The sequence below is a fragment of the Treponema socranskii subsp. buccale genome (assembly GCF_024181585.1).
Taxonomy (GTDB): Bacteria; Spirochaetota; Spirochaetia; order Treponematales; family Treponemataceae; genus Treponema_D; species Treponema_D buccale.
This window is the reverse complement of record NZ_CP054258.1, coordinates 1614255-1671925: the sequence shown is the minus strand read 5'-3', so window position 1 is coordinate 1671925 and position 57671 is coordinate 1614255. Positions and strand designations below refer to the sequence as shown.

At 49.5% G+C, this 57671-nt stretch carries 53 protein-coding genes and 1 tRNA gene (2 of these 54 cut by a window edge); 41 read left to right on the top strand and 13 right to left on the bottom strand.

All coding sequences use genetic code 11. The annotated features are described in order from the left end of the window. The 4 genes from aspT to HRI97_RS07560 all read left to right on the top strand — a co-directional run. Positions 1–417, top strand: the final stretch of a protein-coding gene (gene aspT, locus HRI97_RS07580) for an aspartate-alanine antiporter (RefSeq protein ID WP_253724900.1). 1317 nt of this gene lie to the left of the window's left edge; only the last 417 of its 1734 coding nucleotides appear in the window; its start codon lies off the left edge, out of view; its stop codon occupies positions 415–417. A 475-nt stretch (positions 418–892) separates the two neighbouring features. Continuing rightward, positions 893–1171 carry a helix-turn-helix domain-containing protein gene (locus HRI97_RS07570; RefSeq protein ID WP_211209557.1) on the top strand — a complete coding sequence of 93 codons (279 nt, stop codon included), beginning with the start codon at positions 893–895 and terminating at the stop codon, positions 1169–1171. Between the two features lie 34 nt (positions 1172–1205). Further along, positions 1206–2126 (top strand): DDE-type integrase/transposase/recombinase, encoded by a 921-nt coding sequence (locus HRI97_RS07565; protein WP_253724898.1) that lies wholly within the window; start codon positions 1206–1208, stop codon positions 2124–2126. 278 nt (positions 2127–2404) lie between these two features. Then, positions 2405–3154, top strand: a complete 750-nt coding sequence (locus HRI97_RS07560) for a CPBP family intramembrane glutamic endopeptidase (RefSeq protein ID WP_253724896.1) — start codon at positions 2405–2407, stop codon at positions 3152–3154. 47 nt (positions 3155–3201) lie between these two features. Here the strand turns inward: HRI97_RS07560 and HRI97_RS07555 are convergent, their stop codons facing one another. Further along, entirely contained in the window at positions 3202–3639 is a 438-nt protein-coding gene (locus tag HRI97_RS07555) for a GNAT family N-acetyltransferase (RefSeq protein WP_180485790.1), read from the bottom strand. A 94-nt stretch (positions 3640–3733) separates the two neighbouring features. Between HRI97_RS07555 and HRI97_RS07550 the strand changes: the two genes are divergently transcribed. Further along, complete coding sequence (locus HRI97_RS07550) at positions 3734–4405, top strand: methyltransferase family protein (protein WP_253724894.1); 672 nt, start codon at positions 3734–3736, stop codon at positions 4403–4405. A gap of 293 nt (positions 4406–4698) precedes the next feature. Here HRI97_RS07550 and HRI97_RS07545 read toward each other — a convergent pair whose 3' ends face one another. Beyond that, a complete protein-coding gene (locus HRI97_RS07545) occupies positions 4699–5043 on the bottom strand; it encodes a TIGR02328 family protein (RefSeq protein WP_301338882.1) in 345 nt (114 codons plus the stop codon). Positions 5044–5112: 69 nt separating this feature from the next. Continuing rightward, on the bottom strand, positions 5113–5529 hold the full coding sequence (locus HRI97_RS07540) for a 2-thiouracil desulfurase family protein (protein WP_253724893.1): 417 nt from the start codon (positions 5527–5529) through the stop codon (positions 5113–5115). 181 nt (positions 5530–5710) lie between these two features. Here HRI97_RS07540 and HRI97_RS07535 point away from each other — a divergent pair, with 181 nt between their 5' ends. The 4 genes from HRI97_RS07535 (at position 5711) to HRI97_RS07520 (ending at position 8606) form a co-directional block, all read left to right on the top strand. Further along, the gene (locus tag HRI97_RS07535) at positions 5711–6094 is read left to right on the top strand and encodes a VOC family protein (protein WP_253724891.1); all 384 of its coding nucleotides are present in this window, start codon (positions 5711–5713) and stop codon (positions 6092–6094) included. A gap of 302 nt (positions 6095–6396) precedes the next feature. After that, positions 6397–7260: an SIR2 family NAD-dependent protein deacylase gene (locus HRI97_RS07530; protein ID WP_253724890.1), complete on the top strand. Its 864-nt coding sequence runs from the start codon at positions 6397–6399 to the stop codon at positions 7258–7260. Between the two features lie 24 nt (positions 7261–7284). Continuing rightward, positions 7285–7884, top strand: coding sequence for a hypothetical protein (locus HRI97_RS07525; protein WP_180485802.1), 600 nt, complete (start codon positions 7285–7287; stop codon positions 7882–7884). Between the two features lie 188 nt (positions 7885–8072). Beyond that, the gene (locus tag HRI97_RS07520) at positions 8073–8606 is read left to right on the top strand and encodes a DUF421 domain-containing protein (RefSeq protein ID WP_366793882.1); all 534 of its coding nucleotides are present in this window, start codon (positions 8073–8075) and stop codon (positions 8604–8606) included. Between the two features lie 94 nt (positions 8607–8700). Here the strand turns inward: HRI97_RS07520 and HRI97_RS07515 are convergent, their stop codons facing one another. Beyond that, positions 8701–9636 (bottom strand): alpha/beta hydrolase, encoded by a 936-nt coding sequence (locus HRI97_RS07515; protein ID WP_253724886.1) that lies wholly within the window; start codon positions 9634–9636, stop codon positions 8701–8703. Between the two features lie 258 nt (positions 9637–9894). Here HRI97_RS07515 and HRI97_RS07510 point away from each other — a divergent pair, with 258 nt between their 5' ends. Then, complete coding sequence (locus tag HRI97_RS07510; protein ID WP_180486493.1) at positions 9895–10617, top strand: flagellar filament outer layer protein FlaA; 723 nt, start codon at positions 9895–9897, stop codon at positions 10615–10617. Further along, entirely contained in the window at positions 10618–11337 is a 720-nt protein-coding gene (locus HRI97_RS07505) for a flagellar filament outer layer protein FlaA (RefSeq protein WP_180486492.1), read from the top strand. Between the two features lie 527 nt (positions 11338–11864). Here the strand turns inward: HRI97_RS07505 and HRI97_RS07500 are convergent. Further along, the gene (locus HRI97_RS07500; protein WP_253724885.1) at positions 11865–12584 is read right to left on the bottom strand and encodes a DUF8091 domain-containing protein; all 720 of its coding nucleotides are present in this window, start codon (positions 12582–12584) and stop codon (positions 11865–11867) included. Between the two features lie 153 nt (positions 12585–12737). Between HRI97_RS07500 and mraZ the strand changes: the two genes are divergently transcribed. The 23 genes from mraZ to HRI97_RS07385 all read left to right on the top strand — a co-directional run bounded on the left by mraZ (position 12738) and on the right by HRI97_RS07385 (position 36830). After that, a complete protein-coding gene (gene mraZ, locus HRI97_RS07495) occupies positions 12738–13181 on the top strand; it encodes a division/cell wall cluster transcriptional repressor MraZ (RefSeq protein ID WP_021331398.1) in 444 nt (147 codons plus the stop codon). A gap of 18 nt (positions 13182–13199) precedes the next feature. Then, positions 13200–14174 (top strand): 16S rRNA (cytosine(1402)-N(4))-methyltransferase RsmH, encoded by a 975-nt coding sequence (gene rsmH / locus HRI97_RS07490; RefSeq protein WP_253724883.1) that lies wholly within the window; start codon positions 13200–13202, stop codon positions 14172–14174. Between the two features lie 91 nt (positions 14175–14265). Then, positions 14266–14589 (top strand): FtsB family cell division protein, encoded by a 324-nt coding sequence (locus HRI97_RS07485; RefSeq protein ID WP_180486488.1) that lies wholly within the window; start codon positions 14266–14268, stop codon positions 14587–14589. Next, complete coding sequence (locus HRI97_RS07480; protein WP_253724882.1) at positions 14576–16018, top strand: UDP-N-acetylmuramoyl-tripeptide--D-alanyl-D-alanine ligase; 1443 nt, start codon at positions 14576–14578, stop codon at positions 16016–16018. Before HRI97_RS07485 ends, HRI97_RS07480 begins: the two co-directional genes overlap by 14 nt. Further along, on the top strand, positions 16011–17192 hold the full coding sequence (locus tag HRI97_RS07475) for an FtsW/RodA/SpoVE family cell cycle protein (RefSeq protein WP_253724880.1): 1182 nt from the start codon (positions 16011–16013) through the stop codon (positions 17190–17192). Before HRI97_RS07480 ends, HRI97_RS07475 begins: the two co-directional genes overlap by 8 nt. Beyond that, positions 17185–17988, top strand: coding sequence for a cell division protein FtsQ/DivIB (locus HRI97_RS07470; RefSeq protein ID WP_253724879.1), 804 nt, complete (start codon positions 17185–17187; stop codon positions 17986–17988). Before HRI97_RS07475 ends, HRI97_RS07470 begins: the two co-directional genes overlap by 8 nt. Before the next feature lie 17 nt (positions 17989–18005). Further along, positions 18006–19247 (top strand): cell division protein FtsA, encoded by a 1242-nt coding sequence (gene ftsA / locus HRI97_RS07465; protein WP_180486484.1) that lies wholly within the window; start codon positions 18006–18008, stop codon positions 19245–19247. Between the two features lie 25 nt (positions 19248–19272). Continuing rightward, a complete protein-coding gene (gene ftsZ, locus HRI97_RS07460; protein ID WP_253724877.1) occupies positions 19273–20646 on the top strand; it encodes a cell division protein FtsZ in 1374 nt (457 codons plus the stop codon). Between the two features lie 12 nt (positions 20647–20658). Beyond that, entirely contained in the window at positions 20659–21582 is a 924-nt protein-coding gene (locus HRI97_RS07455) for a tyrosine-type recombinase/integrase (RefSeq protein WP_253724876.1), read from the top strand. A 146-nt stretch (positions 21583–21728) separates the two neighbouring features. Further along, a complete protein-coding gene (locus HRI97_RS07450) occupies positions 21729–22454 on the top strand; it encodes a tetratricopeptide repeat protein (RefSeq protein ID WP_253724874.1) in 726 nt (241 codons plus the stop codon). Then, a complete protein-coding gene (gene dprA / locus HRI97_RS07445) occupies positions 22444–23472 on the top strand; it encodes a DNA-processing protein DprA (RefSeq protein WP_253724873.1) in 1029 nt (342 codons plus the stop codon). The genes HRI97_RS07450 and dprA overlap by 11 nt, the downstream gene beginning before the upstream one ends. A 153-nt stretch (positions 23473–23625) precedes the next feature. Further along, on the top strand, positions 23626–25785 hold the full coding sequence (gene topA, locus HRI97_RS07440; RefSeq protein WP_253724871.1) for a type I DNA topoisomerase: 2160 nt from the start codon (positions 23626–23628) through the stop codon (positions 25783–25785). A gap of 14 nt (positions 25786–25799) precedes the next feature. Continuing rightward, entirely contained in the window at positions 25800–26705 is a 906-nt protein-coding gene (locus tag HRI97_RS07435; protein WP_253724870.1) for a tyrosine-type recombinase/integrase, read from the top strand. Between the two features lie 134 nt (positions 26706–26839). After that, positions 26840–27382 (top strand): ATP-dependent protease subunit HslV, encoded by a 543-nt coding sequence (hslV, locus tag HRI97_RS07430; RefSeq protein ID WP_016520263.1) that lies wholly within the window; start codon positions 26840–26842, stop codon positions 27380–27382. 217 nt (positions 27383–27599) lie between these two features. Next, positions 27600–29186, top strand: coding sequence for an ATP-dependent protease ATPase subunit HslU (gene hslU, locus HRI97_RS07425; RefSeq protein WP_253724868.1), 1587 nt, complete (start codon positions 27600–27602; stop codon positions 29184–29186). A 120-nt stretch (positions 29187–29306) separates the two neighbouring features. After that, a complete protein-coding gene (gene flgB, locus HRI97_RS07420) occupies positions 29307–29726 on the top strand; it encodes a flagellar basal body rod protein FlgB (protein WP_016520259.1) in 420 nt (139 codons plus the stop codon). A 63-nt stretch (positions 29727–29789) separates the two neighbouring features. After that, complete coding sequence (flgC, locus tag HRI97_RS07415) at positions 29790–30251, top strand: flagellar basal body rod protein FlgC (RefSeq protein WP_021331366.1); 462 nt, start codon at positions 29790–29792, stop codon at positions 30249–30251. A gap of 58 nt (positions 30252–30309) precedes the next feature. Beyond that, a complete protein-coding gene (fliE, locus tag HRI97_RS07410) occupies positions 30310–30669 on the top strand; it encodes a flagellar hook-basal body complex protein FliE (RefSeq protein ID WP_253724867.1) in 360 nt (119 codons plus the stop codon). 151 nt (positions 30670–30820) lie between these two features. Continuing rightward, the gene (gene fliF / locus HRI97_RS07405; protein ID WP_253724865.1) at positions 30821–32533 is read left to right on the top strand and encodes a flagellar basal-body MS-ring/collar protein FliF; all 1713 of its coding nucleotides are present in this window, start codon (positions 30821–30823) and stop codon (positions 32531–32533) included. A 4-nt stretch (positions 32534–32537) separates the two neighbouring features. Beyond that, on the top strand, positions 32538–33653 hold the full coding sequence (gene fliG, locus HRI97_RS07400) for a flagellar motor switch protein FliG (protein ID WP_253724863.1): 1116 nt from the start codon (positions 32538–32540) through the stop codon (positions 33651–33653). A 20-nt stretch (positions 33654–33673) separates the two neighbouring features. Further along, a complete protein-coding gene (gene fliH / locus HRI97_RS07395) occupies positions 33674–34606 on the top strand; it encodes a flagellar assembly protein FliH (protein ID WP_253724862.1) in 933 nt (310 codons plus the stop codon). Positions 34607–34989: 383 nt separating this feature from the next. Beyond that, positions 34990–36399: a FliI/YscN family ATPase gene (locus tag HRI97_RS07390; RefSeq protein WP_253724860.1), complete on the top strand. Its 1410-nt coding sequence runs from the start codon at positions 34990–34992 to the stop codon at positions 36397–36399. Further along, positions 36396–36830 (top strand): flagellar export protein FliJ, encoded by a 435-nt coding sequence (locus HRI97_RS07385; RefSeq protein ID WP_180486471.1) that lies wholly within the window; start codon positions 36396–36398, stop codon positions 36828–36830. The genes HRI97_RS07390 and HRI97_RS07385 overlap by 4 nt, the downstream gene beginning before the upstream one ends. Here HRI97_RS07385 and HRI97_RS07380 read toward each other — a convergent pair whose 3' ends face one another. Together HRI97_RS07380 and HRI97_RS07375 are read right to left on the bottom strand one after the other, a co-directional pair. Further along, entirely contained in the window at positions 36831–38492 is a 1662-nt protein-coding gene (locus HRI97_RS07380; protein ID WP_253724858.1) for a nucleoside kinase, read from the bottom strand. Position 38493: 1 nt separating this feature from the next. Beyond that, positions 38494–38565: transfer RNA gene (locus HRI97_RS07375), tRNA-Val, on the bottom strand. A gap of 204 nt (positions 38566–38769) precedes the next feature. Here HRI97_RS07375 and gap point away from each other — a divergent pair. Then, complete coding sequence (gene gap / locus HRI97_RS07370; protein ID WP_253724857.1) at positions 38770–39819, top strand: type I glyceraldehyde-3-phosphate dehydrogenase; 1050 nt, start codon at positions 38770–38772, stop codon at positions 39817–39819. 117 nt (positions 39820–39936) lie between these two features. Here gap and HRI97_RS07365 read toward each other — a convergent pair whose 3' ends face one another. Then, complete coding sequence (locus tag HRI97_RS07365; protein WP_253724855.1) at positions 39937–40422, bottom strand: hypothetical protein; 486 nt, start codon at positions 40420–40422, stop codon at positions 39937–39939. Positions 40423–40478: 56 nt separating this feature from the next. Between HRI97_RS07365 and HRI97_RS07360 the strand changes: the two genes are divergently transcribed. Together HRI97_RS07360 and HRI97_RS07355 are read left to right on the top strand one after the other, a co-directional pair. Further along, entirely contained in the window at positions 40479–43121 is a 2643-nt protein-coding gene (locus tag HRI97_RS07360) for a hypothetical protein (protein WP_253724853.1), read from the top strand. Next, positions 43118–44197 (top strand): tetratricopeptide repeat protein, encoded by a 1080-nt coding sequence (locus HRI97_RS07355; protein ID WP_253724852.1) that lies wholly within the window; start codon positions 43118–43120, stop codon positions 44195–44197. The genes HRI97_RS07360 and HRI97_RS07355 overlap by 4 nt, the downstream gene beginning before the upstream one ends. Before the next feature lie 134 nt (positions 44198–44331). On the opposite strand, the gene HRI97_RS07350 is transcribed toward HRI97_RS07355, so the two are convergent. Further along, positions 44332–45198, bottom strand: a complete 867-nt coding sequence (locus HRI97_RS07350; protein ID WP_253724850.1) for a hypothetical protein — start codon at positions 45196–45198, stop codon at positions 44332–44334. A 210-nt stretch (positions 45199–45408) separates the two neighbouring features. Between HRI97_RS07350 and HRI97_RS07345 the strand changes: the two genes are divergently transcribed. Both HRI97_RS07345 and tpiA read left to right on the top strand, forming a co-directional pair. After that, positions 45409–46680, top strand: a complete 1272-nt coding sequence (locus tag HRI97_RS07345; protein WP_180486464.1) for a phosphoglycerate kinase — start codon at positions 45409–45411, stop codon at positions 46678–46680. A gap of 377 nt (positions 46681–47057) precedes the next feature. Next, on the top strand, positions 47058–47807 hold the full coding sequence (gene tpiA, locus HRI97_RS07340; RefSeq protein WP_253724849.1) for a triose-phosphate isomerase: 750 nt from the start codon (positions 47058–47060) through the stop codon (positions 47805–47807). Positions 47808–47899: 92 nt separating this feature from the next. Here the strand turns inward: tpiA and HRI97_RS07335 are convergent, their stop codons facing one another. The 4 genes from HRI97_RS07335 to HRI97_RS07320 form a co-directional block, all read right to left on the bottom strand. After that, a complete protein-coding gene (locus HRI97_RS07335) occupies positions 47900–48829 on the bottom strand; it encodes an MBL fold metallo-hydrolase (RefSeq protein WP_180486462.1) in 930 nt (309 codons plus the stop codon). A 107-nt stretch (positions 48830–48936) separates the two neighbouring features. Further along, on the bottom strand, positions 48937–51384 hold the full coding sequence (locus HRI97_RS07330) for a hypothetical protein (protein WP_253724847.1): 2448 nt from the start codon (positions 51382–51384) through the stop codon (positions 48937–48939). A 129-nt stretch (positions 51385–51513) separates the two neighbouring features. Then, positions 51514–54216 (bottom strand): transcription elongation factor GreA, encoded by a 2703-nt coding sequence (greA, locus tag HRI97_RS07325; RefSeq protein ID WP_253724845.1) that lies wholly within the window; start codon positions 54214–54216, stop codon positions 51514–51516. A 108-nt stretch (positions 54217–54324) separates the two neighbouring features. Next, positions 54325–55257, bottom strand: a complete 933-nt coding sequence (locus HRI97_RS07320) for a hypothetical protein (RefSeq protein ID WP_180486459.1) — start codon at positions 55255–55257, stop codon at positions 54325–54327. Positions 55258–55440: 183 nt separating this feature from the next. On the opposite strand from HRI97_RS07320, the gene HRI97_RS07315 reads away from it, so the two are divergent. Both HRI97_RS07315 and HRI97_RS07310 read left to right on the top strand, forming a co-directional pair. Continuing rightward, positions 55441–56988, top strand: a complete 1548-nt coding sequence (locus HRI97_RS07315; protein WP_253724843.1) for a spiro-SPASM protein — start codon at positions 55441–55443, stop codon at positions 56986–56988. Beyond that, on the top strand, positions 56963–57671 hold the 5' portion of the coding sequence (locus tag HRI97_RS07310; RefSeq protein ID WP_253724842.1) for a hypothetical protein. The gene runs 245 nt beyond the window's last position; 709 of the gene's 954 nt are visible here — the first part of the coding sequence; the start codon lies at positions 56963–56965; the stop codon falls past the right edge of the window. The genes HRI97_RS07315 and HRI97_RS07310 overlap by 26 nt, the downstream gene beginning before the upstream one ends.

The following is a 57671-nucleotide window of genomic DNA, read 5'->3' as shown; positions in this document are numbered from 1 at the left end:
TTATTCGGATATTATCAGGACAAACATTCTAACTATGGACTGATGCCGAAAGCAACACGGTGGTTTTGCAAGAGTGTGGGACTGAATCTATTTATCGCCATTGTGGGGCTTACATCCGGTGCATCCTTCTTATCCGCCCTGCAATCGATGGGCGTAAAGGTGCTTTTAATCGGTGTTTTGGTGACTATTTTGCCTCATATTGCTTCCGTTTACTTCGGAAAATTTGTATTAAAGCTGGATGCTGTAGATATCATTGGAGCTCTGTGCGGTGCCGGAACCTGTACCGCAGCGCTTAACGGAGTTGTGGAGGAATATGATTCAAGTATTTTTGCTATAGCATATACACCAGGATATGCAATGGGAAATATTTTACTTACAGTCTTAGGTCCTCTTGTAGTAGCAATATGCATACATTAGTTATTTGAGTAGATAAGATAGATAGATTCATACATTTATTTTAAGGAAAAGTGGTTGTATAATATTTAGCGTTGGTGAGAGAAAAAATTCTCTCCCAACGCTAAATTTTTACAAAAAAATAGGAACACACATCAAATCTCGTGTATAATTTAAATCGCACAAAATAAAAAACAAGGAGAAATGATATGTGTTCTAATGCTAGTATAACAGAAATCTTAGGAATTAACGATAAGAATTTAGTAATTTTAGGTAACGAAAAAGAAAATATTAAGGAGATAGAATATACAGTCTTAAGGGGAAAGCTTTCATATAGGCCAGCTTGCTGCCCTAAGTGTGGTATAGTCAATGAAAATTATGACATTATTAGAAATGGGAGTCAGACTGTAAAAATACTTTTTAATAGGGTTAATACAACCCCTTTGATATTGATGGTTAAAAGCAGAGATTTTTCTGTAAGCATTGCGAGTCAACATTTATGGCTAAAACACCTATCGTAGATAAGGGGTGCTTCATATCGAATGATGTTAAGAGGTCTATAGTTTTAAACCTATGTGAGACTAAGTCAATGGACCTAATTGCAAGAGAACACTGTGTATCTCCTACTAGTATTGCCAGAATACTCCGTTTAACTGAAGATAGGAGAAGAAAAAATATTCTATCAATAGATGAATTCAAGTCAGTAAATACAGTTGATGCGTCTATGAGTGTAAATTTAACCGATTTAGAAGAAAGAAAGGTTTCTGATATAATGTAAATCTACCAAACCACATTAAGGAGAAACCTTTCATATGAGTAGTATATCAGAAATATACCGTGTTCGTCAACGGGCAATTGAGTATGCAATAAAACATAATAATAATTCAAAGGCAGCAGTGAAGTATAAGACATCACGTCAGCAGATAAAACGTTGGAGAGACAGATACGATGGCACAGTCCAGTCTCTCCTGCCAAAAAGCAGAAGACCTAAAAGCCACCCAAACCAGCACACGCAAGAAGAAGTAGAGATGGTTATGAAAAAGTACAGGAAATTTGGCTATGAAGGGCTGGCAGAAGTTTATGTCAAAGCGAGAAAGGAAGGCTATAGCCGTACATACGATTCAATGTGCAAGATAATAAGGAAAATGAAGGGCAATGCCAAAGAAAAGCCTAAAAAGCTGCATAAAAGAAAAAAAAAGGTTGAACAGGCGAAGTACCCTGGGGAAAGAGTACAGATAGACATAAAATATGTTCCGGAAGAATGCATACAGTTTGGTACACGTGACCAGAAGTATTATCAAATAACGGCATTAGATGAATATACAAGAAAAAGAGTGTTAAGGATAGCAGATGAAAAAAGCACCTATCAGACCGCAAAGTTTCTAGAGAACTTGGAAAGGGAGCAGGGATTTGACATAAAGAAAGTTCAGACAGACAATGGGAAAGAGTTCACAAATTCTGAAAGTGATAAGAAAACACTGTTTGAGCTGAAACTGGAGGAGAAGGGGATAGAGTACGTGACAACCCGTCCATATTCGCCATGGGAGAATGGAAAAGTGGAAAGAAGCCACAGGCTTGACAGCAAGTACTATGCAGACAAGAAATTTAAAAGCAAGGAAGAACTGTTAAGGGCAATAAGGAAATACAATACAAGATACAACAACATATCAAGAAAAGTACTAGGCTTTAAGAGTCCAAATGAAGTGTTAAAAGAGTACAAGCAAAATCAGTAGGTTAAAGATACATTAGGAAAGAAACATTTTTTTTAATATATTTTTGTAACAAATGTTTGACATCTATACATACATACAGACCCGTAAGATTTTATGTTACAACAGTTTTGGCAACGTGGGGCTTTTGGTTTTGCGCGCTCATTTTGAAAGAAGGTTTAAAAGTACCGCTCAAATAGCGCGGTACTTTTAACTTCGAGTTTTCTTGCAGAAAACTCGCCCTTATACGTGTGCGCGTTCGCGCACTAATGCGTCATTTTCGGAAGTTGACACTTCCTGCAATGCCGCATTCTAAAGAAGGTTTAATTTGCACGCTCACAATGCTGCTCGGACTCCTTTCGCCGGCAATAATCGCACTCATCACCGTGTTCGGTTCAAAAAGCAAAGAACTGAAAGCGGACTTTAAACGCAAGATTTTCAGATTTTATAAATTAAGGCCGAAATACATCTTTGCCGCCGTAATTATTTTTGCACTGATAGTCGGCTGCTCCATTTTGCTTTCAACCTTTTGGGGACAGTCTTTAAATCAGTTTTCCGTCACGGAGGGTTTTTCTTTTACCGGAGCGGGCGTCACTTCCGCATTTTTAACGATTTTGCTTGCTTCGGTTTTGGAAGAAGTCGGCTGGCGCGGTTACGGTGAAGACTCAATCGCTCAATACTGCAGCTGGTTCAAAGAATCGATTATATTCGGCTTCGTCTGGGCATTATGGCACTTGCCGCTATTTTTTATTCCGGGCACTTATCATTACGGAATACGCGAAATGAATGTTTTATATATGTTCAACTTTTTTATTTCCGTTATTCCGTTCGGTTTTATAACAACATGGGTGTATGTGAAAAATAACCGAAGCATACTTGCAAGTATTATTTTTCACCTTTTTGTAAACTTCATGCAGGAAAAAATTGCGATGACACAAACGACAAAATGCGTCGAAACAATCTGCGTTACCATTGCCGCCGCGATTATCGTTTTTACAAACAAAGATCTCTTCTTTGAAAAACGCCACATAGGGAGAATATTGGAAAGCTGAATTTCGGGAAAAGGCTGATTTCGACAGCAAACAAACCGGGTTTTATCTTACTCAAGCCACTGTATAAATGCCGTTTTGTCCTCGCTGTTGTACCCGGCATTTTTATAGAAATTCAATGTGCTTTCTTTTTTTGTACCCGTTAAAAGCATCATCTTATAGCAATTATTTTTAATCGCTATTTCCTTTGCATAATTGAGACATTCCGTTGCGTATCCTTTTCCGCGATATTCTTCATTTGTAACGACATTTTCAATAAACGCATACGGGCGCACATCCCTCGTCAAATTCGGAATGATCACACAAACGCAGGACGACAGTATTTTGCCGTTTATTTCATTGACGATGATATGATGATTTTTATCTTCAATAATTGTTTTCCATGTGTTTTCCAGACGGCTTGAATTTTCCGGAATATCTTTTTCGTGTAAAAACAGATATAGGTTCAATAATTCATATAAATCTTCTTTAACCGCTTCTCTTACCATAATCACAACCCCGCAGCCGATTTTCAGCTGCCCGCATTATAACACAAGTATTGAAGGTTATCCATATTTTGTTTAAAATGCGGAGGGGTTTTGTATGGAAAAAGATTTATGCTTTAAGGCTTTGGTAAAGTTTTTTTTCGGTGTGATTGTCGTAGGGATTTTACTGTTTTTGCCTGCAGGAACATTTTATTATTGGAAAGCATGGTTATTGATGGGAATATTATTTATTCCGATGTTTTTTGCGGGACTTATATTGCTGTTGAAAAATCCCGAATTGCTCAAAAAACGCTTGAATATAAAAGAAGAGCAAGCGGAACAAAGGCTTGTGATAAAACTGACAGGATTGATGTTTCTTTTGGGATTTATTTTGGCCGGATTGAATTTCCGCTTCGGATGGATAATAGCACCCGATTGGTTGTCATGGATCAGTGCTGTCGTATTTCTTTTTTCATATATGCTTTATGCGGAAGTATTAAAGGAGAATGCCTACTTATCACGAACGGTTGAAGTCCAAAAGGGGCAAAAGGTCGTTGATACCGGATTGTATGGGATTGTTCGCCATCCAATGTATACCATAACGATTTTTTTATTTCTGTCGATGCCTTTGGTGCTGGGTTCTCCTATCTCTTTTGTCGTTTTTCTTGCATATCCTGTCATTATTGCAAAAAGAATTAAAAATGAAGAAGCCGTCCTTGAAAAAGAATTAAACGGGTATGTCGAATATAAAAATAAAGTAAAATACAAAATCATTCCGTATATTTGGTGAGTACTGATTTTACCGTAGGGGGGTAGAAACTATCGAATAAATTGTCCTGTATGTAAATAGACTGAATGGTTTTGTATAAAAAATGCCGCTGAAGAACAAATGATTTTTTTTGATACTTGGTTTAAAAGATTTGTTTGATGGATTTTCTTTTGCGGATTTTTGCCGTAAAAAAAGATATTGAAAGGGTTAACGATGGGAGCTGGGCCCAAGAATGTGCGTCCTTGCACATTCTTGGGCTTCGAGTTTAGGTGTTAGCCTAAACTCGCTTCTGATTATAGCGGAGCTCCACAATATTAATCCAAATGAATTCCCTTGGTTTCCAAATTCTTGAGACACTCACGATAATAGCAGTCATCATGTTCAGTATATATGGGGTTGAGTACTTCGATGACGGCTAAATTGTTATATGCCGGACATCTCCTGCCGCGATAGTCTTTGTCCAACCACTCCGGACTGCCCCTGTAGCCTCGCCGATTCATCTCTGTCATAATGAGTCGGTGATAACGATAAAGCAGATAGGGTGAATAACGAAAAACATAATTGACGGTTGCATGCTGCCTGCCCCGGCCGTTTCCGCGCAAGGCACAGCATTCCCTATGTTGTCCCAACAGCTGTCGGCGCGGCAGTTCGCTAATCAATCTTGACAGAAAACTGCCGATAGTATGTACATTTTCGAGTTTAAGCTGAGCGGTAATGGCAAAATCAATCTATAAATCTTCAACATCTATCACCTTGATATTGTTTTCTTTGAGAAGCTTTGCAAAAACACCTTGCCCCGAAATCAGTTTTCCTGAAAAAGAACCGTCATATATCATATTTACACCGCAAGAAGGGCTTCTCGACTGAAGAATTACAAGTTCAATTTCCCGGTCGAGAATCTTTTTCAAGGCGATTTGTGCTCCTTTTCTGAATTCCGCATCTACGGAGTTTCCGTTTTTCCGCATGACAAGTCCTCTGACTATTTCAGCGGGTTCTCTTGGAACAGGCAATCCGCCAAGAACTTCAGGACAGAGCGGAACAACTTCATGTCCTTTTACAAATTCAATTACTTTTTGAGAAAAATTATTTCCGCCATTATATTTGCAATTCTCTCCCAACAGGCATGCACTGACAGCGATTTTCATTATACGTTTCCCATTCATTGGAGCCGCTGAATAAAGGCAGCTTTATCATCGTTGTGTAACCTGCCTCTTCATACTCGACATCCTCTCATGTTATACTTTTTTTACTTTAGGAACAATTCCGAAAGCCCGACCTTTTTTCAGTGTTATGAAACACCATAAAATAAAAGTTCCGGAGGCGGTTATGAAAATCGAACATGTTGCGTTGTATGTACATGATTTGGAAGGTGCCCGAACCTTTTTCATGAAATATTTGGGAGCAAAATCAAACGGCGGATATCACAATCCCCGGACGGATTTTCGCTCGTATTTTCTTTCGTTCGACGGCGGTGCGCGGCTTGAACTTATGCATAAGCCGGGAATGACGGATGTGCCGAAAGCGCTTGCCCGCACCGGCTATGCGCACATTGCGTTCAGCGTGGGAAGCAAGGAAAAAGTGGACGCGTTGACTGCCGAACTGAAAGCGGACGGCTATGAAGTTATCGGCGAGCCGAGGACAACCGGCGACGGCTATTATGAAAGCTGTATTTTGGCGATTGAGCAAAATCAGATAGAAATTACCGTTTGAGAGGCAAAACTTAAACTTTAAATTATTACCGATAAAATCTTTATTTGCGAAGCAGTACTCTTTTATGATATTTTCTTACCGAACGATTAGGGGGTTTTTATGGATATTCGGTTTGACAGCCTGACCTAAAAATACAAAAAAATAACTATCGATATTTTCAATTATTATGCGGAAATTCGGCAGGAACATCGGAATAGTATATATGTATAAAGACATAGGTGCGGCAAAATGAAAAAAAGAAAAGGTGAAAAAACAGTATGTCGGCTCGTTAAATTTTTATAGAAAAGATTCAGGAAAGGATTATGGAATTTGTAAATGAATTTTTGCCGCTCCTTGAGCGGCTGAACGAAGCGCTTTCGAAAGCGGATACCGTGCTGATCGGCGCGGGCGCGGGACTTTCAACTTCCGCAGGTTTTACCTATTCGGGCGATCGCTTTGAAAAATATTTTTCCGATTTCCGCACAAAGTACGGCTTTACCGATATGTATACGGGCGGTTTTTATCCGTTTAAAACGCTCGAAGAATTTTGGGCGTACTGGAGCCGCTACATTATGATAAACCGCTATACCGACGCGCCGAAACCGATCTACGAAAATCTGCGTAAGCTGACGGCCGGCAAGGATTACTTTGTGCTGACGACGAACGTCGATCACTGCTTTCAAAAAGCGGGCTTTGATAAAACGCGGCTCTTTTACACGCAGGGCGACTACGGCTTATGGCAGTGTTCCGTTCCCTGCCACGACAAAACCTACGACAACGAGGACGCCGTCCGCAAAATGGTCGAAACGCAAAAAGACATGCGCATTCCGTCCGATTTGATTCCGTACTGTCCGAGATGCGGGAAACCGATGTCGATGAACCTTCGAAGCGATTCAACATTCGTGGAAGACGAAGGTTGGCACCGAGCTTCCGAACGCTGCGGCAACTTTATCGCGGCGCATAAAAACGAAAACATCCTCTTTTTGGAATTGGGCGTCGGCTCGAATACGCCCGGTATTATCAAATATCCGTTTTGGCGTATGTGCGCCGACAACCCGCGTTCGCTTTACGCGTGCATCAATTACGGCGAAGCGTTTTGTCCCGACGAAATCCGCGACCGCGCGATTTGCATAAACGGAGATATTGCAAACGTGCTGAGCGTGCTGGAAAAAATGCGGCGATTGTGATACAGTGCGGTTCGGAGAAAAAAAATGGATAACGAAACGAAACAGGAATTCGGCGAGATCGCGCAAAACATCGCACCCTACGGAATTATGATGGCGGTTTTCACTTTGTTTTATTCCGTCTGGTTTTGCTTTGCATGGGGCAGGGCCGGTATGGTTTTATTCGCGCTGACCGTCGTATACGGCGCGTACATCGTTTTTGCGAGCATAAAAAACATCAAACACGCAAAGCGTTTTAAAGCGGTACCGTCCGAAGCGGGAAAAAAGATTGCTAAAAATATGGGTATAGTAAGCGCGATTAGTTATTCGGCGCTGACGGTTATTGCCGTAACGCTTGCAGCCGTTCATCTTGAAAAACTGATTTTACCGGCCGTAACCCTTATTATCGGCTTGCACTTTATTCCGCTCGCAAAAATCATGAACAGAAAAATCGATTATTTTATCGCGCCTGTTCCGATTGTGTTTTCGCTTGTTGCCTCGTATCTTGCTTTTACGACGACAATGACATGGCCTGAAGTGTACGCCGTGGCGGGAATCGGCGGGGCATGTGCGACGATGATTTACGGCGCGTATATGCTGTATGCGTATAAAAAGGTCGCGCAGGAATACGGCGTGGAATATCCTTAAGAAATTCCCGGGCGCGAATTTTCGGTTTTCTTTTATAATTGATATTTCCTGCAAAAGTTTTTATGGGAGAAATATGAACGGATTTGTTTTAGTGGCAATAAAATTGTTAATCGGTTTTTTTGCTTTTACTATGAATAATAAATATTTCGGGAAAAGGAAATTTAGCTCCTGCATCAGCCAGTGATCAAGTGCAAAATTACGTGCTCGGAGGTATTATCGGAGGCGTGATTTATAACAATAATATTCGGTTATTGGATTATATAGGCGTTTTATGTATTTGGTGTACGCTTGTATTGATCTTAAAATGGATCAAAACGCATAATGTGAAAGCAAAACAGGTCATAGACGGAAAAGCATTGATAATTATTGATAACGGCAAAATCAATATTGAAAATTGTGAAAAAGCGGGTTTATCCGCTCATGATATAGCTTTTAAGCTTCGAACAAAAAACGTTTATTCAACAAAAGATGTAAAAAGAGCGGTCGTGGAGCAAAACGGTCAATTGATCATTATACTTCCGGGAGAAGCAAATCCGAAGTTTCCGCTGATAACGGACGGGCAGCTGCAAGCGGATATTTTAGAAGTGATAGGCAAGGATGAAGAATGGCTGATCGAAGAAATTAAAAAGCAGGGATTAAATAAATACAGCGATGTGTTTTTGGGAGAATATGTGGACGGCAAGCTGAGGCTGACAGCATATGAGTCCAAACAAGACGAATAAAAGATTGCAAAAACATGCGCATTGAGGTACCGATTAGTTATTCGGTGCCGATGGTTTTTGCCGCAATATTCGCAGTCGTTCATCGCCCTGATTTTCAATTTTCTTTTATATATGCGTAAATAATTTTGCGCGTTTCCTTCGCTTCCGGAAGCCAGCCCGCGGCAGCCCACGTGTGCATCATGCCTTTTCCGATATGAATTTCAAGCGCAACGCCGTCCGCTTCACATTTTTGCTTAAAGGCATCGAGTTCGGCATAATAGATTTCGTCCGTTCCGTAAAAGGCCGCGATGCGCGGAAAACCTTTCCAGCTGTATGAAACGGAATTCCCCAAAAAACCGAGCGCTCCGCACAGCGACATCATCTTTGATGCGGCTTCGACGTATTCTGCGGTAAACATCGCATCTTTTTTTGCGATGCGCTTCATATTGTCAAGCTGTGCGGTTGTCGGCGGCATTTGGATCGTAGCCGAAAACGGAATGAGTTTGCCCGGAAGCGGAAGGCCGAGTTTTTGTTCGGTAATGTATGTACAAATGTCAAGGCACAAAGAGCCGCCGGACGACAGGCCGAAAAAGGCGATGTCTTTCGCCTCATATGCGCCGAGCGCTTCTTTATAAACGTCGATAATCGATTCGATAAGTTCTTTCCCCGTCGTTTCGGGAAAAAGCTTATACCACACAATCCACACGTCGGCTCCCGTTTGATCGGCCATATCCTGTGCAAAATCGAAATCGCCCGCATCGCCTGACATCACGAAGCCGCCGCCGAAAAAGTACAGCACGAGCTTTTTCTGCGCACCCGTACCGCCGCAATTTTTATCGCGGCTGTGTACGGCATAATACGGAATTCCGCCTGCCGTCCTTTCATCGAAGTCGTATTTTTTGTGAAGATCCGAAAGCGCGAGTTTCTTTTTTTGCTGCGCCTTATACTGTTCTTTAAGGAAATGTTCAGGATCGGAGGCGGCCTTTTTCATCATCGGGCGCACAAAACTTTTAAATAAAAATTTCGTAAGCGTATATCGAATGCTTGCCATATCGAAAGCTCCTTGGCGGACTTTGCCGTTAATTATCTTTAGCTAACTTATTGTACCGCACTGCGGTTTTTCATTCAATAATTTTACGACACTGCATCAATGATTTGACAAAATGCGTATCTCAAAATATAATATCTTTCGGTATAATCAAATTTGCAAAACCGTCCGATAATAGAGTATGGTAGTCTGTATGGTCAGACAATTTCCGACTTTTTCGAAAGCTGATGCTTTCTGCAAAAGTTTTTATAGGAGTCTTGCATGAAAAAGGGCTTGGTAGTCTGTATGGGGTTTGGACTGCTTTTGGCGTATGCGGCGCCGGCTTTCAGCCAAGAAACGCTGCAGACGCAAAAGAGCACCGAATCGTTTGTGATCGACAAATTCAACAGCGAAGGCGAAAACGGATGGACGTGGGACGTCAGCGCGAGCCGTTATATTGCCGACGGTTATCCTAAAATGGGGTACTTCGACGGAATTCCCAATTCGCTGAAATACTTGCTCAAAGACGGTAAGGATAATCAAAAAGTGCTCGGCGTGCAGATCGCGTTTAAGCGAAAGGGCGACAACTGGTTTGAAGTGTATCCGGTAAAAGACGGAAAAGCGTATGAAATTCCTTTTGTCGGAACGGTCACACAGATCGATTTTTGGGTGTGGGGCGCGCACTATATGTATTTCCTCGATCTGCTTGTCAGAGATGCCGACGGCCGCGTTCTCGTGCTTCCTGCGGGCAACCTCGCATTCGACGGATGGAAAAACATGGTTGTTTCCGTTCCGGGCTGGATACGGCAGCATTCGAGGGCGAGCAGCGGCAGGGACTCGATGTCGTTTCTCGGTTTCAGGATCCGTACGAGTCCCGAAGAATTCGTCGATTCGTATACGATCTTTTTCGATCAGATGAAATACGTTACGAGGGCGCTTGCGAATATCTTCGACGGTTACGAACTCAAAGATGCGGACTTCGGCAATGCTTCGGAGGGCAAATAAATGAAAAAAATCATATTGGCGGTTTGTGCCGTACTTGCAGGCGGTTTGATCTTTGCGCAGAATTCGAGCCTTTTGGAACCGACGCCCGAAACGATCGGAGCGGATTCCGCCGCGATGGCGCTCCGCGAAATAAACGTCGATAAATTCGAACGCGAAGGTTCGTGGAACGTCACGATCTCTTCGGATTACGGTTTTATCACGTCGCGCCTTTTCGACGGAAATCCCGCGATGAAAGACACGCTCGAAGAGGATAAAGGTAAAGAAGACGAAGATGCGTTCGTGTACGGCGTAAAAGTCGAATTTTTCCGCCGCGGTGTCAATTCCTTTTACATCACGTCGGTACGCCCGCTGCCCGTCGAAGGTATTGCAAAGACGATCAGCGTGTGGGTGTGCGGACGGAATCAGGATCATAATCTGTGGGTACTCGTACAGGATATGTTCGGACGCAATTACGAGCTGTATATGGGAACGCTCGGTTTTGCCGGCTGGAAAAAGATGACGGCCGTCGTTCCGCCTTCTCCCGACGGAGAGCACGGCATCGTACAGCAGAGCGCGTTTTACAACAGCCGTCCGGGTCTGCGCATCGTCGGCTTCAGAATCGACTGCAATCCGATGCTTGCTCGCGGTTCGTACTATGTGTATTTCGATGCGCTCCGTGTCGTCACCGATTTGTACGATTTGCAGTACCGCGACGAAGACGATATGTCCGATAACTGGTAAGGGAACCTCTAAAAACTGCAGTTTTTAGAGGTAACTTTGCCCGTAAGCGCTTTCACGTGCAATAATTCCGATTTTTATACGGCGGCTGTCCAAAAACTTCAGTTTTTGGACAGCTTCCTTGATTTTATGTGCGACGTTTAAAGTTAAGTCATTATAATATAAAGACTTAACTTTAAACTCGACAGGCTGTCGAGAAAGTAACCGACTTTTGAGACAGCCCCTTTTTTTATTAGGTTGCATATCGAGTTTGGAAAGTATCAGCTAATCAAGTTGTGCTTCCGGCGAGAATGACCGACGTACAACTTTTGTAGACGTAGCGGCTCTCACAGCGGAAGCGGCACGTAAAAAGAACAACCGTTCCGTAGACACCGCGAGTTTGCGTCGCAAACTCGTCAGTGAGGCGAAGCCGAACGTCCTTCCGTAAGCTGAACGCACAAAGTCGCACGCGTGTCTCCCGCTGCTACGCCGCATCGTGCACACGTCAAGCGGTTTCGAAACGCGGTCGGAATCTCGCCGTAAGCATAATTTTATCTGATCCTATAATATCTCGGGCGGGAAAAGTCGTTTTCGGCTTCGATGAGGTTCATGTGCGAAAGCACCCACAGCATGAGATTGGCTTGCGCTTTTGCGGAAGCGGGAAGAGCCTTGTTTTCGGCGAGAGAAGAGGCGATATCGCGGGCGCAAAAACGCGGCAGGCAGGATTCGGGGATTAGCGAAAGGTAGTCGCCCGCTTTTGTAAACCTGTGCGTTTCGAATATCGTTTCGAGCCGCTTATCGGTTTTGTTCCAGTTTTTTAAAAAGCGGCGCCTGCCGTTCGGCGACTGTACCGGCGTTTCGCTTTGCGTGCGGATTTCGCTCATCGCGATTTCAAGTACATCGAGCGAAAAGCGCTTTTTTAAAAGCACGGGATAGAGGCCGGTGAGTTCGCGGAATATGCTGTAGATCGAAGCGCGGACGGGGCTTTTCCGCTTCGAGAGAAGTACGCCTTTTTCGTCATAGACTGCAACGTATTTGATGCGGACGACAGGATAGACGATTTTGACGCTGCGCCCGCTTTTTATCGCACCGAGCGTTTTTACGAGCAGCGACGAAAGGTTTTTCGTCTGTATTTCGGTGATGTTTCCGAGAGCGTCGACGACGTCGTAAATTTTTCCGTCGATATTGACTTCCGTCATACAGCCTTTTTCGAGCGCATAAAGCGATTTCAAAGAGCGGTGGAGCGAGCTTTCGTTGAGCGTATTTATCATTGTTTTCGAATTCCACGATACAAGTATATAGCTAATCGACGAATTTTGCAAATTTCTTTGTAAAAAATACCGTTTTATCCGTTGACATTCGGTGTTTTTGTTATAAAATAGTTGCTAAGTGGGAATTACTGGGGAAAAGTGGTAGGCAGTGGCATGAGTATGCTGACAGGAGAATTTCGGAATACGCTTGACGAAAAGGGAAGAATTCTCTTTCCCGCCAAACTGCGTTCCGAACTTGCCGGAAATGTGCTCATCGTGACGCAGGCTCTTGACCGCTGCCTATGGCTTTTTACTCCCGAAGAATGGAAAACCGTTTCTTCGAAACTCATGGAAGCCGCGTCTCCGTTCAGCGAAAAAAACCGCCTCGTGCTCAGGAGGTTTGTCGCGCCGGCGCAGGAACTTGAGTTCGATAAATCGGGGCGGCTTTCGATCCCCCAAAGTCTGCGCGAATATGCCGCGCTTTCCAAAGACTGCGTTTTGCTCGGCGTCAGCAAATACATCGAGCTGTGGGACGCGGAAAGCTATCGGCACTATATCGAGGAAAGCGAAGCGTCGTTCCGCGGGGCTGCGGAAGAGCTCGGCTCGATCTTTTTTTAGCGCAGGGGAGGAAAGCGCATGGAAGCGATTCATACGCCTGTTTTATTGCAGGAATGTCTTGAACTGCTTGCCCCGTACGGAGATGAAAAAACGGTCATGTGCGATTCGACACTCGGCGAGGGCGGCCATTCATTCGCATTTCTTTCGCAATTCCCGAATAGTAAGGTAATCGGCATCGACGCCGATGCGGGCATTTTAGCGCGCGCAAAAGAGCGGCTCGAATGCTTTGCCGAACGGACGATGTTTTACAACGGTTGGTTCGACGATTTTTACGCGTCGTATCCTGCTGATTTTCCGAAGCCCGATATCATACTGTTCGATTTGGGCATATCGATGTACCACTACGAACTGTCGGGCAGGGGATTTTCGTTTCGACACGACGAAGCGCTCGATATGCGTCTTACGCCGTCGGGAGGAAAAAGCGCCGCCGATATCGTAAACGGTACGGAAGAAGGGGCGCTTGCCGATTTGATATACCGCTGGGGCGAAGAAAAACTGAGCCGCAGCATAGCGCGTGCGATAGTGAAGGCGAGGGCGAGCGGGGAAATCCGTTCGTCGAAAGCGCTTGCCGATATTATTTACGATGCGGTGCCTTTGCAGTACCGGCACGGATCGATACACCCCGCGACGCGTACGTTTCAAGCGCTCCGCATTGCGGTAAACGGCGAACTTGCGCGGCTTCCGCGGGCGCTGCACGATGCGTTCAACGATTTGAAGGCGGGCGGAAAGATGGGCGTGATCACGTTCCATTCGCTCGAAGATCGCATCGTAAAAAATTATTTCCGGAATCTCGGAAAGTCCTGCGTCTGTCCGCCCGAGGTTCCGGCTTGCCGCTGCGGAGGGACGCCGTGCGCCGAAGTGCTTACGAAAAAACCCGTAAGTCCCTCGGCGGAAGAGGTTTCAGGCAATTCGCCGTCGCGGAGCGCGAAGCTTCGCGTCGTACGAAAACTGCGCGATGCCGAAGATGCGCGGTGCTTAGGCACTGTCGTGTAATCGGGAGCCGGTAAATATGTGTGCACTTGCGCACGATGCGAAAACTTTTTCGGAAATTGCAATTTTCTGCAAAAGTTTTATGGGAGTAGGTATGAAACGAAAATATAGCCGTATACGCGAAACGCTTGTCGTCTGCCTCATCGCGCTTTCAATTCCGCTTTTATTGCTTGCAGCCGGCATGCAGTCGAGAAAATACGAAGATCTGTCGGACGAAGTTACGGCGCTTGAAAAAAAACAGGAAACGCTCGTCGAAGAAAATAAAAAACTCGTCACGGATATAAGCCTTTTGGCGAGTACTGAACGTATCGAAAAGATTGCCGAAAACGAACTCGGTATGCATAAAGCGCAGACGGACGATATTGTCCGTGTGGAGATGAAGGGGAAGGGCAGTGCAAAGTCTGATGGAGCGAAGTGAGCTCGTCGCTGCCGTCCGCGGTAAAAGTGTCGGGTACAGTGCAGCCGAAAGCCGATTTTGTTTTTCCTCAGTTACGACCGACAGCCGCCTCGTTGTCCCGGGCAGCCTTTTCGTTCCGCTCGTCGGCACCGTGCAAAACGGGCACGCCTACATTCCCGAGTCTCTTGCAAAGGGAGCATCCGCCGTCTTCATCGACGAAAGCGAATATTCAAGCGATGAACGCTCGTATGCGCTTTTGGCGGAAAAATATCCTCTCGTCTTTTTTGTAATCGTCTCCGATACGCTGTACGCGCTGCAGGATGCGGCCGCCGCCTACGTCGCAAAATTTCCGCGCTTGAAAAAAATCGGCATAACGGGTTCGAGCGGAAAGACGACGACAAAAGAACTCGTCGTTGCGGTTTTAAAACAAAAATATAGAGTCGTCTCAAGCGACGGCAATTTCAATTCCGAAACGGGGCTGCCGCTTTCCGTTTTCAAAATCAGGGATACGGATGAAATCGGCGTATTCGAAATGGGCATGAATCGGCCGAACGAAATCGGGGAAATCGCCGGCGTTTTAAAACCGCAGTACGCCCTCATTACGAATATCGGAAGCGCGCACATAGGCATACTGGGGAGCAAAAAAAATATTGCCGCCGAAAAGCGAAAAATATTCGATTATATTCCCGCAAACGGTGCGGCCTTTGTTCCCGCGTCGGACGTCTTCGCACCGTTTTTAATCGAAAACTGCAAAGGACAAATCGTCTATTTCGGAAAGGATGTGAGCGCCGAAAAAAGCGGCGTCTCTCTCGTTTCCGACGAGGGGCTTGCAGGGACGGTTTTTTCCGTCGGATGCGAGCGCGTACATTTCAAGCTTCCGGGTATGTACAATTATGAAAACGCACTTGCAGCCGTCGCCGTCGGAAAATATTTCGGCGTAAGCGATGCGGAAATCAAAACGGCGCTTTCGTCTTTCGGCGGCGTTTCGGGAAGGAGCGAAAGCGGGACTGTCGCATTGAAAAACGGAAAGCGCGTTACGCTCGTCAAAGACTGTTACAACGCGAATGCCGAATCGACTGCGAGCGTTCTTTCGTTTTGCGCGTCCGCAAAAGACGTCAATCGGAGAATATACGTGCTCGGCGATATGCTCGAACTCGGAGACGCATCCCGCGGCGTACATGAAAAAGCGGGCAGAGATGCGTGCAAAGCGAATGCGTATAAAATCGTATGTATCGGCACGGAAATGAAATACGCTTACGATGCCGCCCTCGCTTCGGGCTTTACGGGCGCGCTGTATATACCGGGCGCTTCTGTGGAAGCGATGAGAGACGCGGCGGACTTTATCCTTGCAAACGCTTCCGACGGGGATTTGCTTTTGTTGAAAGGTTCCCGCGGTATGGCGCTCGAGCGGATCGTTCCGCTCATTGCGGCGGAGGGGCGCGATGCGTGATTATCTTTTCCTCGCCGACAGACCCGTTTCGTCGTACCGAAAAAGCGATTCCGCCTTTATCGCGTGCGTCATCCTTTTGTGCGGACTCGGTATCTTTGCGCTTTTCGTATGCTCGCAAAATTACGCCGAGCGTATGTTCGGCAATCCGTTTTATTTTGTAAAGCGGCAGCTCGTGAGCATCGCCGCTTCTCTTGCGGGATTTTTTTTGTTTGCGAGTATGCGCATAAAAATTATTAAAAAGATTTTGCCCGTTTTCGTACTTACCGTGATCGTGCTCTGTCTTTTGACTTTCGTTCCTGGCATCGCCGTTGAAAGGAACGGCGCTCATCGATGGATACGCATGCCCTTTGCGTTTACGCTGCAGCCGTCCGAATTCGCAAAATTTGCACTCATCCTCTTTCTCGCGAATTTTTTCGACAAGCAGGCGCGCATCGAAAATCCCGACGAAAAATCGGTGCTGCCGGCCGTCATCGGTTTGACTTTCATTTCTCTCCTCGTGTTTTTTCAGCGCGATTTTTCCACGAGCGTTTTTATTTTTTGCATCGGGCTCGTGATGTTTTTTGCGTCGGGTGCAAAGCTTACGTGGCTTCCGCCTGCGCTCCTTCTTATCGTTCCGGCTCTCGTCTTTATGATTTTGCAGGAGCCGTATCGGATCGAACGCATTATCGGATTTTTGCGGCCGGAAGAACACGTGCGCACGTACAATTACCAAAGCATTGCGGCAAAGCGAGCGATCAGTTCCGGCGGTTTTTGGGGCAGCGGCATCGGGAGCGGTCTCGTGTGGATAAACAGCATTCCCGAAGTGCAGGCGGACTACATATTCGCCGGCTGGGCGGAAGCGATGGGATTTTTCGGCGTGCTTTTGTACTTTGCCATGCTCGCAGCTTTCGCATGGCGCGGATTGAGGTCGTCGTTCGTCTGTAAAAACCGTTTCGCCGCCTACGCGTCGTTCGGCTGCGTTGCCGCAGTAACGCTGCAGTCGCTGATGAACTGCGCCGTCGTCTGCGGGGCGCTTCCGGCTACCGGCATACCGCTGCCGTTTTTTTCGCTCGGCGGTTCGTCGATAATCGTAACGTTTTGTATGTGCGGCTTTATCGTCAATGCGTCGCGTTGTACGGCGGAAGAAGACGAAAACGAATTTGAAGATGTCGTCTATGAGGGACAGGATGAGTGATGTGAGCATGGCGGGCTTTGCCGCCGGAAAAACCGAAACGAAAAGCGATGTAAAGACGAAAATCGTCGTCACACTCTTTTTTGTTTTTTGCGTAATTTTTTTGATCGAAATCGCAGTCTATAAATTCGCCCTTCCGAGTATGCACGCTCCGAAGATCGTCATCGGCGGAGAACGCTCGCTTTCCGACGAACAAGTGCGTTCTCTCTTGCAGCCGATGCAGGGGGCGAACTGGTTTTCATTCAACGCCGAAGAAGCCGTTTCGATTTTATCGTCGGTGCCGGCGATCGATTCGGTTACCGTATCGAAGCGCTTTCCCGACAAAATATTCGTGCGCATCGCCGAACGCGAAAGCGTCGCGATGACTTTCGTTTCATCTGCGGGAAGGAGCATTCCCGTGTGCATCGACAAAAACGGCGTGCTCTTCGACGATGCGGCGGTCGACAGAAAAAGCGGCGCCGTTCCGATCATCTCAGGTTTGCCGATAGAGCACCTTTCGGAAGGCATGCGGATCCCTGCAAAGTACCGTACGCTCATCGAACAGATTTCGGAAATTCAAAACCGCGACAGACGTTATTTCGCCGCTCTCGCGGAGATCTGCGTCGTTCCGAAAGAATACGGAAACTACGAACTCGCGCTTATCCCTGCGCACACGAGGATGCGCGTGCTGACCGACCGCGCATTGAACGAAGACGCGTTACAGTATATGATGGTTGTGCTTGACGTCGTCAATTCGATCGAGCCTGACGTATCGGAAATCGATCTGCGTTACGGCTCCGTTTCTTACCGGACGCGCTGAAGCGAGGATAAGCAGGTATGATTGTCGGTCTTGATATCGGTACGAACCATATACGCGTCGCGATCGGAGAACTGAACGATTCGGGCGGTATTGAAATCGCAGGAACGGCTTCGAGAAAGTCGGCGGGGCTCCGAAACGGAGTCATCGTCAATATCGAAGACGCCGCCGCCGCGATAAAAGAAGCGGTCGAAAGCGCCGAACAAACGGCCGGTGCCGAAGTGACCAAGTGCGCGATCGGCATCGGCGGCACGCAGATCGAAGGTTTGAATCAGCGAGGCATAACGCCCGTGACCGAACCGGGGCGGCCTCCGAGGGAAGTGACGAGGGGCGACATAGAGCGGGCGATCGACAATGCGCGCGCGGTTTTTATTCCGCAAGACAGAGAATTGCTGCACGTCGTCGCGCAGACGTTTACCGTCGACGGTTTGAAAAATATTAAAGATCCGACGAATATGATGTGCGCCCGCCTCGAAGCGGACGTGCACGTGATCACCGCGTCGAAAACGACGATACAAAACATCAAGCGCTGCGTGAGCCGCGCGGGCTACGAATCGTCGGGCATTATGCTGAAAACGCTTGCAGCGACGCAGGCTGTCGTTCACGACGACGAAATGGATCTCGGTTCCATCCTCATCGATATGGGCGCGGGAACGACCGACGTGCTCGTGCTTTTGGGAGGGGCGCCCGTATGCACGGTATCCATTCCCGTCGGCGGCAACCTCGTTACAAACGATATTGCGATCGTAAAGGGCATACCGGTATCGGCTGCGGAAAAGATCAAAATCGAATCGGGATGCTGCTTTATCGACAATATCGAAATCGACCGTGAAGTGATAATTCCGGGCGTCGGCGGAAGGGATCCCGAGCTTACGACGCAGACGGAATTGTGCGGCATTATTCAGCCGCGCGTCGAAGAGATATTTTCGATGGTGCGGAGCGCCGTCATCAGTAATTCGAATATCCGCCGCCTTTCCGGCAATATCATCCTGACCGGAGGAGGCGCGCAGATGGAAGGCGTGGTCGAATGCGCGCAGGCGGTTTTCGGAACGAGCGCGGTGCGGATCGGTACGCCTGAAAAACTCGGAGGCGCGGAAGCCGAATACCGTCGCCCCGAATTCGCTACGGTGATAGGGCTTGTGATTGCGAATAAAAACGCTGTTCAGGAAAAGAACAGCCGTAAAAATAAAAAACTTTTTTCGTCGGAAGAGAGCGGGAAAAAAGAAAATCTGTTGACAAGGTTGAAAAAATCATTTTTCTGAGGGGAAAAAGGGTTGGGAGGAAAACATGATGGATTTTTCGGTGATCAATGAAAGCGGCACTGCCCTCGATGCGGTGAGTCCCGCGGTTATTAAAGTCATCGGCTGCGGCGGCGGCGGATCGAATGCGGTAAACCGTATGATCGATGCGGATATCGCGAACGTCGACTTTATCGTGTTGAATACCGATGTGCAGGACTTGAACCGTTCGAAAGCCGAGACGCGGATCGCTATCGGACGGAAGGTTGCAAAGGGACTCGGCGCCGGAGGCAATCCGAAAGTCGGAGAAGAGGCCGCAGAAGAAGATAAAGAGGCGATCGCCAATCTGCTCGAAGGCACCGACATGATCTTTATCACGGCCGGTATGGGCGGCGGCACGGGTACGGGTTCGGCTCCCGTCGTCGCGCGCATCGCGCGCAGCCTCGGCGTGCTCACCGTCGGCGTCGTTACGACTCCCTTCGAATTCGAAGGGCCGGTACGCATGCGCCAAGCGCGAGAAGGCATCAGCCGTTTGCACGAAAACGTCGATTCGCTCATCGTCATTCCGAATCAGCAACTTTTAAAAGTCGTCGATAAAAATATGCCCATACGGCAAGCTTTCCTCGTTGCGGACGACGTTTTGCGTCAGGGTGTCGAAGGCATTTCGAATATCATCACAAAGCCGGGCGACGTGAACCGCGATTTCACCGACGTCAAAAACACCATGCTCGGACAGGGAGAAGCGATACTCGGCGTCGGTCATGCGAGCGGCGAAAACCGCGCCGTCGATGCTGCGACAAAGGCGATTAAAAATCCGCTGCTCGAAGATACGAGCATAGACGGAGCGAAAAGCGTTCTCATCAATATCTGTTCGAGCGGCGACATATCCATGCTCGAAGTGTCGGAAATCATGAAAGTCGTCAGAGCTTCGATCGATCCCGACGCGAATATTTTGTGGGGACAGGCCATCGATCCCTCACTCGGTGAAAACGTCAGCGTTACCGTCATTGCAACCGGATTCCATGCAGGCTTTGAAAGAGGAGCCGGCGATGACGCATCTTCTGCCGCTCCGCGCGATTCGTCCGTCGTTACGAGCGACGAATTTTCGGACATACTGGGCGGGCGCGGTTTCGAACGTATGCGGCAAAAGCTTTCATCCGCCGCGGAAACGAGTCTTTTCGATTCCGTCGACTCGGATGCCGAAAAAGTTCCCGTTGCGGTCGGCGCTCCTTCCGTCCGCGAACAGGTAAATCAAAAAATCGGCTCGCTCGGAAAAGCGCTTTCGGCTTCCGTCCCCCGCTATTCGGCGAGCGGCATAAAACCGCCTGCGGGATTTACCGGAAGCAACGACATCGCACAGCCGGCGTGCTGGCGGGCGAGCGGACGCGGAGAATTGTCGCGGACGATCAGACTGCAGGATTAGCGCGGGATCCGTATGGCTGAAAAGTTGACGATTCCGGTCATACTCTCCCGCTTTTACACGGACATCGTGCTTGTTTTGCGGCGCTCGCAGAAAACGGCGGAAACCTATCGGCTTTCTGCGGGCGAGTTTTTGTCGTGGTGCGTCGAAAAAAAAATAAAACTGCACGATGTCGCTTCCCGCGAACTCACGTATTATCTCGTGTGGAAAAAGACCAAAGGCGATACGGAGCTGACGATCGCAAAAGATATTTCAGCGCTGCGCGCTTTCGGATCTTATCTCACGAGGCTCGGTATATGGAGCGAGAATTTTGCCCTCGCGCTCGACCGTCCGAAAGCCGCCCGTCCGCTGCCGCGCGTCCTTTCCGTTACGCAGATCGAATCCTTCCTTTCGTCCATCGATACGTCGGAGCCCTTGGGACTTCGCGATGCGGCGCTTTTCGAACTCATCTATTCGTGCGGGCTTCGCGCGAGCGAAGCGGCTTCTCTTCTCATGCAAAACGTGCATTTGAACGAACGCATTATCCTCGTGCGAGGTAAGGGTGATAAAGAGCGCATCGTGCCCTTCGGAGATGCGGCGAAGGAAAAACTTTCCGCATACCTTTCCGAGTCTCGGCCGCTTCTTGTCGGGAAAAAAACGGTCGCCGAAGTTTTCGTCAATTACCGCGGCGATCCTCTTTCGCGAAAAGGTTTGTGGAAACGATTTTGCGGATACGAAGTGAAAAGCGGCGTTCACGCGAAAGTGCATACGCTGCGCCATTCGTTTGCGACGCACTTGCTTGCAGGAGGGGCCGATCTGCGTTCCGTTCAGGAATTGCTCGGTCACGCGGATCTTTCGACGACACAGATTTATACGCACGTCGATGACGAGCAGCTTCGAAAAAATCACGAAAAATATTTTCCGGGCCATGCGGTAAAAGACGACGTATCCGCGCACTAATGTGCTGCCGCCGGGAGTGCAGGCGTTCGGTAAAATAAAACGTATCCGTGCGCGATGTGCGTCGTCTTTGTCCTTCGATTGCCTTGTTCTTGCAATTTTAGTATATATTGATATAGTAGACGAAAGATTCGAAAATCGAGGTTGCTATGAAAAAAATACGTATAACGGCAAGTTTATTATTATTAATTTTAATATTCGTTTCATGCGGATCGTCGAATGCAGCCGTCAAACGTCTGCAGCAGACGGAAGAAGGCGTTTCGTCCCCGACGACGATCGACGAATACAAAGAGGCGATTGCAAAATACGAAAAGCGCGTTGCGGATATAACGCTTGCGAACGAGCAAATCGGCATTTGGTATAAGATACTCGGCTCGCGCTATATCGATTTGAAAATGTGGGGCGAAGCGCTTTCGTGTTATCAAAAGGCGATAGAATATTATCCTGAAAATCAAAACCTCTATTACTATGTCGGCGTGTGCGCGGGTTATATGGCGCATTCGGCGCTCGATTACGATGCGACGGGCAGTACGACAAAAAAATATAATTATTTGAAATTGGCGGAGTCGGCATATCTCCGCGCGATCGCGATCGAAAGCCGCTATGTCCGCGCGCTTTACGGGCTCGGCGTGCTCTACGTGTTCGAACTCGACGAAAGCGAAAAAGCGATTCCCTATCTTAAAACGCTTTTAACTATCGACACGGGACACACCGATGCGAAATCCGTGCTTGCGAACGCGTATTTCCGCACCGGAGATTTTCAAGCGTCGGCGGCCATGTACGATTCCATTATTAAAACGACGAAAGATAAAGAAAAAAAGGCGCTCGCGGAAGCAAATAAAAAAATCGCTTTGGATGCGGCCTATGGGCGTTGAAAAGGAAAACTATTTTCTTTCTCTGTGTCTCGCGGGCGTATCGTTTTTGACGCTGCGCGAAAAAAATATTTTACTGAAGAACCTTGACAGCGCCGCCGCCCTTGCGCTACTGTCTATAGACGATATCGCAACGCTTGTCGGAAGAACTTTTCGATCCGCCGTGTGGAACGGCCCTTCGTGCGTGCGCGAAGCGGAAAAGGCCGAGCGGATTATTAAAGCGTTCGGCATCGAAACGATTTTAAACGGGGATGCCTTATATCCCGCGCTTCTTGCGGAAGCGGAAAATGCGCCTTTTATGTTGTTTTGCCGCGGAAACGCATCCTGTCTTTCAGGCGAAACGGTTTCCGTCGTCGGAACGCGGCGCATGACGAGAGAAGGAAAAGAAGCGGCTTTTTCGTTTGCACGCGATGCCGCCCGAAACGGAGTTACGGTCGTGTCGGGTCTCGCGTACGGAATCGACGCATCGGCTCACGCAGGAGCCGTCGATGCCTGTTTCGATGCGATGGAAGCGGGGACTGAAAAAAACTGCGGAAAGACCGCGGCGATCCTTCCGTGCGGAGCGGATATGATCGTTCCGTCTTCGCATAAAAGGCTTGCGGAAAAAATTATTAAAACGGGCGGGGTTCTCGTAAGCGAATATCTTCCGGGAGTCCCTGCCGAAGCGTGGAGATTCGTGCACAGAAACCGCATTATCGCGGCTCTGTCGCCTGCGACCGTCGTCGTCGAATCGCCCCCGGGAAGCGGCGCGCTCATTACGGCGCAGTACGCCCTCGATTATAACCGCGACGTGATGATTCACGAAGCGGCGTTTTCCGCTCCTGCAAAGGCGGTTTCGCGGCAAGCGAAGTGCGAGCTCGAAAAAAAGATCGAGAGGGGAGAAGCCGCAAAAGGAAAGACCGAGCGAACGGCGGAAAAATACGTCGCCGACGGCGCTCCGGTTATAAAAGATTATGCCGATTACCGCCGCTGCCGCTCGGAAGCCCCCGGTGTGCGAAGCGGCGAGCCCTCTCTTTTTTAAGAGGGGCGAAATTTTGAAAAAATCGCTCGGGGCAAGTGTTTTAAGATGCCCTTATACGCGGCTGTCCGAAAACTGAAGTTTTTGGGCAGTTTACTATACGGGTGCGGTGCGGAACGCCGCACTCTCGCGTTAAAATTTTTATGGGAGAAGGCTATGGCTGATGCAGCAAAAAAACGTGCTTCAAAAACAAAAGAATCGACGCTCGTGATTGTCGAATCTCCGGCAAAAGCGCATACGATCGAAAAATATCTCGGCCCGGGCTATACGGTAAAAGCGTCCATGGGACACTTGATCGATTTACCGAAATCGCGCCTCGCGATCGACGTCGATCACGATTTTCAGCCCGAATACATCACCGTGAGAGGCAGGGCAAAATTATTAAAAGAGCTGCAAAAGGATGCGAAAAAATCGACGGCCGTCCTGCTCGCAAGCGATAACGACCGCGAAGGAGAAGCGATCGCATGGCATTTGAATAAGGCGCTGAAAGAAAAGACGAGCGCTCCGATCAGCCGCATCGTATTCAACGAAATCACGCCGATTGCGATCAAAGAAGCGGTCAAGCATCCCGACGAAATCGTCGAAAGCAAAGTGAACGCGCAAAAAGCGCGGCGCGTGCTCGACCGCCTCGTCGGCTACAATTTAAGTCCGCTTTTGTGGAGTAAAGTGAAAAACGGTCTTTCGGCCGGCCGCGTGCAGTCGGTCGCGCTTCGTCTCATCTGCGAGCGCGAAGAAGAAGTGGAAAATTTTCTGCCCGAAGAATATTGGACGCTCGATGCGGATTTTGTAAAAGGCAAAACGACGTTTACCGCTCAGCTCGTTTCGTACAAGGGTGAAAAGGCTGAATTGAAAAACGAAGCCGAAGTCAATAAAATTATCGACTTGATAAAAAATTCCGACTGCACGGTCGTAAGCGTAAAGACGACCGACAAAACGGTAAAACCGAAAGCGCCGTTTACGACGTCGAAATTGCAGCAGGCGGCCGCAAACCGCCTCGGCTACACGTCGAGGAAAACCATGCAGATCGCGCAGCAGCTCTACGAAGGCGTCAACGTCGGTGAAAGCCGCGTAGGTCTCATCACGTATATGCGTACCGATTCCGTGCGCATTTCGCAAACCGCCCTCGACGAAGTGCGTTCGTGGCTTTCAAAAAATTATCCCGACGATCTTCCGGAAGAGCCTGTAAAGTATGAAGTCGGAAAAGCGGCTCAGGACGCGCACGAAGGCATCCGCCCGACCTACGTGTCGTATACGCCCGATTCGATAAAAGAATATTTGACGCGCGATCAGCTTCGCCTCTATTCGATCATTTGGGAGCGCTTCGTTTCGAGTCAGATGAACAACGCGAAGACGCGGACGACGAGCGTTGAAATCGCTTCGGGCGATGCGGTTTTCCGCGCATCCGCAAGCAAAATAGTCGACAAGGGGTTTTATCATGTCATCAAACTCCTTTCGTCGAAAGAGGATAAAACCGGAAATCTCCCGTCGCTGAAAGAAGGCGAAAAAATCGCGTGCGAAAAATTTTATCCCGAACAGCACTTTACTCAAGGGCCCGCGCGCTATACCGATGCGTCCATCGTTCGAACGCTCGAAGAAAAAGGGATAGGCAGACCTTCGACTTATGCGCCGATCATTTCGGTTTTGCTCGACCGCTATTATGTGACGCGGACGAACCGACAACTCGTGCCGACTGTCCTCGGCCGCATGATATGTAAGATCCTCGTCGAATCATTTCCGAACGTTATCAACGAACATTTTACCGCGGAAGTCGAAAACGATCTCGACAAAGTGGAGCAGGGCGCTCTCGTGTGGAACGGGATGATAAAAGATTTTTACGGCCCGTTCAAAAAACGCGTCGACGACGTGATGGAAACGCAGGAAAGCGTCAAAGGTTTTCTCGACGAAAAAACCGATATCATGTGCGAAAAATGCGGAAAGCCCATGGTCAAAAAACTCGGCCGCTTCGGATACTTTCTCGCCTGTTCGGGATTTCCCGAATGCCGCAACACGCGTTCGATCCCGCTTGCGAAGTGCCCGATGCCCGGCTGCGACGGAGAGATCGTCGCACGGAAAACGAAGGGAAGAGGCAAAGAATTTTACGGCTGTACGAATTACCCGAAGTGCAATTTTATTTCGCATTTCAAACCGATCGATCAGTATTGTCCGAAGTGCGGATGGTTCCTCGTCGAAAAATACGACAAAAAGAACGGCACGTATAAATCGTGCATCAATCCCGACTGCACCTTTTTGCATTCCGCCGACGATGCTGCGGCTTTTGAAAAAGAGTCGGAAGGTGCTCCCGAGTCTCGGCAATAGCGCAGGGTAAACCGATGCGCCTTTCGGATGCGATAGACGAATTTTTGCTCTACCTCGAAGCCGTGCGCGGACTTTCGCTCAATTCCGTTTGTGCGTACCGAAACGATTTGCGACGCCTTTCGGCTTTTTTAGGCGCGGAAAAAGACGTGAAGGAAGCGTCCGCCGAAGATATCAGAAGCTGCATCGGAGCTCTTTCAAAAGAAAAAAAATCAAGCGCAACCGTAAACCGCTTTATCGCCGCGTGTAGAACTTTTTTTGCCTATTGCAAAAAATTTGAGTATATTAATACAGATCCCGCAGAGGAAATCAAAACGGTAAAGATGCCGCATCACGTGCCGCGCTTTTTAACCGGCGCGGAAGTCGACGAGCTGTGCGCCGTACCGAAAGAAAAAGAAATCCTGTGGGCATCTCGCGACAGCGCTATTTTGGAAATGCTCTATTCGTCGGGGTGCCGCGTTTCGGAGCTCGCTTCCGTTCGCTTAAGCGATATGTCGGAAGATTTTTCTTCCGCCCTCGTCACCGGAAAGGGCGGTAAAGACCGCCGCGTGTATTTCGGAGAAGATGCGCAAAAAGCGTTCAAAGCGTATCTTGCCGACAGGAAAAAGTTTTTTGCAAAAAAACGCATGACGGACAACGTGAGTGAAATATTCGTCAACAGGAGAGGCACCGCTCTCGGTGCGCACGGCATCCGCTGGATACTGTCGCGCTATTCGGGTGCGGAAGGGACGGCTCGCCATATTTCGCCGCACGCGATGCGCCACACCTTTGCGACCGCAATGATTTCACAAGGTGCGGACGTGCGCGTCGTGCAGGAGCTTTTGGGACACGCGAGCATTTCGACGACGCAGCGCTATACGCATATCACGACAGAGCGCCTTATCGAATTGTATGAAAAAGCGCATCCGCACGGAAAAGGCTGAGACAATTAATAATTGATAATGTGTAATTGTTAATTGTTAATTGTGTGTGGGATCGAATCGATTGCGAAGCGGCGGTAAATGCGCCGGTGTAAAACGGCCGCGCCGTTTATTTTTTTGTTTTTGTTGGAGTGTATATGGCTGCGAGAAAAATTCACAGTACGACGGTTATCGCCGTCCGCCGGAACGGAAAGGTTGCGATGGCGGGCGACGGACAGGTGACTGCGGGCAACACGGTCGTAAAGGGCAACGCGCGCAAAGTGCGCAAAATATACGACGGAAAAGTGCTCACCGGATTCGCAGGTTCTGTTGCGGACGCGTTTACACTGTTCGATAAATTTGAAGAAAAATTGAAAGAGTATTCGGGCGACATCATGCGCAGCGCCGTCGCGCTTGCCAAAATGTGGCGTACCGAGCGTTCTCTGCAAAAGCTCGAAGCCGAGCTCCTCGTCGCCGACGGAACGAAAATATTGCTCATTTCAGGCGACGGCAACGTCATCGAACCGGAAAACGACGTGTGCGCGATCGGAAGCGGAGGAAACTATGCGTATTCGGCGGCTCTTGCGTATCTCGAAAGCTCCGATATGAGCGCTGTCGAAATTGCGGAAAAGAGTCTTGAAATTGCGGGTAAAATCTGCATCTATACGAACGGTAATTTGACGGTAGAGGAGGTACGATAAAAAGCGCCGTCTGAAATATCGCCGACACTTTTTATCTCGAGTTTGCTTGGATGTTTGCAGAAGACATATATACGTGTTATTTCGATAAAAATCGCATGAATACGATACGTTTTGTTTTGCAAACTCGACTATTGAACGTGTGCGCACACGCGCACGGCTAAAAACTTTTTCGGAAATTCATATTTCCTGCAAAAGTTTTTATGGGAGGCATAAACGCATGAGCGACGTACCGGCAGAAGTACACACGGATTTGACGCCGAAGGAAATAGTCCTCAGGCTCGATCAATACATCATCGGACAGGAAAAGGCGAAGCGCGCGGTCGCCGTTGCGCTGCGTAACCGCTACCGCCGTTTGAAACTCCCCGAAGATATCCGCGACGAAGTTGCGCCGAAAAATATCCTCATGATAGGACCGACCGGTGTCGGCAAAACGGAAATCGCGCGGCGGCTTGCAAAGCTGTGTTCGGCGCCGTTTTTAAAAGTCGAAGCGACAAAGTACACCGAAGTCGGCTACGTCGGGCGCGACGTCGAATCGATGATACGCGATTTGATGGCGGTCGGTTTCAACGACGTCAAAGCGGAAATGGAAGAACGTTTGCGCGAAAAAAGTGTGCCCCTCGTCGAAGACCGGCTTCTCGATCTCCTGCTCCCCGGTTCCGCCGAAAAAGACAGGGCTGCAAAAGCGAACGAAAAAAAAGATGCGGCTGTCCTCGGAAATATCTTTACGTTTATAAACGGAAGCGGAGCGGGCGGCGCGGAATCGAAAGCGTCATCTCTTTCCGATCGGTCGGGCGGTGCTTCGGAAAAAGATGCTGCACAGAATGCGCCGCCGAAAAGATCCGCTTTATACGATGCGGTATCGGAAGCGGCCGCCTCATCCGATGCGGAAGCGCAGAGTGAAAGCCGGCAAAAAGAAAGCTCGACGCGGGAAAAGTTTCGCACGATGCTGCGCGAAGGAAAGCTCGAAGAGAGAGAAGTGGAACTTACGGTGCATCCTCAGTTTCAAATGCCGAGCATGGAAATCATCGCCGGCGGCAATATGGAAGATCTCGAAAGCAGCATGCAGAGCATCGCCGGTATGTTTTCGGGCGGAAACAAAGCGAAGCGGAGAACCGTGACGATTCACGAAGCGCGGAAAATCATAAGCGGAGAAGTGCTCGACACGATGATCGACCGCGATAAAGTCGCATCCGAAGCGAAAAAACGGGTCGAACAAAACGGCATCATCTTTATCGACGAAATCGATAAGATTGCGACGAAAAACGGAGAATCGCGCGGGCAGGACGTTTCCCGCGAAGGCGTGCAGCGCGACATCCTTCCGATCGTCGAAGGCAGCAATGTAAATACGAAGTACGGCGTCGTCGATACCTCTCATATTTTGTTTATTGCGGCCGGAGCGTTCAGCGTTTCGGCTCCGAGCGATTTGATTCCCGAACTGCAGGGACGCTTTCCGCTGCGCGTGGAACTCGATGCGCTCAAAAAAGACGATTTCAAAAAAATCCTCACCGAGCCGAAAAATGCGCTCACAAAACAGTACGTCGCGCTCCTCGAAACGGAAGGAGTGACGGTACGTTTTGCCGAGGATGCGATCGACCGTATGAGCTTTCTCGCCGAAGACGTAAACGCAAAGAGCGAAAACATCGGCGCGAGGCGGCTCCACACGATTATGGAAAAAGTGCTCGACGATATTTCGTTTACCGCGGATGAACACGCGGGCGAAACGATCGATATCGACGCGGCATACGTCGACGACAAGCTCAAAGATATCGTCACCGACGGCGATATGTCGCGATATATACTCTAAGGCTGTACAGCGAGTTTTCCGTCGGAATATCTTTTCGGCGGAAATCCGCTTTTATACGCCCCGCCGATTCCCCCTTATTTTCCGCTAAACCCCTTTCCGCTATCTGCCGAAATTTGTAGTATGAGTACCTTCACGAGGGCGGTCGATTTACTGCACCGCGGCATGGATGTCAATACACTGCGCTATCAAGTGTCGGCGAACAATATGGCCGCAAGCGGCGTTCCGAATTTCAAACGCAGCGTCGTCAATTTTGAAAGCGAACTCAAACGCGCGTTCGAATCGGAAGAAAAGGCTAAAAACGGTTTTCAGTTGACGCGAACCGACGAAAGGCATTTTGCGCTCAACGAGCCTTACGATTACCGCGACGTCGAGCCGAGGCGCGTCCTCGATTATACGACGACTGCGAAGCCGAACGGCAACAACGTCGATGCGGAAACCGAAGCGATGATCGTTTTGCAGTCGCAGATGCAATATCGCATGATGGCTTCTCTCATCAATTTCGAATTTTCGCAAGTGAACACTGCGATGCAAAAAGGGTGATAGGCACTTCTGAACTATAGCTTAAAGTGCGCGTAAAAGGCGCACACTTTACGGGAGTATTGTATGGGACTTTTTTCAAGTATAAACGTTGCCGCGACGGGGATGGCAGCCGAACGCCTTCGGAGCGATGTCATCGCAAACAATATCGCGAACGCTTCTACGACGAGGACGCAGGAAGGAGGCCCCTTTAAACGTTCTCGCGTCATACTCCAGGCGATCGGCGAAAAGTCGGTGCAGTGGCGTATGCCGTTTTGTCCCGAAGACTTGGACGAGGGTCCGGGAAAGGGCGTTCGCGTTTTGCAGATCGTAAAAGATACCGATACCGAAGGCCGCCTCGTCTACGATCCGACGCATCCCGACGCGATACAGTCGGGACCGAACAAGGGATACGTCGAATATCCGAACGTCAACATCGTCAACGAAATGGTCGACTTGATCGCAGCTTCGCGCGCCTATGAAGCCAATTCGACGGTCATCGAAGGCGCAAAAGATATGTTTGCTTCCGCACTGGAAATAGGACGGTAAAAGCGTTATAATAACGGCGGGTAAAAGCGCTCGGACGATTTGAGCGCAGGGGAAAATTATGAAAATACCGGAATTCGGCATATTGCAAATGAACCGCACGCTCTCCGCTCACACGGGCCGCGCAAAGCTTTCGGATATAGCGGGCGCTCCGCTGAACGGCATTCCGTCCGCTGCAAAAAACGCGCTTGAAAAAAAGCGAATCGATTTCGAATCCTATCTCATCGATGCGGTAAAGTCGATGAATGCCGACCAGCTCGACGTCAACGCGCTTGAACAAAAGATTCTCACCGAGCCCGAATCGGTCGATCCGCAGGACGTGACGATCGCGATGGCGAAAGCGCGGATGTCGCTCAGTCTTGCGCAAAACGTGATCGATCGTATCGTTTCCGGTTGGAACGAAATCACGACGACGCGGTAAGGGTGCGCTTCATGTACCTGCGTGCACGGCATGAGGCGGCGATGAGCGTTTATAAAATTTTCTCTTTTCAAAAATATAATAATATGGTATAATTCCCTATACTTTAACGGTGCGATTTGCCGTTTTACGTATTCGTTCACGGGAGGGGTAGATGAACGAATGGCTCAAAAGGCTTACTGAATCTATACGAAATTTGTGGGCAAAAGGAACGGTCGTACAAAAGGTCGTGCTCTTTGCCCTTGTTGCGCTCGTCATCGTTGCAATCGTGCTCGCGGCATCTCTTTCGTCGCGTCCGACGACGGTGCGGCTTTTCAATTCACCGGTTACCGACGAGACGGCGCGGACGAGAATCCTCGACAAATTGAGCGAACAAAACGTCGAAGCGTACGTGACCGACGACGGTTATATTTCCGTCGGAGACGAACGCACCGCGCGGCGCATGAGGGATGTACTTATCGGCGAGGGACTTGTTCCGTCGAATATCGATCCGTTCGCTTCGTTTTACAATCGAAGCTGGTCGACGACGGACGCCGAACAAAACGTGCGCCTTAAAAACGCGATCACGCAGACGGTAAAGCAGCACCTCGAAGCGATCGACGACATAACGAAGGCCGACGTCAACATCGTTTTGCCCGACAACTCTCTGTTTATTTCCGAACAAAATCCGGTAACTGCGAGCATCATTTTGCGCGTAAAGCCTATGAGTTCTCTGCTGCAGGATCCCAGGCGCATACGCGGCATCCAAAGCCTCGTGCAGACGGCGGTCGAAGGATTGCGTCCCGAAAACATTACGATCACCGACGCCGACGGCAATGTCTTAAACGATTTCGCCGCGATGGATGCGATCGATACCGTCAATCTCGTCGCGCGCCAGCAGCGAGAAATTCAAAAGCTCGAAGCCTACTACCGCGCGCAGATTTTAAAATCGCTTCAGAGTACGTATACCGAAGACCGCATGCGCGATTTGAATATCAAAATCGATATGGATATGTCGAAGCGTACGAGCGATTCCACGATCTACACGCCGATTCAAATCCGCGCCGACAATCCGCGCACTCCCTACGACGATTCGGAGCTCCGCGATTCGCTCACGATTTCGCAGCAGACCGTTACGAAAGAATGGCAGGGTACGGGTTTTAATCCCGAAGGACCTGCGGGCACCGAAGGTCAGACGCCGCCCGTGTATTCCGATATGTCGAATGTCATCGGGCGTTCTACCGAAACGGGCGTTACGCAAAACAACGTCGTCAACACTACTCAGGAGCACAAAGAGACGAGTCCGCAGATAGACCGCGTTTCGGTTGCGGCGAACGTCGACGGTACGTGGACGACGCAGCTCGATCCGAAAACCCATCAGCCGGTTATAGATCCGGAAACGGGCAGGATCCAGCGCGTGTATACGCCCGTTCCGACGGATACGCTCGTGCAGACGGCGAACTATATTCAAGGAGCTGTCGGCTACGATGTCAGCAAAAATTATATCGTAACGGTGACGAATATTCCGTACGACAGAACCGCGCAGTTTGCCGCGGAAGACGAAGCGTATTTTGCGGGCATCAGGCGGCGTCTTGCACTTATGATTTCTCTCGGCGCGATTGCGCTCGTGCTCGTGCTGTTCATCGTCATCCGCCTCATTATGCGGGAAATCGAACGGCGGCGCCGTCTTCGTGAAGAAGAGCTTTTGCGCCAGCAGCAGGCTGCCCGCGAGCAGGCGCTGTGGGACGCGAAAGAGGAGGGTATGGGCGTTACGATGTCCGTCGAAGAGTCGCGGCGGGCGGAGCTTCAGGAAAATGCGATCGCGATGGCAAAAGAACATCCGGAAGACGTCGCGATGCTCATACGCACGTGGCTGATGGAGGAGTGACAGTATGGCAGAAGAATCGAAGGGCGCAGGTGCAAAATCGAACAATCCGAAGCCGATTCCGAAGCCCGGCAGCTTAAAAACGCCGACGTCGGCGGGCGGCAAAAAAGGCATAAAAGATTACAAGAGTTTAACCGGCCGGCAAAAGGCCGCGATCTTTCTTGTGTCGCTCGGCAGCGACGTTTCCGCCGAAATCATGAAGCATCTTCGCGAAGACGAAGTCGAAACGCTGACGTTTGAAATAGCGCGTTTGGAAACGATCGACGCGGAATTTAAAGACGCCGTTCTTGAAGAATTCCAAGAGCTGATGAATGCACAGAATTTCATCACGACCGGCGGTATCGACTATGCGCGCGAACTCCTCGAAAAATCGCTCGGAAGCCAAAAAGCGATCGACATCATCAACCGCCTTACGAGTTCGCTCCAAGTGCGCCCCTTCGATTTTATACGGAGAACCGATCCCGCGCACTTGCTGAACTTTATTCAGCAGGAATACCCGCAGACGATTGCGCTCATCCTCGCGTATCTCGAACCGGGCAAAGCCGCCGTCATACTCCAAAATCTGCCCGAAGAAATGCAGCCGGAAGTTTCGAAGCGTCTTGCGACGATGGACAGAACTTCCCCCGATGTTTTGCGCGAAGTCGAACGCGTGCTCGAAAAAAAACTTTCGACGCTTTCAAGCGAAGATTACACTGCAGCCGGCGGCGTCGACAGCATCGTAGAAATTTTGAACCTCGTCGACCGTTCTTCCGAAAAGGCGATCATCGAATCGCTTGAAGAAGAAGATCCCGATTTGGCCGAAGAGATCAAAAAGAAAATGTTCGTCTTCGAAGATATCGTTATGCTCGACGACCGCGCCATTCAAAAAGTGCTGCGCGAAGTCGATACGCAGGAACTCGCAAAAGCGCTCAAATCCGTCGATACGGAAGTGCAGGATAAAATTTTCCGCAATATGTCCAAGCGCGCGGCGAGTATGTTAAAAGAGGATATGGAATTCATGGGGCCGGTGCGCCTCAAAGACGTTGAAGAATCGCAGCAAAAAATCGTTTCGACGATCCGCCGTCTTGAAGATTCCGGTGAAATCGTCATCGCCCGTTCGGGTGAAGACGAACTCGTAACCTGACGGCACTATAGAGGAAGCAGATGGCAAAAACCGTTTTCCGCCCGAATGAAGTCAAATCTCAAAAGGGCGAAGTGATGCTGAAGCTCGTCCACGACTTTAAGCCGGCCGAAGAAAAAAAAGTCGAAAAAGCGCCCGAATACGAAGGGCCGACGGTCGACGATTTGCGGCGCGAAGCGGAAGAGTACAAAAAAAATTGGGAAGCGGAAAAAAAGCGGATGCTCGACGAAGCGCAGGCGTCTGCGGATGAAATCGTCCGGAAAGCGGAACAGGCGGCCTTTGCCGAAGTAAAGCGGCAAACCGACGAAGCGAATATTATTAAAGCCGATGCACAAAAAAGTGCGGAAGAGATCGTAAAAAAAGCGCAGGAATCGGCGCAGGAAATTGTCCGCGATGCCGAGTCTCAGCGGCAAAAAGTCGAATCGGATGCATATAAAAAGGGGTTTGACGAAGGGCACGAAAGCGGCTACCGCGACGGAGAAGCCGAAGCGAACCGTCTCATCGAGCGTATGCACGCGATGCTCGAAGCCGTCATGCGCCGCCGCGAAGAGATTTTGCGCGATACCGAAACGCAGATCGTAGAACTCGTCATTTTGATGACGCGCAAAGTCGTCAAAATCATTTCCGAAAATCAAAAGAGCGTCATCATGAGCAACGTGCTCGCTGCTCTGAAAAAGGTAAAAGGCAGATGCGAAGTGACGCTGCGCGTCAACCTCGAAGACGTCAAACTCACGACGGAACACATAGACGATTTTATCAAGCGGGTCGAAAACATCCGCGGTATTACGGTCGTCGAAGATTCGACGGTCGAAAAGGGCGGATGTATCGTCGAAACCGACTTCGGCGCAATCGACGCGCGCATTTCGAGCCAGCTCAGCGAACTCGAAAATCGCGTCATGGAAATCTCACCGGTAAAGACGCTTGCAAAATCCGACGTGATCGAACCGTCTTCTTAGATTAATAGTATGAATGGCGAGTTTTGAAAGTAGGCATAATAAAAAAAGGTGGTTTCGGCGAGAACCCGTCCGCTTAGCCGCGGTTGAGCTTTTAGAGCAGACTCCCATAGCGGAACGCTCAAAGCGGCACGCAGCCGGAACCTCGCCTTTGCACAATTTTATTCGTTTTCAAAACTCGCCATTCCATATGAACAACAAAAACGGCGGAAAAGGGGCTGTCTCAAAAGTCGGTTACTTTTTCGACAGCCCGTCGAGTTTAAAATTAAGTCTTTATATTGCAAGGACTTAATTTTAAACATCGCATATAAAATCAAGGAAGCTGTCCAAAAACTGAAGTTTTTGGACAGCCCCTTTATGTTAATAAAATCGGTGCGGGTGGGGACATGCGTTCATCGTATACGGGAGAATTCGATTTTTCAAAATACCTCAAAACGGCTGAAGCGATTGATCCGATTTTATACATCGGACACGTGACGGCGGTCAACGGCCTCGAAATCGAAAGCCGCGGTCCGCGTTCGGTCATCGGCGAAATGTGTACGATCCGCATGCCGGATTCGAATGAAACGCTTGCGGCGGAAGTCGTCGCCCTTGACGGTACGACGGTAAAACTCACCGCATACGGAGACACGAAGGGGCTCGAAGTCGGATGCGAAGTCGTCGCTTCCGGTTCCGTACTGCGCGTTCCCGTCGGCTCATCGCTTTTGGGACGCGTCATCGATGCGACGGGAAAACCCTGCGACGGGCTCGGCGAAATCGTGCCGGAAACCTATTATCCCGCAGTCGCTTCTCCTCCCGATCCTATGAAGCGTCTTCCCGTCGTGCGCCGGGTAGCGACGGGAGTTCGTGCGATCGATGCGATGCTCACCGTCGGTAAGGGGCAGCGGCTCGGTATCTTTGCCGGAAGCGGCGTCGGAAAATCGACGCTCATCAGCATGATAGCGCGCAATACCGACGCCGACATCAACGTTATCGGTTTGATCGGAGAGCGCGGCCGCGAAGTGCTCGATTTTATAAACCGCGATTTGGGAAAAGAAGGCTTGGCTCGTTCGGTCGTCGTTATGGCGACAAGCGATCAGCCGTCGATCTGCCGCCTGCGCGCAGCTTACGTGACGACCGCCGTCGCCGAATATTTCCGCGACAAAGGTAAAGACGTCATGCTCATGTTCGATTCCGTTACGCGATTTGCACAGGCGCAGCGGGAAATAGGACTTGCAAACGGCGAACCGCCGGCACAGCGCGGTTATCCGCCGAGCGTGTTCGATATGATCCCGAAGCTGCTCGAAAGAGCCGGTACAAACGACAAGGGGTCGATTACGGCGTTTTATACCGTGCTCGTCGACGGAGACGATCTCAACGAACCGATCACCGACAAAGTGCGCGGAACGCTCGACGGGCATATCATCTTAAACCGCCGCCTCGCACAGGCCTATCATTACCCCGCGATCGACGTGCTGCAGTCGATAAGCCGCCTTTCCAAGCGCGTTACCGGACGCCAAACGCAAAAAGCCGTCGGCATACTGCGCACGCTTATGGCTTCTTATGCGAACAACGAAATGATGATCACGACGGGCATTTATCAAAAAGGCAATTCGGCTGAAATCGATGCGGCTCTCGAAAAGCATGCCGCCATCGAAGCTTTTTTAATGCAGGAAGAATACGAAAAGTGCCCGCTCGACGAAACGCTCAAAAAACTTTCCGAGCTTTCGGGGGTTGCGATTCCGATCGAAGAATACGGAGAAGCTCCCGTCGTTCCTGCTCTGGGTGCCGCGGAAATCGCCGAAGAGTCCGAATGAAAAAATTTGCGTTTCCCCTCGAAGACGTGATGAAATACCGCGAGTATCTGCAAAGCCAAGCGGAACTCGCGCTCGGTAAAGCGATGGCGGTCGAACACGATATTCAAATGCGCATCGACGAAGTCGCTTTTCAATATGCTTCTCTCACCGAAACGATGCGCGGCTCGACCGATTTCAACGACATAGCGCGGGCAAACGATTTTTACGTCCTCCTCGATCAACAAAAAGCGTACCTGTTGGAAAAGCTCGCCGAAGCGAAGCTCGTTTCGGAGCAAAGGCGCAAAGAAATGCAGGAAGCGATGCAAAAAACGGAAGGCCTCCGCAAACTGCGCGAACGGCAGTTCGATGAGTACAGAGATGCGGAGATGAACGAAGCGAACGATGTCGCCGACGACGTGACAAATGCGCGCTCAGCGAGGGAAAGAGTTTAATTAATAATGGAATGCACTGCCGCCGATAAATTCGCGCATGATCGATCTCGCGGGAACGGCAGTCGGCGGAATCGGCGAAAAGTTGTATAAAAAGCTCAAAAGGCGGCACGCTTCTCCGTATTCTTTTTGCGTCGGATTGACGCATCTCAAAAGCGGATCGGCGTAGACTTTGAGGACTGCGAGCTCGTAGTCGAGGGCGGTGTTGAGCATCGCGTCGGCATTGATTTGAAACGGGAAGATGTGTTTTTGCTCTCCCGCTTGCACGCTCGGCCACATAGAAATCGTTTCGGCGGCGCTTTTACCTCGAAACTGCGAGTCGCGCACGATTCTGCGGATGAGACGGTTGTCGCTCGTCGAAATACGGTTATGGTCGTCGAGGTTCAGCTGCGTGAGCGCCGACAGGTAGATTTTAAATTTGAGTTCGTGCGGAATGCGAGAGGTCAGTTTATCGTTTAATCCGTGGATTCCTTCGATTATTAAAATTTCGTTGTGGGCGAGCTTTATCGTATTTTTGTCTTCGTAATAGCGTTCTCCGCGTATAAAGTTATACGACGGGATGCGCACTTCTTTTCCGGCAAAGAGATCGAGCAGATTGTCGTTGAGCAAATCGATGTCGAGCGCTTCAAGGCATTCGTAATCGTAATCGCCGTTTTCGTCTTTCGGATTTTTTTCGCGGCCGACATAATAGCTGTCGAGACTGAGTACGTGCGGCAGGTAACCGATCGCTTGGAGTTCGAGCGCGAGCTTTTTTGCGGCCGTCGTTTTTCCGGAACTCGACGGGCCTGCAATCAATACGGCACGCACCCGCTCGCGCTTTGCGATCTGATCGGCGACGTCGGCGAACTGTCGCTGCTGAAAGGTTTCGGCGATGTCGATAAAATCGTTTATCCTGCGTTCGTTGACGAGCTTGTTTAAAGTCGCCGCCGACGTTACGCCGATGCGTTTTCCCCATTCTTTGTAGCGGCTGTAGATTTCGAAAAGCTGCGGCTGGTCGACGAATTCGGGGAGTTCGTCGGGGGCCGACGGCTGCGGAAAGCGCAGCAAAAAACCTTTGCCGTAGGGGAGGAGGCCGAACGTTTTCAAAAATCCCGTTGACGGAACGAGGGGGCCGAAATAGAGATCGGAAAAATTGTCGAGGGAATTGATTTTAACGCGCGGCGGACAAAAATAGTTCAACTGCAGCCGCGTTTCGACGCGCCCGAGCGCTTCAAAAAGCGAAACCGCGTCCGTATAGGAAAGGAACTGCACGGTTATCGGAAGATTTTTTGCGACGAGGAGACGCATCTCTTTTTCGAGAGCGGCGATCTGCTCCTTATTTATCGGTTTTCCCGTTTCGAGCGTATAGTAATAGCCGCTTCCGAGACTGTGGCCGCACAAAAGGCGTGACAGCGGAAAGAGCTTGTGCGCGGCTGCGGCGAGCAGGAGGCAAAGCGAACGGCGGTACACTTGCGCACCGTCTTTGCTCGAGTCGAGGACGGGTTCGAGATAGGAATTGATTTCGAGCGGTTTGTCGAACGGCTCGACTCCGTTGTTCACTTTTACGGCAAGGATGTGTTCGCTCTTTTCGGAAAAGTGCGGAAGCAGCGTATTGAGCGGCGTACCGGAAGGCACACACAGCGTTTTGCCTGACGGAAAAGTGACGGAAAGCGTATGCCCCTGCATATAGGCGGTATTGGATTTGAACCAATGGCTTCTACCGTGTGAAGGTAGCACTCTACCCCTGAGTTAACCGCCCGAACGATCAAGTATCGAATATAATAATGTATTTTAACAGGTTCGCTATATGCTGTCAAGGAATATGAAAGGAATATGAAAGGAATATGAAAGACCGAATGCGATGCAATGCGCCGCAATACGCAATGCGCCGCCTTGACACTGGCATTTATAAAGCGTAAAATTATTGTTATAAAATGATTTTTATTAATAAGGGGTTATTAGTATGATTAAAGTCGGTATCAACGGTTTCGGTCGCATCGGACGCATGGTATTCCGCGCTGCGGTTTCAAACTTTAACGACATTCAGATTGTCGGCATCAACGATTTGCTCGCTTTCAATAAAGCCGATCCTTCGAAAATGCTGATCGATTATCTCGCATATCTGCTCAAATACGATTCGGTTCACGGCCGCTTTGAAGGCAAAGTCGAATTCGACGATCAGCACCTCATCGTAAACGGCAACAAAATCCGCGTCTTTGCCGAAAAAGATCCGGCGAATATCAAATGGGGCGAATGCGGCGCCGATGTCGTCGTCGAATCGACGGGTTTTTTCCTGACGAAGGAAGCGTGCGAAGCGCACATCAAAGGCGGCGCGAAAAAAGTCGTCATGTCGGCTCCTTCCAAGGACGATACGCCGATGTTCGTGTACGGCGTCAACGACACGACCTATGCGGGTCAGACGATCATTTCGAACGCGTCCTGCACGACGAACTGTCTTGCTCCTCTTGCAAAAGCGATTCACGATGCATACGGTATTAAGCGCGGTCTTATGACGACGGTGCACGCATCGACGGGTACGCAGCTTACGGTCGACGGTCCGTCAAAGGGCGGAAAGGACTGGAGAGGCGGACGCTCCGTATACAACAATATCATCCCGTCGACGACGGGTGCTGCAAAAGCGGTCGGAAAAGTTATCCCCGCGCTCAACGGCAAACTCACCGGTATTTCGATGCGCATCCCGTCTCCCGACGTATCGGTCGTCGATCTTACCTGTCAGCTTGAAAAGGCTGCCGGCAAAGACAAAGACGAAGCGTACAAAAACATCTGCGAAACGATGAAAAAAGCGGCAAACGGCGCGCTTAAAGGCATCGTCGCGTACACCGAAGATCAAGTCGTTTCGACCGACTTTACCGGCGACAGCCACACGTCGATCTTCGATGCGCATGCGGGTCTCGCGCTTGAAAACGATTTTGTAAAGCTGATCGCGTGGTATGATAACGAATGGGGCTACTCGAACAAGCTTTGCGAAATGATCCGCGTTATCAGCAAGTAAGGCTTTCGCCTCGTCGCTCGGATTATTTTTAATAATTATTAATAGATAAAACCGGTCGGTGCGTGATGCGCGTCGGCCGGTTTTTTTATGCGCGATTTCGCTTGAAGCTCCGCTGCTCTAGGGCGAGCTTATGTATGTCGATACCGCCGATGTTCCGTGCAGCTTTTTTCGAATCCGCTCTTGCACGTCTGTCGCAGAAGAGAGTGTCGTCATCGAAAAATAATATCGTTTTTTTTCAAAGACGAAGGACGCGTCGACGCGGTGTTTTATATCGGTAAAAAATATACTGTACCATTTTTTCGGAGGCAGTTCGGTTTCGAGCGATTCGATTCGGCCGAGGTCGATGATCTGTTCGGATGGTTTTTTCCCGCGTGTCATCTGCCGAAACATCAGAGACATAAAATTTTCGGACGGGGAAACGTAAAAATACAGCCCCCGCGCGCAAAAGACGAGGAGTCCCCAAAGCTCGGTGCGCGAAGAAGCGAGCGAGAGCGCTGCGTAGGTTTTTTTGTCCGCATTGATGCACACGAATTCCAGCGCTTCGACGGCATCGCCCGTTTTTTTTTCGAGTTCGATAAAAAATTGTTTTCGTTCGTCATTCATATAAAACAGTATAGCAGATACTGAATAAAAATTACATATCTGCTATACTGGACGCTATGAATGAGAAGAAAAAATCGCCGTTCATTGTGCGGCTTCTAAAAGGGTTTTTGATTTTTTTGTGCGTCATCCTCGTCTCTCTCTTCGGGTGGATCGGTTTTTCCGCTCTCGACAGGATGTCTCCGCTCGAAGTTATTCCGTCCGATTATTCGGTTTTCGTGCATACCGATTCTCTGTGGGATGCCGTTTCTCCGATAATCGATTTGAAAGCCGCCGACGTGCTGCTCGCCGATCCGCTGCTTTCGAATTACCGCGCTCCGTTTATGGAGTTCCGCTCGTCGGCTTTGCGCGACAACAAATACGTACGCTTTGCCGCTTCCAGAAGCGTGTATGCCGCTTTTTATGCGGCAAAGGGGACTTCGTCGTATATCGCCCTCATCGATATGAGTTTCCTTTCCTCGCTGACGAGACTCGCGCCTCTCGTCGCGCCGCATTTGAATATTAATAATTTGGAATATGTCAACGATTACGATTTTCCGTATTTCAAATACGCTGCCGAAAAAAATGCGGCATATTATATCGCCCAAAAGCACAATCTCCTCGTCGTATCCGATTCGCTCGCTGCGCTTTCCCGTGCGATTTTAGACGATAACGCTCATGCGTACAAAAAAGAAGAAAAGGCGATTTTGCTGCAAAAAACAAACGATCCCATCCGCATTATTGCAAACGGAAAGCGGCTTGCCGAACAGTTTGTCGTCGGAAACGATGTCGCCGAGGCGGTTTCTTCTCTGCTCGATGAAACCTCTCTCAGCGTCGTTTCGTTCGGCATTACCGATGCGGATATCACGGTCAAAGCGGAATTCCCGTTTGCGATTTCGGACGAGAGCACATCTCCGCTTGCACCTCTTTTAACAAAAAATTCGAAAATGCCCGCACTTCTTTCGCAGCTCGGAGAGAGCGTGCAGTACTATACGCTGCTCAATGCGGGACAGTTCACTGAATTGAAAGACGCGCTCTTTCCGCTTTTGCAAAAAACATCGGATATCGAGCGCACATGGCAAAGAGCGAACGCGTGGTGTAAGCGGCTTTTTTCGGTATCCCTCGACGATATCGTTTTTTCATGGACGGGCAGCGAATGTGCCGTGCTCGGTATCGAAGGCAACACCGATCCCGTTTTTGTGCTGCAGATACGGGACGCGCGTCAGAGAGAAAAAATATTCGATTCCATATTTTCGTCGTTTGCGATCGAAAACAATACGAATTTAATAATCGGAGGCGTGCGCCTTCCCCGTATCGATATGCCGCTTTTGCTTCGCGAACTGCTTGCGTCCTTCGGCGTCGATCTGCCTCGCCCGTATTATTTTGTACAGGGGGATTATATTTATTTTTCCGAGTCGCCGCAAAATCTTTCGACCGTGTACAACGATCTGAAAGAACGCAAAATGCTTGCGCGGAACGAAAATTGGAAAACGGTGTCCGGCAATCAGTCGGCGGAAGCGACGATGAGCGTGTATTACGATCTGAAACGAAGTGTTCCGTTTTTTATCCGAAACGGTACGCTGCTTGCCGACGTGCTCAAATTATACACGGTCGGTCGCTGCGATTTTCGTTTAAAGAATTCCGTGCTCACCTGTCAGCTGCATGCAGTCGCTTCTTCCGCATCGGATATGCGCCTCGTTCCGGGCTTTCCGATCGCGATCGAAGGAACGACCGACTTTTTGCTGCACGCCGAAGCGGGAAAAAATCCCGGTGCGGTGTTTTGGCTTGAAAACGGAAAAAAGATACGCTCTCTTGAACTTTCGTCCATGAAAAAGACGGAGCTCGGTTTTACCGAAACCGCGTCGATCGTTCCGGCAGCGGAGAAGTGCAGGGAAGGAGGCGTGCTCTGGGCCGTCGGTGCGAACGGTGCGGTACATTTGCTGAACCGCGCTCTTGAAAACGTCGGAAACTTTCCGATCCTCACCGGCGCCGCTCCGTCCGCGCGCCCTGCGGCATTCGGCAAAACACTTTTGATCCCGTCACGCGGATCTGTCATCATCGTCGTAAAAGACGACGGTACCTACGACGAAGTGCGGTTTCCGGACGACGGCGAAATTCTTTCCGCGCCTTCTCTTTCGGGCGATACGGCGGCGGTATACGAAAAGTCGTTTGCAGGCTCGATCTATCTTATGAAAAATCAAAAAATTATTAATGCTTCCGAACCGATGGAAATCGAAGGCATAGGCTTTGACTCGCCAGCGCTGCTGCAAACCGGCGGTTTTCTCTATACGGCGTTTATAACGCAATCGGGCAGGTTTTACCTTTTCAAAGACGGTAAGCTCGAAGACGGATTTCCGATAGAGACGAACGGCGTGTTCTATACGAATGTCGTCTCGTGCGGCTCTTTTTTCTTTGCGCTTTCGGAGGATGCGGATGTGTATCGTTTCGCCCTTGACGGTACCTTTACGACGGTAAAGATTCCCGGCGCTTCCTCTGCGCGGCAAGGGAAAATCGCTTCCGTACGTTCCGCTTCGGGAGATGCCGTGTATGTGTGCGCCGACGAAAACGTACTCTACGGTTTTATGCAGTCGCTCGAACTCGTACCCGGATTTCCCGTCGCGGGCAGGGGCGTACCTGTCATAGCGGATGTCAACGGCGATAAAAAAGACGAATGCATCGTGCTTTCGTTCGATAAAAATTTATATGCGTGGGATATACGATGAAAAAATTAGTAATTATTATTTTTGCGGCGTTCTCGCTTGCACTTGTTTCCTGTATGACGTTTCAAAAAGACGTACTCGTCTCTTCGGATGAAACGGCCGACGGCGGTTTTTCGCTTTCGATGCAGGCGCGCCTTGCCCCCCTCGACGCCGCTTTTTTCGGCGGGGACAATGCGGCAGATTATGCGGCTGAAAGAGCGCATATCATCTCGGAGATACAAAAGCGCCTTGCGTTTCCCGAACTCGAAAAACGGACGGCTTCCCGTCTCTATGCGCTTTTGGGCCGCGCGTATTTTATCGGCGGAAATTCCGCCGAAGCGAAAAAATGCTACGAGCAGGCTGTCCGCCGCTATGCCGACGACAGCGAAGCGATCGTGCTCGGTCATCGTTTGGGAATTGTTAATCTAAAAGAAGCGCTTTCGCTTCGAAGCGGAGACGGAGTCCTCGTCCTCGAATCCGCACTCGGCGCATACAGGGCGGGAAGGTACGATGAAGCGGCAGGCCTCTTCGATACCGCTTTTTTGCTCCTCGCGCCTTTTTATAAAAGCGCATACTCGCCGCTCCGCGAAAAAGCGTGGCGACTTAAAGACGCCGTTACAGGCGATAAAGCGCTTGCAAAATTCTTGCCGCTCGAATCGATTTCGCTTTTACAGATGATCGAAATAACGCAAGTCTCGACGCAGCTTTTGGATATCTATACCGGCGGAAAAAAGTACGGAGGGGAAAGATTGTTTTCCGTTGTGAGGGGTGCGGGTTTGCTGAAAAGCGTTTCCGGCGCTTCGGATGACGCTCAGCTTAGCTCGGCTGCGGAAGCGAACCGTATCCTTTGCGCGCGCTTTTTATGGAACTTGCGGACGGCTGCGGGAAAAAATCCGAATCCCGCACGATATTCCGAGCGCTACCGTGCAAGGATGCTTTCGAGTCCGATCCCCGATGTGCCGCTCGCTTCTCCCGATTTCGATGCGGTGCTCGGCTGCGTTGAAAACGAACTTATGACACTCCGCGACGGAATCAATTTTTATCCCGAAGGAAAAGTGTCGGGCGCGGAATTCAACGCGGCCATTACAAAGATACGATAGCGGATTTTTGTATTAAACGGCTTCAATCGATATGCTTTTCCATGAATAAAAAAGGGGCCGCAAGGAGGATACGGTCCCTTAAAACTTTTTATATATTAAAAAACAATTTTTCGAGTTTCTGAAAACTTCGATTTTTAAAGACGTTCGTTTTGTTTTGCAAGCTTTTTTTCGATGTCGCTTTTTGTCATCTTTTTTGCATTGTACTGCAAAAGCGAATAGCCGGCTTTATTGACTTTTTTGATCCACGCGATATAGCTTCCGCCGCTTTGAAGCGCGTCCGCTTCGTCGAGCAGCTTTGCGCTTTCGGCTTCGCGGGCTTTGTCGTCGAATAAAAATTGCGAAAGAAAAATCTTCGCAAAATACGTTTCAGCATCAGTGCGTGCATCCCTTACCGCGCGCTCGAAATACTCTCCCGCTTTCGCTCTGCTCCCGCCGCCGATGGCCGGTGCGAAATAATACCACTGCGCGATATTCGTGAGTGCATACGACATGGCGGGGTCTTCCTCGAGCGCTTTTTGATAATACTTTTTTACGGCGATACCGTCGTGCATGATGACGCCGACGGTCGCATAGCTCAAATTGCACGAAAGCATATCGGCCGCCGTAGACCACAGCCATTTGTTTATCGCGTCGTTTTTGTGCGCGGAAAAGTACGCGTCGTTTTTATCGTATTGAGTACGTATGAGCGATTTGAGAGAGCCTTCCATCGACGGAATTTGCCGCATATAATTGTACTGTTCGAGGATTTTAAAATTTTCGAAAATCAATTTTTCTTCATCGGTAAAAGATGCGAGCGCGTTTTCTGAAAAATGCTCTGCGGCATAGGCTTCGATTTTTGCAAGCGCGCTCTCGGGGGAAGCGCAGGAAGCGAGGTTCATGCGCAGCGTCATAAAGCCGTCGATTTCCTTTTGCGCTTCGGCGGAAATCGCTTCAGAAAAAAGAGAGGCGAGGGGGAGTGTCAGCGCCAAAATACATACAAGACTTATTCGAATCCGTTTCATTTTCTCTAAACAATAGCGAATCGACTGAAAAAAGGCAAGGGTTTTATTGCTGTTTTGTCAGAGCAGCCGCACAGGAAACTATATGCGCTAAAAAATAGGCGGTACTCCGCACGGTGTAAATCAAATCATACGATTGCATATTGCGCCGAGAAGATATATAATAAAAAATCAAATCGCAAAAAATTTTCGAAACATACAGCAGGGGGCACTATGATTAAAACCGTAAAAGATGTGGATTTAAAAGGCAAGCGCATCGTCATGAGAGTCGATTTCAACGTTCCGATGAAAGACGGCGTCGTTCAGGACGATACGCGTATTATGGCGGCGCTGCCGACGATCAAATACATTCTCGAGCAAAAGCCGCGGAGTCTCGTTTTAATGAGCCATCTCGGCGATCCTGCGAAAGACGTAAAAAAAGCCGCAGAAAAAGCGGAAAAGGCGGGAAAGCCGTTTACCGAAGAGGACAAAGAAAAATTCATCGCGGGTAAAAACCGCATGGCGCCCGTCGCCGCGTATTTGGAAAAAAAGCTCGGCACGCACGTCGCGTTTGCGCCCGACGCGCTCGGTCAAAAAGCCGCCGTCGACGCGCTGCCTGAAGGCGGGGTTATGATGCTCGAAAACGTCCGCTTCCATAAAGAAGAGACGGCAAAGACGGCCGAAGAGCGCGAGGGAATGGCGAAAGAGCTTTCGACTTACGGCGACATCTTCGTCAACGATGCGTTCGGTACCGCGCACCGCGATCAGGCGTCGACTGCGACGATCGCAAAGTTTATGAAAACGGAATGCGTCGGCGGTTTTCTCATGGAAAAAGAAGTGAAGTACCTCGATCCGATGCTGCACAATCCTCCGAAACCGATGGTTGCAATTATCGGAGGTGCGAAAGTTTCTTCGAAGATCGCAGTGCTCGAAAGCCTTTTGAAAAACGCATCGACGCTCGTCATCGGCGGCGGTATGTCGTACACGTTTTTGAAAGCGCAGGGGCACAGCGTCGGAAAATCGCTTGTCGAAGACGATTTTATCGATACGGCGAAAAAATTATTAAGCGAAGCGAAAGAAAAAGGCGTAAACATTATTTTGCCGGTCGATCACAGAGGCGCCGAGTCCTTCGACGCGAACGCTTCCGCCGTTCCGATCGACGGTACCGATATCCCCGACAATCTCATGGCGCTCGATGTGGGACCGAAAACGCTCGAACTGTACAAAAAGGCGATCGGAGAAGCGAAGTCGATCATTTGGAACGGACCTGTCGGCGTTTTCGAATTCGAAGCGTTTTCGAAAGGAACCGAAGCGGTTGCGCGTATGGTCGCCGAAGCGACATCTCGCGGCGCGATGACGGTAGTCGGCGGCGGAGATTCGGTCGCTGCGGTCAATAAATTTCACCTTGCCGATAAGATGAGCCACGTTTCCACGGGCGGCGGGGCGTCGCTCGAATTTCTTGAAGGAAAAACGCTTCCGGGTATCGCGATTTTGGCACAAAAATAATTTATCGATAAACGGCGAGTTTGGAAATTATTAATTTTTCTACAGGAGATACGATAAAAAGCGCCGTCTGAAATATCGTCGGCGCTGGAGTCTAAAGCCGAAAAACGCTGAAGCGTTTTTCTTTTATGGGAGACACTCGCGATTTCTGTGCATTGCTCGAAATCGCAGCGTTCTTATCTCGAGTTTGCACGGATGTTTGCGGAATCTATATATACGTATTGTTTTAATGAAAATCGAATGAATACGATACAGTATAGTTTCGCAAACTCGATTATTGAACGTGTGCGCTTTTGCGCACGACTAAAAACTTTTTCGGAAGTTGCAACTTGCTTGAAGCTTCGCTGCAAGTACCTGCAAAAGTTTTTATAGGAGTTTTTATGGCACGGACACATTATATTGCGGGAAACTGGAAGATGAATACGAGCAAAGCCGAAGCGGTCGCGCTCGCAAAGGATTTGGTTGAGCGGCTGAAAGGCAAACCGAATAAATATATGATCGCTCCTCCCTTCGTCTATCTCGATGCGGTCTCGCAGGTTGTAAAAGGGAGCAATATTATTTTGGGCGCTCAGGATGTCGCCTCTACCGGAAACGGAGCGCACACGGGCGAAGTGTCAGCCGAAATGCTCAAAGACATCGGAGTTCAAGCGGTGATCATAGGGCATTCGGAGCGGCGGCATGAAATCGGCGAAAGCGATATGCTCATCAACGCAAAAGTGCGCAAAGCGCTCGCGTCCGGTCTCGATGTCGTGCTGTGTATCGGAGAGCTGCTGTCCGAACGTGAAGAAGGAAAGGCGGAAAGCGTGTGCGCGTTCCAGCTCGATGCGGGACTTTCAGGCGTAAGGGCCGCCGAAATGGCGCACGTTACGATCGCATACGAGCCGGTGTGGGCGATCGGCACGGGAAAAACCGCGACGCCCGAAGACGCGCAGGCGATCCACGCGTTTTGCAGAGCTCATATCGAAAAGCTCTACGACGAAAAAGTCGCCGACGAAACGATCATTCAGTACGGCGGTTCGATGAAAGCGGCAAATGCAGCCGAACTGCTTTCTCAAAAGGATATCGACGGAGGGCTCATCGGAGGGGCGGCGCTGAAAGCCGACACTTTCGTTCCGATCTGCGTTTTGTAAAAAATTGTATGGGGCGATGTTTAAAATTAAGTCATTGTAATATAAAGACTTAATTTTAAACTCGTCAGCTGTCTGAAAAAAGAACCGACTTTTCAGTCAACCGCTTTCCACAGCATTTTATTATCGGCGATTTCGTAGGTTATGCGCCCTTTTTCATACAAGCACGTAAGAAAGGAGCGGAGCGTCGAGCCGATGAGCACGTACTGCGCGAGCTTCATCGAAATGCCGTTTGCGTTTGCGACTTCGGTTAATAATTCTTCGGCCGTATGCGGCTTCTTTTTTAAAATCTTCATAATGCAGCTTATCGTCTGTAAAACGGCGATTTCGTTCATCTCGACCGTTTCGTCGATCCTCGTGACGGCGTCCCCGTGGCTCGGCACATACCGGTCAGCACGTACGGAGCGGAGCTTTTCGAGTGTATCTAAAAATGAAAAAATGTCGAGCATAAACGGAATCGAAAATTTTGCGATAACTTTTTTGCCGAATACGGCATCTCCGGCAAAGAACGCGCATTTTCCGTCGGGGATCGTGCACATAACGCCGAGCATTTCAAAATAGTGGCCGGGCAGGGCGATAAAGCGTATTTTTTTTCCGTCGGAAAGCTCGACGCACTCTTCATCTCGTATGACGCGCGTCGCTTCGCAGTGCGCGGGAACGTAATAGGATGTGCGCAGTTCGGGAAGCGGAAAGCCGCCCCATGCGAGAGAGGGCTGCAAAAGCGTGTTTTCAACGCTCCCTTTTTCGAGGTAGGGCATCCATATTTCGCATTTCGTTTTTTCTGCAAAATAGGCGTTGCCGCCGGTATGATCGGCGTGCGAATGCGTGTTGATGACCGCTCGGAGATGCCGGTCGGTAAAATGCTCATCAAGAATTTTCTCGATTTTGCGCGCGTCTTTTTCGCTTCCGCCCGAATCGATGAGGTAGAGGCCGCATCCGCTTTCGGTTTTTACGCGTATGACGCCGACGTTCGTTCCGCCGGGGATCACGTAGACGTCGGGGATGAGTTCCTGTATGTCAGTCATAACGCGTAAAAGTATATCAGATAAAGGGGCGGCAGTCAGTATGTTCAAAAACGCGGTCTTCCGGACTCCGCACTTTTATCGCACATCGCTCATTTTACCGTGCGATATCATCCGTCTTTTCCGCCTGCAAAGAGCGGCAGCCGTTTTGTTAACGATTTATTGACTTCGACTTTCGCTTCTTTTCCGTCCCACGTGTAGGTGCCCGTTCTGCTCATGATGTATGAACGGATGCCGGTTTTAATAAAAGCCGAACCGCTTCCGGAAATCGTTCGGAAGACGACGGAGGCGGTAAACGGCTCCTGTTCTTTTTTTATATCGTCGATGAGCGACGGGAATTCGATAATAACGGACTGTGCGTTCGTTTCGTCGGCGTATTCCATGCGCAAAGCGGGAAGCGATGCGCTTATCCTCCTGATCGTCGTTTCGTAGCGTTTCTTTTTATACGTGACGGTGCCGTAGGTTACGTCGGGGATATGAAGTGCGTCGAAGTATTCGCCGTACGTGTTTTTAAAAACCGGATCGGTTTTTGCGCTGCCCGTTTCCGCTATGCGATCTTTGAGCGAAGCGCATTCGTCGATGATATTTTGCGCGGCCGAAATTTTATACGGGTTCGCGTACAGTTCGAACATGGAAATGAATTTGAAATTATCCGCATTTTGCGCCATGAGCTGTCCGCCGAAGGAAGTCAGCGTTTTTATTTTCGGCACGTCCACACGATTCAGCATCGTCACGGCGGCGATCGTATCGAAGATATTGTAGCCCCAGCGGGAAAGCTCCGAACGCGCGGCGTTTTTGAGATAGCTTTTCATCTGCGCGTCGGCTTCTGCTATGACGTTTTCGTTTTCCCGTATGATACTTTCGAGGAGCGGCACGTCGCTTGCCGTGTACGTCTTTGCCGTATCGAGGGTACGAAGCGATTGCGTTTGTACTCTGCTTGCCGTCATCTCTTTTTTAAACTCGGACTCGGAAGTTTTTGTCGCTTTCAACGATATCGTGTATTCGTTCGGTTTTTTCCCTAATGTAAATATGAGATAGGGTCCCCATGCGGTCGCCGTCGCAGAAAAGAGATCGAGATTTTTTCCTTGAAACGCACCGTGAAGGAGCGCATCCAGCGTTTTGTTTTGCGCCGAAATATCGGCTTCGGAAAAATGCGGAGTGGCGAAAAAGCTTTTCGGCGTCCCGTCGAATACCGGATTGTAGCGTGGCATATACGTCCACATCGTAACGAGGTAGAGCGGAATCGATTTCGCTTCGTCTCCGCACTGCAGCACAAGCGTACAGGAACCTTCGCTTGTGAGCGTCATATCGCTTACGGAACAGGTGACGCCGCTTATCGTTTTGCCGTTTTGCGCGACGGTACCGGTATACGAATATTCGTTTTTCTTTTCGGCTTCCGCTTTTACGCCCGAAAGAAAAGCCGACGGAGGAATGACGAGAGGATAAGGCTCGAAGCGCCATTCGGAATCGATCAGGTTTTTATAATAAAAACCCGTCCTGCCGGCTGAATCGGTACCCGCGACGCGGAGGACGCGCGCATCGTTTCCTTTGCCGTTTTGAAATATACAGATGTATTTTGAAAGGCGCGCATTTCCCGAAAGCGCTATGTCCGGCTGCTTACGCCAATCTTCGTTCGGCAATCCCCAGCGCGTAAAATTGGATCGATAGTCGCTGCCTTTGTAGCGCTGTTTTTCGGCGACATAGGTGTATTTGAAAAACATCGGATCGCATCCCATCGTATCGTAATCGATGAGGCGCGTGTACATCGTGCCGTCGTCTCCGATGAGAAAAAGAGTGGAACCGCTCGCGCTGATGTTTTGCGCGGTAAAGGCGCCGCGCTCGGGGCCGAGGATGGTATCGCTCAAATCGGTCGGAAGTCCCGAATCGGTAAAGCGTATTTCCCGTCCGTTTTCGGTGAGAAAGTAGACGGTCGTAACGCCCATCGTTCCCCAATTGTGTTCGTTGCCGAAGCGGTCGGTATACCATTCGATGCTCGATCTCCTCGTACCGGTCGCCCAGCCGCGCTTATGTGCGACGAGATCGTTCTGCACGAGCTGTTTTTTTTCCGGCCAGCCGAAACCGTTCGTCCACACGAATTTTTTATCGACGCGGTTCGATGCGAGCGGGCAGACGAACATCTTTTTTTCATCGTCGAAAGCGAGCAGCATATCGTCGTCGGCAGCGATTTCGACGATCTTTTTCGGTACGTCGAAGCGTTCGCCTCTCGCGATGCGCTTTTTTTTCGGAAAGGGGAGACCCGTCCCTTGAAAGAGCGCCCAGTTTTCGGCACCCGCTTTTTTTATCATGATCTTTCCGTCCGAAAGGCAAAACTCCCAGCCGCGCGAAAAAGTTTGAGTGGGTGTGGCGACGAAAACGTGCTTGGGAAGGTTTCCGTTTATATCGCTTTCCGAAACTACCCGTCTTTTTGCAGTCGGCGCATTGGCCGCTGAAGTGCCTTCCGTCATGTGTGCTCCGATTATTTTTTTGTCGTATAAAAAAAAGATAAGCGCACCCGCGAGGGGGATGGCGGCGGACAAAAATATTTTTCGATATTTCATACGCTTAAGATACACATTTTTACGCGCTCTTCGACAGTACAGCGTCTTTCGAATCCTTAAAAACTCGAGGCGGCTGTCTCAAAAGTCCTTTGCTCTTTCGACAATCCGCCGAGTTTAAAATTTACGTTTTTACGGTTTTGCGGCTTTTATCTCTTTTACGGTGTAATCGTAGTTGTGGTCGTTGATTGTAAAGGCGACGCGCTCGCCGGTTTTTTTATCCATAAGCGCGTTGCCGAACGGCGACATATACGAGATGACGTTGTTGTCGGGATCCGATTCCCACGGACCGAGTATCGTGTACGTTTCGTCTTTGTCGGAATCGTTGTTGTGCAGCGTCGCCGTCGTCGAAAACGAAATGAACGCCGTCGTAATCGTCGTCGGATCGAAGACAACCGCCCGTGAAAGCTCTTCCTGCAATTTTGTCAACCGTTCGTTTAAAAAGTGCTGGTGTTCGCGCGCGGCTTTGTATTCGGCGTTTTCTTTTAAATCGCCCTGAGAGCGGGCCTCACCGATCTCTTCGGCGTTTTTCGGAATTTCGACCGTGCGTATCTGTTCTTCCTGCGCTTTCTTTTCTTCGAGCATTTTCGCCGTAACGAGCATGCCGCGCTGCTGCATGGAAGATTTTTCTTCCGACGCTTGAAATTTGAAGTCCGGATATTTTTCGAGAATTCTGTTCCGCAGCTGCGCCTTTTTTGCAGGATCGAGATCCGCAATGTCGGCGACGAGCGTATACATGCGCTTTACCGTGTCTTCATTGTTTTCGAGCATATAGCTTATAAGCGTGTCGTCCGTGAACAACAAATCGATTGCAGCTTTATTGATTTTTTTGTTTTCCGTCGTATTCACGTGATTGCTGATTTCACGGAACGTGAGCTCGACGATATTGATCAGCGCGATAAGCTGCTTTTCGTAGGCGATACCCGCGTCCTTAAACCAATCGTCGTCTTTGCATTCGCGGAAGAAAAACAAAACGGCTTGACGGTTGTCTTTGAAATTGTCGAACGAATCGGCTGCAAGGCGTCGAACCATGTCCGTTTTTCCGGCGTTGATAAGAGAGGTGAGCATGGCGCGGCTCAGTACCGTCGGAAAGAGGCGCACGTATTGTTTGTCCCAATCGGGAAGCAGCTTTACATTTTTAATAAAATCTTCACGGAGCGTCGTGTTTTTCGTGTCTTTGAGCGAAAGATACATTTTGCGCGGCTCTTCGATTTTGTCGTACAATTCTTTAAATGTAAATTTGATTTGATAAGCGGACGACGGAACGAGCATATTTACCTTTTGAATGGTCAAAAAGGAAGCGACAACCTGTTCGTTTATGTGCGAAACCGATTTTACGAATCCGATAAAGTAGGAGAGCATTTCGTTGAACGTTTCGCCGCTTTTATCCGTTTCGTCGTCTTCGATAAAACGCAAAAACATATCGACTCGCGGGAAAAATTGCTTTTGCGCTTTGAATTCGTTTGCGAGCTTTATATCTTTGCTTACATCGTGATCGCGTACCGTATACATATTGACGTCGTTCGTGTCCACACCGAATTGCGGATTCGATTCGAGAATCTTTTTTGCCGCGCTGTTCCACGACGTCCATTCGCCCGGAGTGAGGACGGCCGGAACGAGTTCGGCTTTGATGCGTTTGAGGTCACAGCTGTTGTCAAAACTTTTGATGATCGTTTTAAGCGCCTGCGTTTTATCGCTCTTTACTTCTTTTGCAAGCTCTTCGCGTTTTTTCGTCGCTTTCAGTACCCAAATGTGATCTTTTGCAAGCGGCTGCAACGCGCTTACCGCCATCTTGAGTGACATGGAACGCACGCCGTATTTTTTTCCGAAATTGATTTTCAGCGTGTCGTCTTCGACCGAGCGGATTATGCCGACGCCCCACGAACGGTGAAAAACATAGCTTTTGGCATCGAACGCGATGTGCTTTTCAAAATCGTTTATCGCTTCGAATACGTTGCGGAAACTCTGGGACAGGTTCGACGATCGGATGTAGTCTTCGAGGTGCGCTCTCCCTTCGTATTTTCCGCGGTAGCAGTCGACAAGCTCTTTGCGCGCCCACGTATCGTGCTGGTCGATTTCGAGAATCTGCTTTAAGATATCGATCGACGTATCCCATTTTTTATTGTCTTTGTACCACGTGTACAATTCCTGCATGAGGACGGCGCTCCGTTCTTCGCTGATCGTCTTTGCGATCTTTCGTTTGGCGAGCATAAAAAAATCGATTTCTTCGGGGATGAGCTGGACGAGGCGCGACCACGTCTCTTTTACCGCGTTCATGTTTTTGGCGGTGATGTAGCGGAGGTGCGCTTTTTTATAGTAGTCGATCGCCGTTTCCGTGTCGTTTGCCGCTTCGGCGTGTTCGGCGAGCAGTTTTGCCAAATCCGCTTCTTCAAAATCGAGCTTTACGATCTTTTCGTAGAGTTCCCACACTTTATCGCTGTTATCCGCGCGCAGGCAGTCGGCGAGCGTACGAAGCGCAAATTTATTGTTCGGATCGTCGGCGAGAATCGTTTCGCAGAGATAGACGACGATATTTTCTTTGTGATTTTTTTGAAAGATGTCGACAAGGTTTTCGAGCGCGGAATTGTCGAGCGCACCTTTGCCGAGCGACACCATGCCCGACAGGTACAGCGCGATAATGCTGTCTTTCGTATGGGCGAGGTGTTCGTCGCAGATTTGCTGCAGTTCGTCGGCGCATCCGGCTTCCCGCGCTTTTTCCACGATGTCGGCAAGTTCCGTAAGATTGTTCTTTGTATAATTGCTGATCGCCGCGCGTGTCCACGTTTCCTCTTTGAGCATGTTTTGAACCTGCGTTACGAGATTTTCATCTGCCATACGATACTCCTTGTTTAATAATTGCAAATTATTGTTAATTTATAAATAAAGTTTACGGCCTCTTGTTCCGGCCGATTTTATCTTCCGACGGATTTACATCTTTTGCACTCACTTCATATACTGTTCGTAAACGTCCGAATCGAGTATTTTTATCTTCAGCAGCGTATCGTTCACCGGCTTCGAATTGTCGCCCGAAGCGAGGTAGTAGTCGATGAGCCAAAAATACAGATTGATGAGACGCGGCGTAAGATTCACCGAATCGCATGAAGGATCTTTCATCTCCGTTTCGATCGCGTAGATTTCCTGTTTTAATTTGCTGATCTCCTGCAGCTTGAGTTCGCGCCGCACATTAAAAACGCCGTAGAGCACTCCGTAGACCGGAATCCACTGCAAGAGCGTCATACCCGTGTAGCCCTTTTCCGCCGTCTTTTCGAACAATACCCGAATCAGTTCGGAATCGAGAAAGCTCGCGTCGATTTTTGTCGGATCGATAAAAAACGCTTCGCGGAAAAGCACTTTTGCGTTCCGCTCGTGTCCGCACAAGGCAAAACAGTCGGCAAGCTCGGCGAGTACGGAAGGAATCCCCGGCTGCGCATTGTTTGAGGCGGTAAGGAATTCCTGCGCCTCTTCGAATTTACCGAGCTTTTTACAGCATAAGCCCGCTTTGCGGTAGATTTCCGCTTTTTGTACGATATCCCGCTCGTCCAACAGCTGCCGATAATTTTCAAGGGCGCATAAAAAAATACCGCGGTCTATCGCTTCGACTGCAGGGGTGTACACGTTCGCTTTTCGCGAAAGAAAAGAGCGGAAGCGTTTCCAATCGGCAAGGAGGCTTTCACCGCGTTCAAACGCGTTTTCCATCGCGTCGATCTGCCGTATGTACGGAATCCAAAAATTGCAACAGTCGGCGGTAAACACAAGCTCGCCGCATTCGAATTCGTCTTCGAACAGGTTTTCAAGTATTTTCTGTGCTTCTGCGGGATCCGCGCGTTCCATGCAGGCGATGACTTTTTTGAGCCCGACTTCCGTTTGAATTTTCATAGCTGCACGTTTTATTATAACAAAAGGATTTTTTTTAGTCAATTATAATTTTATATCGAAAATAAACTAATTTTTATACCCGCTTTAGAGAAATCTGTCAAGACCTTAATCGGTTTTGTGTTTTTGTGTCGGTTTTCGCTCGAACCGTTTATACCCGCATAAAAATCTGCCGATACTGTAATGATGAAAACCGTCGTTATTTTAAATGCCGCATTCGGCGCTCGGTATATGTTCGAAAAAGTTTTCGGCGGACGTTCCGCATACGACAGGGCGCTTTCGTGGGCGGCTTCCGTTTCGGGATGTATCCCCGTCGTCGTCCTCGCCGCATCCGATAATGCCGAAAGGTGCAAAAGCGAAGCCGCATCCTCTTCCGTATCCGTTTCCGTAAAAGAAAAGAAAGTGTGGACGACGGCCGATGTACTCGACGAAATTACAAGTCTTAGCGAAAAAGCGGAAACTGTGCTCTACGCCGCCGCCGACTGCCCTTTTTTGGACAAAGCGCTCAGCGATGAAATCCTTCGCGTGCATAAAACCTATGCCGCGGAATACACCTTTGCAGACGGCTATCCCTACGGCTTTTCACCCGAAGCGATCGATACGGGGGCGGCGGCCATCATGGCTTCTCTTGCGCGGCAAAAAAATCTCGGAGATGAAGTCATCACACGAGATGCCGTCATGAAGATTTTAAAAACCGATATCAATTCGTTTGAAATTGAAACCGTACTCGCGCCGAATGACCGGCGTCTTTACCGCCTTTCGTTCGAATGTTCGACGAAGGCGGGCTATATCGCCTCTCGTGCGCTCTACGATGCGTGCGGAGAGGGAAAAGACGCGGCAAGCCTTTCTGAAAAAGCGGTGACCCTCGTGTCGGTTTTGAAAACAGTACCCGCCTTTTACAACGTGCAGATTTCAGGCAGGGAAGAGGGGGAGTGCATTTATTCGCCGTATAGGGAAGCATATAAAAAAACGTACGGAGAAAAAAATCCGCGCGATATGACGCTCGCCGAATTCCGGCCGCTCGTGTCGCAAATGGCATCCCTTTCGGAAAGCGCCGTCGTCTCGCTTTCGGCGTGGGGTGAGCCGCTTTTGCATCCCGATTTTACGGATTTTGTTAAAGAAGCCGCTTCTTACGACGGGCTTTCGCTCCTTGTCGAAACGAACGGCTTGCACGTAACCGAAGAACTGTGCGAAAAAGTCAAAGAGGCTTCAGGCGGGAAAATCATTTGGATCGTACTGCTCGACGCGGTAAGCGAAGCGACGTACAAAAAGATGCGAGGTTCGGAAGGCTCGCTTTCAAAAGCTCATAAAGCCGTCGCTCTTTTGCAGCGCGCGTTTCCCGATACGACCTATCCGCAGTTTGTTCGGACGAACGACAACGAAGCGGAACTCGAAGCCTTTTACCGCTTTTGGAAAGACGATAAAAACGGCGGCAAAGTGATAATCCAAAAATACGATTGGTTTTCAGGTCTCCTTCCCGAGTGTAAACCCGCAGATCTTTCGCCGCTCGAACGCAATCCGTGCTGGCATTTGCGGCGCGACATGACGATCCTATCCGACGGCAGTGTGCCGCCGTGCCGCGAATACGTTTTTAGCAATATTATAGGCAATGCGTTTACGGAAAGCCTTGCATCGATTTGGGAGCGGATGACCTCTTACGCCGAAAAAGATATGAAGTGCGAGTACGGGGAAGTATGCGGGAAATGCGATGAATACTATACCTTTAATTTTTAACGAACGGCAGATCAACCGCACCGTTATCGGCGGGAGAGCGCCGTCGGAAAAAAAGATGGACGTTTCCGCCGTCCTCCTCAATTCGAATGCGAGCCGCTTTCACGCGCAGACGCTTGAAACGCTTTCGAAATGCGGCTTCGCTTCCGTCATTTCGATCGAACCGAATTCGGGCAGCTGCAATATCGAAGAGCTTTCGAGGCGCATTCCGTCCGTGCAGTTCGTAGTCCCTCTCGAAGCGGTGACGGACGGAGATATGATCAATATCGGCATCGGCGAAGCGTCCGCTTCTTACGTGCTCGTGCTGCGCGATTCGCTTTACATCCCGCAGGGGATTTTACAGCCGCACCTCGCGGAAAATCTCATAAAAACCGGAACATACTGCATCGCGCCGCGCCTTTCGGATGCGGAAAAAAAAGCGCTTCCGGTTCGCTTTACGCCCGAAGCCTCTCGCGGAAAGTTTTCCGTTTCTCAATCCGCAGTCGTCAAAGACGGTATGCATACATTGTATCCCTTCGATTATATCGGTCTGTACAATAAAATGAAATTCATCCGCCTCGGCGGCTTCGACTATACGATCACGTCTGCGTATTATCAAAATCTCGATTTGGCGCTGCGTTCGTGGCTGTGGGGAGAGGAGACCTGCCTTTCGACGTCGATGCTGTTTTCTTACGATGAGAAAGTTC

Coding starts and splice junctions, on each gene's coding strand:
- HRI97_RS07570 (WP_211209557.1), top strand. CDS start 893: ATGGCTAAAACACCTATCGTAGATAAGGGGTGCTTCATATCGAATGAT.
- HRI97_RS07565 (WP_253724898.1), top strand. CDS start 1,206: ATGAGTAGTATATCAGAAATATACCGTGTTCGTCAACGGGCAATTGAG.
- HRI97_RS07560 (WP_253724896.1), top strand. CDS start 2,405: ATGCCGCATTCTAAAGAAGGTTTAATTTGCACGCTCACAATGCTGCTC.
- HRI97_RS07555 (WP_180485790.1), bottom strand. CDS start 3,639: ATGGTAAGAGAAGCGGTTAAAGAAGATTTATATGAATTATTGAACCTA.
- HRI97_RS07550 (WP_253724894.1), top strand. CDS start 3,734: ATGGAAAAAGATTTATGCTTTAAGGCTTTGGTAAAGTTTTTTTTCGGT.
- HRI97_RS07540 (WP_253724893.1), bottom strand. CDS start 5,529: ATGAAAATCGCTGTCAGTGCATGCCTGTTGGGAGAGAATTGCAAATAT.
- HRI97_RS07535 (WP_253724891.1), top strand. CDS start 5,711: ATGAAAATCGAACATGTTGCGTTGTATGTACATGATTTGGAAGGTGCC.
- HRI97_RS07530 (WP_253724890.1), top strand. CDS start 6,397: ATGGAATTTGTAAATGAATTTTTGCCGCTCCTTGAGCGGCTGAACGAA.
- HRI97_RS07525 (WP_180485802.1), top strand. CDS start 7,285: ATGGATAACGAAACGAAACAGGAATTCGGCGAGATCGCGCAAAACATC.
- HRI97_RS07515 (WP_253724886.1), bottom strand. CDS start 9,636: ATGGCAAGCATTCGATATACGCTTACGAAATTTTTATTTAAAAGTTTT.
- HRI97_RS07510 (WP_180486493.1), top strand. CDS start 9,895: ATGAAAAAGGGCTTGGTAGTCTGTATGGGGTTTGGACTGCTTTTGGCG.
- HRI97_RS07505 (WP_180486492.1), top strand. CDS start 10,618: ATGAAAAAAATCATATTGGCGGTTTGTGCCGTACTTGCAGGCGGTTTG.
- HRI97_RS07500 (WP_253724885.1), bottom strand. CDS start 12,584: ATGATAAATACGCTCAACGAAAGCTCGCTCCACCGCTCTTTGAAATCG.
- mraZ (WP_021331398.1), top strand. CDS start 12,738: ATGAGTATGCTGACAGGAGAATTTCGGAATACGCTTGACGAAAAGGGA.
- rsmH (WP_253724883.1), top strand. CDS start 13,200: ATGGAAGCGATTCATACGCCTGTTTTATTGCAGGAATGTCTTGAACTG.
- HRI97_RS07485 (WP_180486488.1), top strand. CDS start 14,266: ATGAAACGAAAATATAGCCGTATACGCGAAACGCTTGTCGTCTGCCTC.
- HRI97_RS07480 (WP_253724882.1), top strand. CDS start 14,576: ATGGAGCGAAGTGAGCTCGTCGCTGCCGTCCGCGGTAAAAGTGTCGGG.
- HRI97_RS07475 (WP_253724880.1), top strand. CDS start 16,011: ATGCGTGATTATCTTTTCCTCGCCGACAGACCCGTTTCGTCGTACCGA.
- HRI97_RS07470 (WP_253724879.1), top strand. CDS start 17,185: ATGAGTGATGTGAGCATGGCGGGCTTTGCCGCCGGAAAAACCGAAACG.
- ftsA (WP_180486484.1), top strand. CDS start 18,006: ATGATTGTCGGTCTTGATATCGGTACGAACCATATACGCGTCGCGATC.
- ftsZ (WP_253724877.1), top strand. CDS start 19,273: ATGATGGATTTTTCGGTGATCAATGAAAGCGGCACTGCCCTCGATGCG.
- HRI97_RS07455 (WP_253724876.1), top strand. CDS start 20,659: ATGGCTGAAAAGTTGACGATTCCGGTCATACTCTCCCGCTTTTACACG.
- HRI97_RS07450 (WP_253724874.1), top strand. CDS start 21,729: ATGAAAAAAATACGTATAACGGCAAGTTTATTATTATTAATTTTAATA.
- dprA (WP_253724873.1), top strand. CDS start 22,444: ATGGGCGTTGAAAAGGAAAACTATTTTCTTTCTCTGTGTCTCGCGGGC.
- topA (WP_253724871.1), top strand. CDS start 23,626: ATGGCTGATGCAGCAAAAAAACGTGCTTCAAAAACAAAAGAATCGACG.
- HRI97_RS07435 (WP_253724870.1), top strand. CDS start 25,800: ATGCGCCTTTCGGATGCGATAGACGAATTTTTGCTCTACCTCGAAGCC.
- hslV (WP_016520263.1), top strand. CDS start 26,840: ATGGCTGCGAGAAAAATTCACAGTACGACGGTTATCGCCGTCCGCCGG.
- hslU (WP_253724868.1), top strand. CDS start 27,600: ATGAGCGACGTACCGGCAGAAGTACACACGGATTTGACGCCGAAGGAA.
- flgB (WP_016520259.1), top strand. CDS start 29,307: ATGAGTACCTTCACGAGGGCGGTCGATTTACTGCACCGCGGCATGGAT.
- flgC (WP_021331366.1), top strand. CDS start 29,790: ATGGGACTTTTTTCAAGTATAAACGTTGCCGCGACGGGGATGGCAGCC.
- fliE (WP_253724867.1), top strand. CDS start 30,310: ATGAAAATACCGGAATTCGGCATATTGCAAATGAACCGCACGCTCTCC.
- fliF (WP_253724865.1), top strand. CDS start 30,821: ATGAACGAATGGCTCAAAAGGCTTACTGAATCTATACGAAATTTGTGG.
- fliG (WP_253724863.1), top strand. CDS start 32,538: ATGGCAGAAGAATCGAAGGGCGCAGGTGCAAAATCGAACAATCCGAAG.
- fliH (WP_253724862.1), top strand. CDS start 33,674: ATGGCAAAAACCGTTTTCCGCCCGAATGAAGTCAAATCTCAAAAGGGC.
- HRI97_RS07390 (WP_253724860.1), top strand. CDS start 34,990: ATGCGTTCATCGTATACGGGAGAATTCGATTTTTCAAAATACCTCAAA.
- HRI97_RS07385 (WP_180486471.1), top strand. CDS start 36,396: ATGAAAAAATTTGCGTTTCCCCTCGAAGACGTGATGAAATACCGCGAG.
- HRI97_RS07380 (WP_253724858.1), bottom strand. CDS start 38,492: ATGCAGGGGCATACGCTTTCCGTCACTTTTCCGTCAGGCAAAACGCTG.
- gap (WP_253724857.1), top strand. CDS start 38,770: ATGATTAAAGTCGGTATCAACGGTTTCGGTCGCATCGGACGCATGGTA.
- HRI97_RS07365 (WP_253724855.1), bottom strand. CDS start 40,422: ATGAATGACGAACGAAAACAATTTTTTATCGAACTCGAAAAAAAAACG.
- HRI97_RS07360 (WP_253724853.1), top strand. CDS start 40,479: ATGAATGAGAAGAAAAAATCGCCGTTCATTGTGCGGCTTCTAAAAGGG.
- HRI97_RS07355 (WP_253724852.1), top strand. CDS start 43,118: ATGAAAAAATTAGTAATTATTATTTTTGCGGCGTTCTCGCTTGCACTT.
- HRI97_RS07350 (WP_253724850.1), bottom strand. CDS start 45,198: ATGAAACGGATTCGAATAAGTCTTGTATGTATTTTGGCGCTGACACTC.
- HRI97_RS07345 (WP_180486464.1), top strand. CDS start 45,409: ATGATTAAAACCGTAAAAGATGTGGATTTAAAAGGCAAGCGCATCGTC.
- tpiA (WP_253724849.1), top strand. CDS start 47,058: ATGGCACGGACACATTATATTGCGGGAAACTGGAAGATGAATACGAGC.
- HRI97_RS07335 (WP_180486462.1), bottom strand. CDS start 48,829: ATGACTGACATACAGGAACTCATCCCCGACGTCTACGTGATCCCCGGC.
- HRI97_RS07330 (WP_253724847.1), bottom strand. CDS start 51,384: ATGAAATATCGAAAAATATTTTTGTCCGCCGCCATCCCCCTCGCGGGT.
- greA (WP_253724845.1), bottom strand. CDS start 54,216: ATGGCAGATGAAAATCTCGTAACGCAGGTTCAAAACATGCTCAAAGAG.
- HRI97_RS07320 (WP_180486459.1), bottom strand. CDS start 55,257: ATGAAAATTCAAACGGAAGTCGGGCTCAAAAAAGTCATCGCCTGCATG.
- HRI97_RS07315 (WP_253724843.1), top strand. CDS start 55,441: ATGAAAACCGTCGTTATTTTAAATGCCGCATTCGGCGCTCGGTATATG.